Here is a 57,671-nt window from a genome sequence, read left to right as displayed (position 1 = left end):
GAAACGGAAGCCTTCCCAAGCCCGGATCATACAGGTGAAAAGGTCTAGCGGTTCATAGCGGTCAAAGCAATAACCTGTGCCTGCGGCATTTTCAGGGTCGTGATGGGTTACGGTGTCAACTAATCCACCTGTGCGGCGAACAATAGGCACAGAACCGTAGCGCAAAGACATCATTTGGCTAATACCGCAAGGTTCAAAACGACTAGGCATTAAGAAAGCGTCAGTACCAGCGTAAATGCGGCGAGACAGGGCATCGTTATACAGTAGGTAAGTTGCCATGCGTCCGGGAAAGCGGGATGCTAATTCCCACATCTGAGTTTCATAGTAGCGATCGCCTGTCCCCAGCAAAACAATCTGTGCATCTGTATAAGAAAGGAAGCGATCCAGGATTTGCAATATCAAATCAATACCTTTTTGTTCCACTAATCGGGTTACAATCCCAATAAAAAAGGCTTTGGAATTAACTTCTAATCCTACTTCTTGTTGCAAAGCAATTTTATTAGCTTTGCGTTTTTCTAAAGTATCAGCAGTAAAGTTTTGCTCAATATATTTGTCATTTTCGGGATTATAAACTTCAGTATCAATGCCGTTAATAATCCCAGATAATTTACCGCTAATAAAAGACAGCAAACCTTCTAAAGTTTCACCGTAAGTTGCTGTCTTGATCTGTTCGGCATAAGTAGGCGAAACAGTATTTACTTTATTGGCAAATTGCACCGCCGCAGCCATTACGTTGTGTCCTTGCATATACCAGGGACACCAAGTAATTTTTTCTAAATACCAACGCCACGGCCCTTGATAAGCCAAATTATGAATGGTAAAGACTGTGGTGATATCAGGATCTTGATGCATCCACACGGGAATCATCCCTGTATGCCAATCGTGACAGTGGATAATGTCGGGTTTCCAGTAATTCCAGGCAAACTCGGCTGCACCGTTAGCAAACAATGTGAAGCGCCAATCTTCATCATCTCCAGAATAAATGCGGCGCGGCGTAAAGGATGGATGTCCAAATAAGTACAAGGGAACATCAGTACCAGGTAGAACACTTTCGTAGACTGCAAAGTGCTGGAACATGGCATCTCCCCACCAGATGGGTTCTTGGGGAATTTCCATTTTGTCTGGCAGGAAGCCATAGTAAGGCAAGAATATCCGCACATCATGCCCCATTTCTCTCAAGAATTTGGGTAATGCCCCAACAACATCACCCATTCCTCCTACTTTTGCAATGGGTGCTGCTTCTGCTGCAACAAATAGAATCCGCATGGTAATTTTTGCTTCCCCGATTCTGTCTACAATTGTCAAATTCACTCTTCGATCGCACGCGACCAACGCAATTTTTCGCGTCTTTGGTACAACGGCGATCAATTCTTATCTAATCACATCGGCTTGCCCAATTGCTTAGGAACCACGCTGAATTACCGCAAAAATTTCTGATAAAATTTCTGTAGCTCCCTGTTGCCGTAATACTTCTGCTAGTTCTTTGCCTAGCGCTTCGGCATTGTTGGCCATGCCAGTGACGCTATCTTTTACTAACTTTTGACCATCTATACTGGCAACTATGCCTGTTAAGGTCAAATTCTCACCAGATATTTCTGTATTTACACCGATAGGTACTTGACATCCGCCTTCTAAAGAGCGCAGAAAAGATCGTTCAGCGAGACAGCGATCGCGTGTTGCAGGATGTTCGATAGCTTTAAGTAAAGATAGCAATTCACTATCATCAGCACGGCATTCTATCCCTAAAGCACCTTGTCCAACGGCGTGGAGAGAGATTTCTTTGGGGATAATTTGATGAATGCGTAGGTGCAACCCGGCGCAGCCATCGCTCATTCCCAATCTTTCTAATCCTGCGGCTGCCAAAATTAGGGCATCGTATTCGCCTGCATCCAGTTTTTCTAACCGGGTAATTAAGTTTCCTCGGACATCTTTAAAAGTAAAGTGGGGGAAGTTGTGGCGTAACTGTGCTAACCGCCGCAACGAAGATGTTCCAATTACCGCACCTTCTGGTAATGTATCGATTTGTTTGTCTTTGTGCTTTTCATGCACAACTAATGCATCGGCTGGATTTTCTCGTTCCGTAATTGCTGCCAGGGTTAACCCTTCTGGTAAGTTAGTCGGCAAATCCTTGAGGGAATGAACTGCAAAGTCAATCTCTTGATTGAGCATTCCCACTTCAAGTTCTTTAGTAAAAAGTCCTTTATCGCCAATCTTAGCTAATGCTACATCCAAGATTTTATCGCCTTGGGTAGACATGGTGTGGACTTCAAAAGTAATATCAGGAAAGCTTTTTTGGAGTTGCGCTTGTACCCAATAGGTTTGAACCAGAGCAAGTTGGCTTTTGCGCGAACCGATGCGAATAGTGCGTGGGGGACTAGAAACAACTGAAGTCATAAAACAATATATCAAACTAGGCGATAATTCACTCTCATCTAGACTACCGTAGTCAGGGACTCATAAGAATTTTGGGGTTTGGATTTTGGATTTTGGATTACAATTCTTTACCAAAAGCTGGTTTCAGCAATCTCGAACAATACTACCGAGTAGAGCATTCGATTAATTTATAGCGAATTAAATTTGGCAATACCCTGCAATGTTAATGCGTCGGATGGAAATCCTAGCTCGTAAAGACGCGATACGCCGTAAAGTATCTGTAGTATTTGTAGGTTGGGTTGAGGAACGAAACCCAACGCTTGATCCTTGCTCATGTTGGGTTTCACTGCCGTTCAACCCAACCTACATTGAGAAGTTTTATGATAAGCAATCACCTGAACTTGATATAACAACGTTTTTTGATGGAAATCCTAGCTCGTAAAGACGGCGATTCATCGCGTCTCTTGCCTTAAGTTATTGCGATCGCACTCGTTATAATAATGGCAGAGCGATCGCACAAGTTGTGCCAATTCCTACTTCACTGGTGATATTAATACAACCTTGGTGTAAATCCACACACTTTTTCACTACTACTAATCCTAAGCCTGTACCGGGAATGCTTCTGACATTCTTGCCCCGGTGAAACGGCTCAAATAGCTGCTTTTGATCTGCTAGCGGAATTCCAATACCTTGATCCTGAACCTGAAGAATCACTGTATCTGATTTAAACTCCAGTCTTAGATAAACATTACCCCCTTGAGGAGAATATTTAATCGCATTCAGCAGCAAATTAGACAGAATAGAATGCAACAATCTTTCATCTACCCAGCCTGGAACAGCTTTCCCTTGACAAACAAAGCTAAGTGTGTGCTTTTCATCTGTACTTAGGCGCATTTCTTCCACAAAATCACTGCAAAATTCTTCTAAATCTAAAAGTTTAGGATTAAATTCTAGTTTTCCAGTTTCGGCTCGATTGATTGTCAAAATATCGTCTAACATCTGAACCATGTTTTTGACAGAGAGTTGAATTCTCTGTAAATTCCTCAATCGTTTAGAAGAGTTATCCCATTCATCCTGGCAGTTTTCTAACAATTGGGCAGCGACTAAGGCAGTACTTAAAGGAGTGCGAAATTCATGAGATGCCATTGAGAAAAAGCGTGTTTTCAGAACACTGAGTTCCCTTTCTCGTTCTAGTGCCATGCGAATTTCATCTAACCGCTTGCGTTCTGTAATATCGCGGCAGTTAACCATAATTCTAGTGTCTGCTGTATTATCTAGAAACTTCTGGCTAATCGCTTCTAGCATTCGCCAAGAGCCATCTTTGTGCCGACAACGAAACTCGATTGGAGCGGTAACTTCTGAATTTTCAATGGCATGAATAAAACTATGGTGAATATTAACCAAATCATCTTGGTGAATGTAATCTAATAAGTTCTTACCAATTAGTTCTGCTGGTGGATAACCTAAAACTTTTTCTACGGATGGACTTTCGTAACGAATAGAACCATTTAAATCGAGAATTTTGACAATATCTAAGGCATTTTCAATTAATGAGCGGAAGCGTTCTTCACTTTGGCGCAACGCTTGTTCAGCTTGCTTGCGCTCGGTAATGTCGCGTTGTACTGATATCCAGTGAGTATACCAGCCAGCTTGATCGGCTACGGGTACGATGCTAAATTCATTCCAGAATTCAGAGCCATCTTTGCGGTAGTTAATTACTTCAACCGTGACTGTTTCCCAACAAGATAGGGCAGTCGAGATTTTATCTAGTTCGGCGCGACTTGTTTTCGCTCCTTGAAGAATACGGGGCGTTTTACCTAAAACTTCTTCCAGGCTGTAACCTGTGATTCGAGTGAATGCTTCATTAACATAGATAATATTTGGCCCAGGTTCGCCAATGGATTGCGCTTCAGTGATAACTACACCATCATTTGTATTTACAACCACAGATTGCAGCAAACGCACTTGTTCTTCCTGCTTTTTTTGGTGTGTGATATCAGCAATCACAGATACCATGCCGTTGATGCTATCATCACTGTCATGCAAGGGAGCAGCAGAGAAAACTATATCGATCGCAGTGCCATCTTTTTGAAAACGGCGCAATTCGACTCTGGTACAAGTCGTTCCTTGCAATATACTTTCTTGCAGAGTATTGTATTCTTCTAATTGATCGTCTAAAAAAATTGGGTTAGGACGATCGATTACCTCCGCTTCCGTCCAGCCAAACATCCGTTCAGCAGCCGGATTCCAGATTTTCACATTCCCTTCTAAATCAAGCGTGAAGATGGCGCGAGGAGAGGCAGTAATTAAAGCTTGCAGGGCGGCTTGGGTGCGTTGACGTTCAGCTATTTCGGCTCTGAGAGAGACATTGGCTTTAGCTAACTCTTGAGTTCGTTGTTGGACGCGGTGTTCTAATTCAGCATTGAGTGTTTGTAGCTGCTTGTAAAGTTCTGATTGTTGAATAGCGATCGCCACCTGGGTTGCAAGTTGCTTCATCAATTCAACTTCCCAAGATTCCCATACACGGGTGCGATCGCACTGATGGGCAATCAATAAGCCCCAAAGATAAGGTGTAGAAGTAGGAGAATTGCTGTCTCGTTGTTTATCAGCTTCCCGATTTTCTTGGAGAATTGGCACTACCAGCTTGGCTTTGACACCGAATTGTTTCACGAAGTCTGCTAGACATGGTTCGACATCTGCTTGTTCAACATTAGCGATCGCGCGGGTTTTCCCTAATGAATAAGCTTGGTGATATTCTCTCGGAAACACTTCTTCTGGAAAGGTTTCTCCTAAAATTTTTGTATATTCAGGTAAAACTGTTTCAGTAATTGCGCTACCTGTCCCATCTTCCCAAAGGCGATAAATTAACACCCGATCTGCTTGCAGAAACTCGCGCACTTCTGCAACGGTGGTAGTCAATACCTCTTCTAACTCCAAAGACTCACGGATGTGTTGAGCAATCTGGTTTACCAACCGCTCCCGCTCAGTTTGTTGTCGTAGAATTACTTCTGCTCGTTGCCTTCTAGTTACTTCCAGATTGAGAAAATAGTAAATTACCCCCAAGGCAATAATGCTAAAGCCAATAGAGATTGGAGCAAGGTTGATAATACTAAAATCTGCCATGAGCATAGAGAAGAGAGATTAGAAGCATCTGGCTAGTTTACTGTTTTCTGCTCATCTATTAGTTCCGAACGTTGATAAACTAAATATAAAACTTTCAACGTGGCAGAAGTCATGAGTGTTGCAAAATCTGCATTCCTAACCCTAGAAGAATTTCTCAAGTTACCAGAAACCAAGCCTGCAAGTATTTATATTGATGGTGAGATTATCCAGAAACCAATGCCGAAAACCCGCCACTCCCGACTTCAGGGTAAGTTGATTAATGGGATTAATGAAGTCACAGAAAAAAAGCAAATTGCTTATGCTTTTCCAGAGTTGCGTTGTACTTTTGGTGGTCGCTCAATTGTTCCAGATGTAGCGGTTATTCGTTGGCAACAAATTGAGTTTGACGATAACGGAGAACCTGTAGATGATGTACTAATTGCTCCGAACTGGACAATTGAAATTCTTTCTCCAGATCAGAGTTCCAATCGAGTTACAGGCAATATTTTGCACTGCCTAAAATACGGTTGTCAACTAGGATGGTTGATTGATCCTGATGACCGATCAGTTGTTGTATTTAAACCACATCAACAACCAGAATTTTGTCATAGAGAAGATAGCTTACCTGTTTTAGATGGTATTGATTTAGAGTTGACAGTAGAACAAGTATTTGGATGGTTAAAGATGAATGCATAGTGAGAAGCTATCTTAGAATTACCCATAAATAATGGTTTCTAGCTCTAAATACTCACGATGGAACTTACTGATATAGCCAAATCTGGAAATGCTTGTGTGTAAATTGTACCTCCAGCTAATGTAGTTTTTGAAGCATATTCTCCATCTTGAGGATCTCGAAATACTATAAGTTGTCGCTTTTTAAGATTAACTACCCAATATTCAGGAATTTCTACTTCTGCATAGACTTTAGTTTTGATTTGTAAGTCTTTATCTAAGCTGGAATCTGAATATTCGATCAACCAAAAGATATTTTTAGGATAGGGATGATGTTCTAAATATTCACGTCCTAATCTTTGTACAACAGCAATATCAGGCTCAGGTTCAGAGTTGTTAAAAAGGGTAATTGGTTTACTAGAGCGAACCGTGGCGCGATCGCCTAAAAGTTGAATCAGATACTCCCCAGCTTCACTGCTGAAGTAGGCATGAGGTTCTCCTTCTGGTGACATTTCTACTATTTCTCCCTTTAGTAGTTCCACGTGCCGATCGTTTAGGATACCTCCCGCAATCATCCTGTGATATTCATTTATTGTCCACTTCGCTGTCGTTACAATCATAGAAATGCTTTTTTATCGCCTCTTACCTCACATCGTAACGCAATCATAAAAGTTATTAAACATCAAAGTTTTTAACAATTTTTATCAAATCTAGTGTATAAACCACCATACTTAAACCAGTATTGCCGTAACTGATGACAAGGTGTAAATAAACTGGCTTTGACACGATAAAGAAGAACCTGTCGATGGTCGCCCATCCAAATTTTATCAATCGGTTCAACAGAAATTAATGTTCCTCCTAAAGCGTCTATAGACTCGGTAAATCGCTCAACGCAAGAATAGTCTATAGTTTCAAATATAAAAAAATGACCGGAACATATTAAATGACGGCTTCTTATCCAACATTGGAGCTTTTTATGCGCTTGTGGCGGCAACATTTCTCTGCCTCCTGCCTTCTTCAATCTCCTTGTCCTAACTCAGCACTAGTTAACGAGAGTGATACTTGCAATCACACCGCCTTGCTGGTAAATGCATTGATATTCTTGCAATATGCTCCAAAAGCCATTTTCTGAAAATCTCCTGGCTAAACATAGAGTTCCTTGGGAACGTCTAAAGGAGGTTATTAAAAACCTACATAGAATAGAAAACTACATACCAAAAGTAAGGAAATCGCTCAGGAAATGGTAAAGAAATCGGAAAGAAGTCACGAAAACTAGAAATTGTTACTTTTTGCAATATTTTCTCAAGGAGAGTTCGCAGATTGTTTTAAACATAACTAGTATGTAGGGTTAAAAAAACTTATGCGAATTCTCTTAATTGAAGATGATGTACGCCTGGCGGAAACTTTAGCAGAAGCCCTTACAGACCAGCGTTATATGGTTGATGTGGTGACAGATGGTGAGGCTGGATGGAATCAAGCCAAAATACTGGATTATGATTTGCTGCTGGTTGATGTGATGTTACCAGAGCTAGATGGAATTAGTTTATGTCATCGACTGCGATCGCACAACTATACTATGCCTGTTCTCATGCTGACTGCTCGTGATACCGTTAGCGATAAAATCACCGGACTCGATGCGGGAGCAGATGATTATGTTGTTAAACCAGTTGATTTGCAAGAACTATTTGCCCGAATTCGCGCTTTGCTTCGGCGGGGTAATGTTTCATCACCGCCGATTCTGGAATGGGGCAATCTGCACCTCAACCCTAGCACTTATGAAGTGAGTTATGGAGAAAATATGCTCCATTTAACCCCAAAAGAGTACGGAATATTAGAGTTATTGCTACGAAATGGTCGCCGTGTTCTGAGTCGCAGCGTGATGATTGAACATATTTGGTCGTTAGAGTCTCCTCCAGAAGAACATGCTGTGAAAGTTCATCTTAGAAGTCTCCGTCAAAAGCTCAAAGCAGCCGGAGCTTTTGATGATTTTATTGAGACAGTTCATGGTATGGGCTACCGTCTTAAACAACTGCTTTAATAACGTTTTATATGATAGTGGTTTCTAATCACACAAGCTACAGAAATTTGTACTGAACCAACAGATTTGTGTTCTAAACCAATCGTTATCCACATAATTTGTATCTGCTGATTCCGAATTGAATGTAGCCGCAGCAAGTGAAGGTCTACTTGTTGAAAACCCTAATAACTACCCTTAACGTTTAATTCCCTTAAACCGTTGTTGCGCCGCCTTAAATGCTTCTTGCATTACTAACTGAATTTTTTGGGGATCGGGTTTTTTACCTCCCATTAAATCTCCAAAGTAAACGCAGGCTGCTTCCCCTAACGCCCAGGTGTAGGCGGCTGCCCAAGACGCTGCGATCGCACTCCCAAAACCTGGTATAAATTTAATTAACTCCCGTGCAATTGCCTGTGCGACAAAACCACCTGCGATCGCACTCACAACACCCCCCGCCTGTGATGGTGTAATTGTCTGTCCATATAATTTACCTAACAGTCCCACCAGCGATACTTGCAAGGCGGTGAGTACAGGCATTGTGGCAAAGGGCAAAGGTACAGCCGCGAGGGTAGCAGACATAATTGCAAATGGCAAAATATAACGGCGGGCTGCATCGCGGTAAAGGTTGCCAAGTTGCTTCCCAGCTTCTTCTTGATCTAACAGCTGATAAATCGCCTCGGCTTCTGCTTGTGGGAGTACTTCTGCCAAGGAATCTCGCAATGCTTCTAAGCCATAAAATACCGGATTATAACCATCTTCTTCTAAGGTGAAGTCAATGAGTACCGAGCGGTCGGCTATTCCTGCAAAGGCTTGTTGCATTGCGGCGAATGCACGGTTAATTTCCTCATAATCTGGTGGATAGGCAGGATGATCGACGATATTGGCAGGATAAACCTCATGCAAACAGGTAACTACCAGCAGACAGGGAATATTGGGATACTTCTGGCGCAACTGTTGAGCAATTTGCCGTAGTGTATCAGTTGCAAAATCATTAATTTTAACCGTCAAAAGGAGGATTCTGGCAGAACGAGTTTCCTTTTGTAAATCGCCAACTAACTCCTGAATGATTAATTCAGTATCTTGATTAACATCGCCTAGCCCCACTGTATCAGTAAAAATCAGTAACGGCAGGTCATTGGAAGGATAGGCATAGCGCTGAGTGTGTTGTGTGTGAGGACGAAATCCTTGACCGATAATCTCAGCCGAAACTCCTGTCAATCCCCGGACAATTGAACTTTTTCCGGCTTGGGGTTTACCAATTAGCAGTGCTTCTGTAGTTGGCAGTTCGGCTCTGATTTTCTCTAAAATCTCTGCAACCTGAGTTTCGCTCACACTAAACCATTCAACAACCGTTTGTGCTACTTGTTCTACGGGTAGCAGTTGGGTTAAACGTGTTGTTGTTTTGTTCCAGACACCACCAATGCGGTTTGTCCAGGAATTATCGACCGACTTGGTAGTTGCTCTATCAGTCGGTTTACTCAATTCCTGAGAATCAGTTAACGGCGAGTCAGCATCACGTTGCTCAGTCATTTCCATCCAAACGTAGAAGACCCTTGCACTAATCTTATAGCGATTCTCAAAAGGATAACTAGTACCATTGGTAGTGTTATAAGCCTGGGCGATCGCGTTTTATATCATGTAAAGCTGTTTCCGCAGTGATAGCTGTAAAACAATTCGCAATAAAGCGGCCTGGGTAACTTCCACCGCGCTAACTTCGCCTGTACGCACAGCAACAGCGATTGAGACAGCATCAGCTGATTTAATATTCATCTCATAAATTGCGTTTAGTCAGGAAATATAGAAACAGAAAGCCCAAAATATAGATATTTAAGAATATATTCCTTGGGCAAAATCCTGTTTGAATTCCTCAAGCTTTTCGTTCATTTCCTGAGTAAGATTTTCTATACGTGTATCACTACTTAAAACAGGCTGTGCAGTCTTAGCGACGTGCATTAATTGTGATTTAGATTTTTGTTGTCTTACCCAATCACGAGTTAATCGGGCTGGAGAGAAGATATCTCGTTTTTGACTAGGATGATGTAAACGTTTTATATATGATGGTTGATAGTTTACATTTATAGACTGACACCAGTCTTGCCACTTAAATTGCAGAATAGTAGGGTTAGTAACTATTGGCACCCAGGGTACACGCAGTGCATCAGCAATAATAGCACCATGCATAGCCTCTGCAAATAAGACTTCTGTTTCGCTAATACATGATAAAACTTTTTCTATTGACCAGCGTGGATCAATATATCCAAATCCCAGACTTTCACAGACTAAACTCCAACTTTCTCCAGCTAGCTCATAGTGAGGCATATAAGAAAATTTGTACACCTTCTTTTGGCTATAATTATCAAATAAATTCCTAATCAGTACAGCTCCATCTGTTAATGCTAATTTATCTGAAACACCTAATGCCTGTGCTGATAGTGGGCCACGAAGACAATAAATTTTATAAGAATCATCTAGTTGTGGTATTCCTTGTCCGTAACCTACGCCTGTACCAAATATCACTCTCAAACGAGAATTTTTTGTTTTAACAGGTAATCCATCATTAATGAGAGTACCTATAGCAACAAAAGCAGTTGTGTGGTCATTATCAATTACACCTGGGATTAACTTGTCCCATAGCCAAGGATTAAGTTTATCACCAAAATTATTTTCTCGGTAGTAAAGAAGCTTCATATTTTTTTGCACTTACGATTTCAACCAGTTTTTCTGCCAACAATGCTCTCGCTGCACTGGGCAAAGCTAAGGCTTCTTTCATGACTTGTTCAACAGATGCCATAATTACTAAAAGCATAGTGACTATCCAGAGTCTAGCAGGAAAGCAGCAAAGGTGGACACCGAAGTTGCGGACAGCCTCTCGGACGCTTACCTATATCATTTTGATTCGATCAAATTGACGATCGCTTTCAGCAATACATCTGGATCTACTGGTTTAGAAATATGCATTTGAAATCCTGCTGCTAATGCTTGCTGCTGATTCATTTCGCCTGCATAAGCTGTAAGAGCGATCGCGGGTACATGCCCTCCTTCTTGGGGCGATCGCGATCGCACTTCCCGCATCAGCATATAGCCGTCTGTCTTTGGCATTCCAATATCACTAATTAAAACATCTGGAATCGATTCAGACAGTGCTTGTAATGCCTCCTGTGCTGAGGATACGGCGGTTACTTGTACACCATAATCTTGCAAAATGAAGCTTATTAAGTCGCGGATATCTGGTTCATCATCCACCACTAAAACTTGAGTCTTGGAAAGTAGTGAAGATTCCGGCTCAGAATTTAAAGACTCATTCTCCTCATGTCTAACCTGTTCACTTCTCACCAAAAGCGGGAACTCAACATTAAAGGTTGCACCCAATCCTTCACCAAGACTTTCGGCTTGAACTTTTCCGCCATGCATTTCTACAACCTTACGCACGATGGCTAATCCTAAACCTAGTCCACCAAATATTCGGGTAGTTGTGCCATCAGCTTGGCGAAAGTAATCAAACACGTAAGGTAAAAAGTCTGGGTTAATTCCCTTACCTGTATCGCTGACTTGAATTTGAATCTGATTGCCAACTTCCATAAGTCGAATTTCTACCCGTCCTCCTGGTGGTGTAAATTTTACCGCATTAGAAAGCAGGTTCCACACAACTTGCTGGAGCCGGTTTGGATCGCCCATAACTTGCCCTAAATTGGCATCAAATATAGTCTTAATTTCAATAGAATTAGCATCTGCTGCTAGTCGTACCGTTTCTAGTGCTGCTTCAACTACCATTGCCAAACTCACTGGACAGATATTTAAGTTTAATTTCCCTTGGAGGATACGAGACACATCCAATAAATCTTCAACTAGCTGGGTTTGCAATTTGGCGTTGCGTTCAATGGTTTCTAAGGCGCGATGAGTGGTTTGTTCATCAAACTTACGAGTCCGCAACATTTTCGACCATCCCAGGATAGGGTTGAGTGGGGTTCGTAGTTCATGGGAGAGAACCGCCAGAAATTCATCTTTAATTTTGTTGGCGATTTCTGCTTGTAGGCGTGCTGTCCTTTCGCATTCGAGGAGGCGATCGCATTCGTTTTCAGCCAATTTGCGATCGGTAATATCTAGTACAAAAGCAACACCGTTGTCTTCGGAATCATTCAGCAAGGCTACACCCAAAACAATTGGTACTCGCTTTCCGTTGCGGTGGATGTACTCTTTCTCGTAAATTTTGGAAACTCCAGTGGTTTGCACCTCTAAAATGGCGCGATCGTCTAGATACTCATACTCAATAGGAGTCAGTTCTCGCCAATTAATTTTACCTAAAGTCGCAAACTCATCACGAGTGTAGCCAGCTAGTTGGAGAAAAGCATCATTGGCATCAATAATGAAGCCATCTATACTCCAAAAAGCGACTCCGATCAGGTTAGACTCAAACAAACGCCGAAATCGTGCTTCACTTTCACGCAATGATTTCTCTGCTCGTTTGTGTTCGGTAATATCACGACAAACAGTAATTACGCCTTCAATGCTGTGGTTTAAATTTCGTAATGGGGTAAGAATGTATTCATAATAATGTAGTCCATCAGGAGTTAAATATTTACACTCATCCTTAATTGGTTGACCAGTTTTCATCACAGATTGTCGTTGATTATCTACTTGTTCTACAAGGTCTGTAGGTATATCCAGTTCTTGCAAACTTTTTCCGACAATATCCTGGGATTTAAAACCTAAAATAGTTGCTGCGTCTTGACTGACATATTGATAGCAACCTTTTCTATTAAAGATATAAATATGATCAACTGAGGCGGTGAGAATAGCATTTAAAATATTTGCCTGTTCTTGAACTTGGGTTGTTAGTTCACGAGTACTTTCTACTGCTTGCTTGCACACAGTAGTTTCCATGCAAATGCCGATCATCCGCACGGGTTGTCCCTGATCGTTATAGATAAATTTTCCTTTAGCAGAAATCCAATGTACACTTTGGTCTGAGCGAACTATCCGAAATTCATCATTGTAATCAGTTTTTTGTGCCAAAGCCTGGCCAATGCCTTGCATTACAGATTGCTTGTCTTCTGGATAAACGCACTTCTGAAACGTCTCGTAAGGGCCATTAAAACTACTTGGAACTAGACCAAAAAGCAGTTCATGATTTTCAGACCAAATGACTTTATTGGTAAGAATGTTCCAATCCCACAACCCCATTTGGGAAACATCTAAAGCTAACTTTAGCCGTTCTTCAGTTTCTTTAAAAATTACTTCTAATTGCTGCCGCTTTGCAATTTCTTCTTGGAGTTGCTGTGAAGTTACTGCTATATCTGTTGGCGCATTAAAAGCTGTAGATTTCCCTTGTTCAATATTATATTCCATGTTGTTCTCGACAACTGGAATATGGGGATATTGTGTTGCTATTGCTAGTCGCTTCTCAAGTGCTGCTTGCCTTTGCTGATACAATATTTCTGATTGCTCTAACTCAGCTACACGCTGCTGCAAAACTGCTAATTGGTCAGTAATATCAACACTTGGCATTTTAACACACTGCTTATAACTAAATAACACCGACTTTAAAAGTAGGTACTCCCTAGTCTTAGCAGTATGGATTTTTAAACTAGAAAATGCAATCTCTCAAAAGGCACATAGGAGTCTGAGCTAGAATACATCTTCTGATATTCGAGAGCGATTTCTAGCCCTGCCAAAATAATATTTTATGAGAGAATTATGGCAGGAGCGATCGCTATTTAAAAAGAAATAGTTAAGAATATACTCCTAACGTAGCAAAAGTGTGCCGTTGTTATCAATCAGCGTCATTCCACTAGTACCCATACCTGGGTTAGGCTGTGCCGACGCACTATAAGTTTCAATGTAGCGACGCACTTCTAATGGAAACTGGGGATAATCTAACACTGCATCTCCATCGGCAATAGTTGCCCAGAAGTCTCGCAAACTAGGAGCTAATTTTCTGGCCTGTGATAGTGGTAAGTTTAATGGAGAATGAGTTAATAACTTGATGAGGAATGGGAAAGAGCGATCGCCCATCCATTGCCGCGATGACTCTTGCAAGTCGGGAAAATCAGGTACTGACTCTACCCGATGGGACACAATTTGCAACGATTCTTTACCTTGGTTATCTCGATGAAACTCTAACACCCGATAAGGATGAGGATAGCTAACTAAAGAACCAGTGGTAATATCATATACCCCATCGGAGTAAGCAATATCCTGAACGTGCAAATGCCCAGTAAATACTAGTTTGACTCCGTAGCGTCTTAGCAATTGCAATAATTCTGCTGAATTTGCCAGCATATAGCGATTTGCCAGTGGGTGGCTTGATTGATTGGGCAAATGCTCCACCACATTATGATGCACCATCACCAAAACTAATTCACCAACAGATGCCGCCAATACTTCTTCTAACCACCGTAGCTGTTTGGCATCCAAACACCCTACTTGCTCACCTTGGTCATTAAAGGAGTTAGAATTCAATCCAATCAGCTTAACTCCAGGCAGCAACTGACGAACGTAGTACATCTGCTGCGGATCTTCATAGCCAAACTTGGTGTAATAGTAGGGAAAATCCGCAAAACTGATTGATTGGCGATCGGCCAACAGCACAGGAACGTCATGATTACCAGGAACAACATAGACGGGAAAAGGTAGCTGGGCTAAACACTGTTGTAACCAGGCGTGATTCTCCGGTTCGCCGTGCTGAGTTAAATCTCCTGGTAACAATAAAAAATCTAGATCGAGTTGTGTTAAATGTTCGAGTACACTTTGAAACGCCGAAATACTAACTTCTACCAGATGAAATCGGCTAGGATGATCCCAGATTGTGTGGGGAAGTGCCAGGTGTAAGTCACTGACTACCGCGAAACGAAAATTGAGAGCCATTGATTTATGAAAATGTTAAAAACAGGGATAAAATAAGCCTTTTCCCAAAAGTATAACTTTTACTTTCTATCCTTGCTTAGGAGTGAGTTTACTTAACATTTGTATACATTAAGCATTGATTAAACACTATGATGACGATTAACTTAAGGGCGAATTATAGCCATTAATCACCAAAAATTATCGGAGATTTGATTGCTAAAACCTGGAAGTCAAGCGCTCAGTGATTCAGATTCTCTACCCGATATTTCGAGAACGCGCTTCAACCAATTTTCTGTTTGTTGAGCAGCAGATAGCTTTTCTGTAGCATCCGACCAGATTGTATCCCACTTAAACAGCCAGCGCGTCAAAACCCGAACTAAGTCAACTAACTCTGCGGCTTGGTCAATGTCGTCTGCTTCTACCATATCTGGGACAATCCACTCAATAAAATACCTACTTTCTTTAACAAGTTGGATGATTGAGTCCTGATGTAACCCTTCAAGCCACAAGGTTTTAATTTGAGATAAATTTACTGCTAAGTAACCCAGACGTGTGGGGATATCGTCCTGCACAAAGCTTTGTTGCTTCAAGGTAAAGTCTGTCATAAGTTAATGAAAAACTCCTTAATGATTTGAGCCATTCTTTCTTTAATATTAGAGTCAAGTATCTCCATTGATCGGTTTTGACGAGGGCGAAGATTTACCATTGACTCATAAATAACTTTCCCCGTTGCAGGCATCAAACTGGCAGCCCAAATATTTTGTTGTCTACTACCCTCATTCAACAAAACTTCTTCACAGTCAGCGTGTAGCTCACCACCTCCAACTATTACCCGACGCTCGATATCAACCGCAAGTTTGATGTAGAATTTGTGTTCTTGGAGCATCTGCTCTATTTGTTCAGGAGTAGCACGATCGCAAATTAACAGAATCAATGGGCTTTTCTCAATTCTAAGTGTTGAGTAAAGAATAGTTTGACAAGACATCCAGAGTAAACACTTACTTAGAAATTTGCCCAAGTTAGAATCTGGCTTCTCTGCTACTCCCCTTTTCGGTAAAATAACTTAGCAGATCAGCAAGGAACAGGTTCAGAATCATGGCTCAAGCTAGTATTGGGATTATTGGTGGCAGTGGTCTGTATAAAATGGACGCACTCAAAGATGTAGAAGAGGTACATATCCAAACCCCTTTTGGTTCGCCATCTGATGCTTTGATTCTGGGGACATTAGATAGTACACGAGTAGCTTTTTTAGCGCGTCATGGCCGCAATCACACGCTGTTACCCTCTGAATTACCGTTTCGCGCTAATATCTATGCGATGAAGCAATTGGGAGTGCAGTATTTAATTTCAGCTAGTGCTGTGGGTTCCTTGAAAGAAGAGGCGAAACCATTGGATATGGTAGTGCCAGATCAATTTATTGACAGAACAAAAAATCGGATTTCCACATTTTTTGGTGAGGGAATTGTGGCTCACATTGCCTTTGCCGATCCGATTTGTAAGAACTTGGCTAGTGTGTTGGCAGATGCGATCGCATCTCTCAATTTACCAGAAGTTACCCTCCATCGCGGCGGTACTTATGTGTGCATGGAAGGGCCAGCTTTTTCTACGAAGGCGGAATCGAATCTTTACCGTAGTTGGGGTGCAACCATCATTGGGATGACGAATTTACCAGAGGCGAAGCTAGCTAGAGAAGCTGAAATTGCTTATGCAACCTTAGCGCTGGTGACAGATTATGATTGTTGGCATCCAGATCACGACAGTGTGACAGTGGAATTGGTAATTGGTAATTTGCTGCGGAATGCTACCAATGCTCAAAAAGTGATTCAAGAAACTGTGCGGCGATTGAGTGAAAATCCACCAAAGAGTGAGGCGCATTCAGCATTGCAATATGCGATTTTGACTCAGTTGGATAAAGCGCCAGCTGCGACGAAGGAAAAGCTAGGGTTATTGTTGCAGAAGTATTTGTAGTATTAGTGAGCGATCGCTTTATACTAGGTTGGGGCGATCGCAACAACGAATTTTTTCACCTCGGAACTGGCACTTGATTAATTACCGATGCAATTACCGCATCCATTTGTAAACCATCCAGCATTGCTTCTGGTTTTAAAATCAGGCGATGACGTAGCAAAGGCGATGCAACTGCTTTCACATCATCTGGCGTGACAAAATCCCTTCCAGTTAACCACGCCAAGGCTTGAGATGTCTGCAACCAAGCACCAGCAGCGCGAGGTGATGCACCCAAAGTTAAATCGGGATATTGACGCGATATTCTCACCAACGCCAACAAATAATCAACGATCGCTTCTGACACTTTAACTTCTTTCACTGCTTGTCGTGCTTGTAAAATATCGGCTACTGTTGCGATCGGTTTCAACCGGCTAATATCCGAACGTCGGGCTGTAAAACCCGCCTGACGATTGAGTAACATTTGCTTTTCAGCAGCTTGATCTGGATAATCTACCACCAGCTTAAATAAAAATCTGTCTAACTGTGCCTCTGGTAAAGGATAAGTCCCCTCAAATTCTAGAGGGTTTTGGGTTGCAATCACCCAAAATAAATCAGGTAAGGGTAAACTTTCACCATCTAGCGTTACCTGCATCTCTTCCATCGCTTCTAGTAGCGCTGCTTGTGTCTTGGGAGGAGTCCGGTTTATTTCGTCTGCTAGCAGCACTTCAGTAAATATTGGCCCTTTTTTCAAAGTGAAATTGCGGCTATTTAAGTCAAAAATATTTGTCCCAGTAATATCTGAAGGTAAGACATCTGGTGTCAATTGAATTCGGCGAAAATCCCCTTGAATTAACTGCGCCAGCACTTTAACTAGTAGAGTTTTACCAGTTCCCGGTACTCCTTCTAAAATTACGTGTCCACCCGCTAGCAGTGCTACTAAAAGTTGTTGGATGAGGCTAGATTGTCCGACAATTACTTTATTAAGACCTTGACCAAGACGAATTAAGATCGGATGAGTTTCGCTCATATTTTATTACTGATAAATAACCAACGCAGAAATATTATGTATAATTCCAAAAATTAATTACGAATTACGAATTAATCTAATGCTTCGCCATTTCCCCAACCAGCTTAACAGCTCTTGTTCACCGATCGGTTTTTTACGAGATTGTAGTTTTAAAACTGCATCAAGTTCTGCTGCGCTTTTGCCTGTTTTTTCCATCCAAAAAGCGACTAAGGCTTGAGGTTCTAAAAGTACTTGTCCTAACCCCAAAGCTTTTTGGAGTTGTAGTTGTTCTTCTTTACCCACCATTTCTACAACAAAGTCGGTGGTATCAGCTTTCTGCAAGACTCCCGCTAAGGCTTGGATGTATGCTTCGCTGTTATCTGCAACTGTTGTATCTAAAGCCATTGGTTTCCCAAAGCGGCGATTCTGCGCCCAAGTTAGCACCAATAGCAGAATACCTACCTGGATTAATATCGGAAATAAAGGAGTTTTCGCAAAAAAGCTAGATAAATTACCCTCACTTTCTTTCTTTCTGACATCAGCATCTTTATAACCGTGGATGTATTCATCGACAATTACTGTGTTACTTTTTGCTGTTACTAAACTAGCTAGATACTTGAAATTACTTAAATAATCTTGATAAGCATTAGCGGCTAAATAAGGAGTGGTAGAAAAAATTACCTTTCCCTGGTTGTAATTTTTTTCCCAGACAACAGCACCAAAGCGATCGCCTAAATTAACTTCATTGGAGTCAGCTTTCTGATATCGTCTACGTGTATCAATTTTGATATCACCTTGGGGAGATTTTTGCATGGTGCTAAATTCTGCTTCTGTAACCCGCGCTCCCGCACCCAAAATTATCAAAGTATTCCCTTTTTCTATCCATTCGCGCTCTTGACTATCCACTGTTGTGTCTCTGGGATAGCCACTGATCTGTAGAAAGGTAACTGGGCTTTTCTCTGGCTGAAGATCGCTAAAAGGCTTTTGCCAGCGCTTAATAGAAATTCCCTGCTGTTGCATAAAAGCATACCAAGCACCATAGCCATCAGAGGCGCGGTTATAACTAGAGCCAGCGTTAATTTTTGTATTATTGGGAGCCGCGAACAAAGTTAGTAAAACGATCGCAGCGAGTGCGATCGCTCCTATCCAAGCAAGCCGATTTGAACGTTTCATTTTTGATCGCTTCGTTTCAGGATCACAAGTGTTAATACTTACTTATTTTTCAGGGAAAGTCAAAATATAATCAAGTGGCTTCATTTTCTCAAAGCGATCGCCTGCTTGATGAATGCTTCTAAATTTTGGGTAGCGGTGGGATTGTCAAACAGAACCTTGCTTGAGAGTTTTAAAGCTTCCCGAACTGAGGATCGCCAATCAATATCTACTGCTAATCGCACTGCAATTTTGATATATTGCGAGGCATCATCGGCAATTGTCTCAGTTACACCGATAGTTTGCAAGAAACCATAAGAGTGTCGCCCTCGCATAAACTCACCAGGACAAGTAACAATCGGTAAATGACAAGCGATCGCATCCAGTGTTGTGTTGCCACCCGCCCAGTCAAAGGTATCTAAATAAATGTCTGCCAAAGAAAGCAAGTCAAAGTAATCTTCACGCGGTAAAACAGGCGAGAATACACAATAATCAAGACTATCTAAACCTACAGCCGCAAATACCCGTTGCAGACGTTCTTGAGAAATCCCAGAGCGAAGAAACATAAACTGAGCATTGGGAACTTGACGGGCAATTTCGGCGTAAATGTAATCGTGCTGCGGTAGATATTTATAGCCAGCTTGACTAGAGATGTAGACGATCGCATCATCTCGTAATCCAAAAAATAATCGGTTGCGGCGAATTGAGTCAACTTTGATGGTAGGATAGGAAATTCCCACACCAGGCAAACGGACAAGCTTTTCGGTGTAATGATCTTGCCCATTCACAGGTTCCATCAATTCGCTAGATAAGAAATAGTCAATGGTGGGCAATCCAGAAGTTACAGGTTGTCCCCAAGCCATACATTGAATCGGTGCTAAACGAAGTCCAGCAATACATAGTGTTGTGGCATCCATTCCTAATTCTGGAAAAATTAACACATCAAGGTTGTCATCAATAACTTGTTGACAAACCTGTTCTAAATTATTCGGCAAATGATAGAACTTTGTACTATAAGACTGAAATAATTGAGTGGCAGCATCAATTTGATGCCCTATGTGATATGAATAAATTTCAAAATTTTGATTATCTGCATATTTCAGCCAGTTTAAGAATAATACTGTTCCGCTCCAGCCACACAAAAAATAGGAAAGATAGCCAATTTTAATTCGCTGATTGCTCTTAATAGAATAAATCGGACGTTCCTGAATCCATTGGGGATAATTTATCGCCATAGTTTGGTAAACTAGCTGCCCATATTTTTGCTGTAGTAATACATCATTTTTTGCCTGATATGCAAGAAAAAAGTTTGTATGATTCATGATTCCTGTTAAAGCTTTTTTCTGTTCATCAAGGCTCTTTATTCTTATTTCTTGACTTAGTTTTTCTAGCCCATGCTGAAACCATGCTCGGTAAGTATCAATCTCATCAGGAGTATGATAAATTTCTGGCAGCATAAGATGGCTTAACATCTTAAATATATAGTTTTCAGGGAACTTATCTGTAACCTGTTGAGCGAAGTTACGAGCTTCCAAATATTTGTGGCTTTGCTTGAAACGAATAATCAGCCAAAAATAGAGTTCTTCTGCTTGAGGACAACGGCTAATACCGTTCTGCAATGTTTCGATAGCCTCTTGCATCTGACCAGTTTTATAGAAAATATTACTTAGCTTCAGATAATAGTCAATCTGCTGCGGACAACGAGATAAATACTTGCTGTAATATGGGATACCATTTTCTGGCGATTCACTGTCTGCGAAATAGTCACCCCATCTTTGCCAAGATTCTAGTCGAGCAGCTTCATAAGCAGTTTGCTGGCAAATTTCTGCCAAATCACATATCGGAATTTTTACAATTTCTGGCTGCTGGATAATATAGCCATCTTCATTGTTAATTGGAATGCGAAAGTTAATGAATGATTTAATCACAGACCATTCTTGTATAGTTAACTGACCTGTAAGCCCTACATTGAGGTCTTCACAGACAATCTCTTCTAAGCTAAGTTTCAGAACAGTCTCAAAAAGCAGTGAGTTAGCATTATCTTGTAGCTCATCCGATAAACTTTGAGTGTCAATTAATAGGGTTATATCTTGTCTAGCTGGATGTGTGAAAAGAGTTTTGAGAACATTTGTTAAATCTTCTGCGTTAGCGTTCGCGGAGCGTCTCGTAGAGAAGCTCGCCGTTGGCGTAGCCTCTCGTAGAGAAGGCATCGCAGTTTCTAAATTAGACCAGTCAGGGAATATAATAAAATTAATATCTCTTAATTCATTAATTAACATAGTGTTGCAATTACTAATGGCAAGTTGCCTTGCGTATAGGCACTACTATATATGTTTTTACAACAATGTCATCAGTAACAGCTACGGATAAAAAGATCCCCGACTTATTCAATAAGTCGGGGATCTAAGCCTCTCTGATCGCAATTACAACTGCACTTTAAGATCAAAGTATACGCGATCGCGCTACCATACTTGGTAAAAAAATCTGCTCAGGAAATGGTGTTACAACAACAGTGCAAATTATTTAAAAGACGATTTCCCGATAATATTTGCAAATTTTAAAAAACCCCACCTCTTAGATGGGTGGGGTTAGTATACTTACTAAGGCGGCTATTTAACCGCACATAAATGATATCACTCAAATTGCACAAGCGATCGCCCCGATACAACAATAAAGCCGACAGAATCAAGCCTAATCTGGGGTTGGCGAATTCCTTGGAGAATGGCTGCATTTAAAGCAGTTTCTATTTTCAATTCTTCAGCTAATGCATTATCCCAACTTTGTTGGTTTAAACGCAAACGTAATTGTTCGACTCGATTGGCTAATTTCTTCTCGGCAACCTTAGCACAACTTTGACATAAGTCAATAAAATCTGGACGATTTGCGAGTAATTCTGAAGAAGTGTTCCGCACTTGATAGCAGAAATTTTGCCATTTACTAGGGTCAACGAATTCGTCAATAATTCCTAAGCGCTCTTTTGCCAGATTGTAATCTCGTCCCTGATTATTGTTTTTATCTTTATATGGACGTTGCAGGATACTTAAGAGCGCTTTATCATCAACAACACGTATTGGCTCATTACGACCATCAACATAGATGGTTTCTATAATTGGCGGAAATAGAGCATCAACACGTCGCTGCAAGTGTTTGAATTGAGAACTATCGAGTTTGTTATCTAGTAACACTTGTTTGGCAATTCTTAAATTTGCCTCCACCACATAATTGCATTGGAAACCAAACCATTCTTTTCCTTCTTTAGAGTCCCAAGATGCATCAGTGCGCCACAGAGCAAAGGCTTCACCTCGGTCATCCCAGTTTATATAGTTCCAAAGTGCTTCAACAAATCCTTCCCCAACTCGAAAGAGTTTAATACCAGGATTCTGGTTTGCCACCCTGCGATTATAAGTCCCAAATTGGTCTAGGCTACTATCAGCAAAACGGTTTTTTAAATCATTTATGGGAACTAATGTGCGCGTTGATGGTTGATAACGTCGCATCTCTGAGGAGTCGGGGTTATTGATTCCTCGAAATCCCAGCGCTTCACAAATCCAGCCTTCAATTGCTCGTTTCATTTCTAGATGACAAGCATCGTAGTTATCGAGTTCTTGAAAATACTCGGTGGCAATTTCATCGTTAGCGTCGATTTCATCTAGAGCATTTTGTTCGTTAATTTTTGCAATTTCGGTTTCAATTTGCTCTTGGATAGGCGAAATCATCTCTAATAATCCAGCAGCACCAGATTTAAACAAAGCTGTTTCTAATTCTGCAAGTTTATCATCCACATAAAATTGTAAACTCGCAATTGATTGTTGGAAAATACCAAACCCATCTTTCAATACTTGATACCAAGCATTGTGAGGGCTATCTGACAAATAAGGGCCAATCAAAACACAAGATTGGACTCCAATTTTGCTACCAATGCGGTCAAGCCTGCCAAGTCTTTGCTCTAATTGATTCGGCGACCAAGGTAGGTCAAAATGAATTAACCAATCGGCAAATTGGAGGTTAAGCCCTTCTTCTCCAGAGCGATCGCATACTAGAATAAAACAGTTGGGGTTATTCCTGAACTTATTTAAGCCTTCCTCAACTTTGTCTGGTGGTTCCCCAAACTGATGTTTAGCTACTGTGTCTGCACCAAAGATATTAGACAAATACCGGACAATTTCACCACAAGTCTGCGCGAAACTGGTAAATACAATAAATTTGGGCAGAATATCACCAGAAATTGGTCTGCGAATCCTCTGCTGTATTCTCGTGAGGAATTCGTTTTGATTCTTCCGAATGTTTGCGGGAATTTTGTAGTATGTACCTAGCTGATTCAGCAGCACTGTTTTTAAATTTTCCGCCCGTTCTCCATCTTCTTGGGGTTGACGAATAATTTTGAGGAAGGATTGCAGAATCTCTTCTTCCCCTGAAAATTTAGGGGTTGTTGTTAAGATGCGAACATCATCTTCTTTAAACTCCTGGATGAGTTTAGCATGAGGCTTACCAGTTAACCGGGCGCTAATTACCTGTTCTAAAATCCCTAACCAAGTACCAGCAGCTAAGAAGAACAGCAGAAAAATTCGCTGATATGGCTTTTCATCAGGAGCAACACTCCGCCATTGATTGAGTAGTTCGTGGATATCAAGCGATCGCTCGTCTAAATCGTACTCTTCTTTGGGGATAAAATTGCGGTCAAATATGACATCTTCCACAGCCGCGCGACGGTTGCGAAGCATTCGGCGGTGTAGTCGATAGATATCGCTGACGTGGGTGCGAATCGCTTGAACGATTTGATCTTGCTCGGTAGAATTTGTTTGTAAACAATTTTCTAAATCATCCGCCAGCTTCAAAAAATACTCATCCTCAGCTAAGAGGGTTCGTAGTTGCTGCAAGTTGCTTTTAAGAACAGCAGGTTCCGCACCTTCTTTAAAAGAAAGTAGAAGTCTACCAATTTCTTGACGGCTTTCAACTTTGGCGCGAAAACCTGCTAAATCACCAATTTTATAGGTTGCTGGGTCGAGCAAGTGCAACATTGCCAAGAAATCTTGCTCATGATTGAGAACTGGAGTAGCTGATAATAAAAGTAAGCGATCGCTTTTATGAGCAAGTTCTTTGCAAGTCTGAAAACGCTGGCGCACTGTTGCATCCTTGGAGGTTGCCATTGCTGCGATATGATGAGCTTCATCTAAAATTAAGCAGCCTATCCTCGCTTTCAGGTTGATTTTGTGGATATCTTCAACCGCCAGCACCGCTACCCGTTTGCCAAAATGGGAGATGTAAAACTTGTTTTCTAACTCAGTCCGCCATTGTTTGAGCAAATATTGCGGAACTAATACCACCGCCCCTTTTTTCGGTTCATCTAAGAGGAATTGACGCAGAATTGCACCCGCTTCAATGGTTTTTCCGAGTCCCACCTCGTCTGCTAGCAAGTAGCGTTGAATTGGGTCTTCCAGTACCCGCCGCACTACTTCAACTTGGTGAGGATAAAGATTAATATTTGCCGAAATCAGTCCCGTCATCCCGCGACTGACAGCGCGTTGCTTAATCAAAGATTTGACGAAAGCCAATCTTTTATCGTGGAAGTAAGGCGTTTCGTGACCCTTCATCGCTAGAGTTTCGATGGGGTCTGTGTTTGGCAGATTACAACGAACGTAAATGTCTTCTTCAGTAGCGATCGCAGTTTTCTTATCTGGTAAATCAATTTGATACATTTCTGTATCTTCATCCCAGATGAAAACTCTGCCAACTATCCATTTATCCTGAGTCTGAGACTTAATATAGCATCGAGCCTGTGGTTCAAGCCTGACCTCAGAGAGAGAACTTAAAGGTAAAGTTTTTTGAAGACGTTGCCCTATAGAGCAGAAATACTCAACATTTGCATTGGCATCAGAGATTTCGGTAACTTTCCCGATACCCAAAGAGTTATTCTGGGACTGTACCAATAAACCGAGCTTAATCATAGATCCAGTCCCCTGAACACACTAAAAGAACCTTCCAGACTAGTTTGTTCACCTATATCTGGCAGTTTTGTCGATCAACATTATAGATAATAAACTGGCATTACTGTTTTTGTTATTGCGATGTCTACAACGGGCTATTACGCTCCAGCAGAGCCAACTAGTAAAACTAGCCCAAATGTAAGGATAAAAGGAGAGAATTCTTTCACCCTGCCCCCTGCTCCCTGCTCCCCGCTCCCTGCTTCTTTTGAAGCTTCGTCTTGATAACGCCACGATACAATGAAGGTGATGTAGTTTTATTAACGATGAAGAAAATCCGAGACAACACAATTAAGTTAAATCAATATTTAAAGTTGATGGGTATAGTGCCAACTGGAGGACAAGCCAAACTAATGATTCAAGGTGGCGATGTCCAAGTAAATGGAATGTTGGAAACACGACGAGGGCGGCGACTAGTACCGGGTGATAAAGTGACAATAGAAGGAAAAACTTTAGAGGTGAATTTGGATAACAATGAAGACCAACACCTAGTGATGGATTCTGCTGAACAAACCGAGTAAATGATTTTTATCCCAAATTGAAAAGTTTCTCTTTGTGAGTAATGCTGCAAATTTCCAATAAAGTTATCATCCCACAGAGTGAGATTGAAATTAGTGCGATTCGTTCGCAAGGAGCAGGAGGGCAGAACGTAAATAAGGTTTCCACGGCGATTCACTTGCGCTTCGATATTGTTGCTTCATCATTACCAGATTATTATAAAGAACAGCTTTTAAAGCTGAAGGATCGACGCATCACCCAGGATGGAGTTGTTGTAATTAAAGCGCAGGAACACCGAAGCCAAGAAAACAATAGAGAGTCAGCTTTGAAACGACTGCAAGAACTCATTCAAAGCGCAGTTGTAGTGACGATAAAACGCAAACCTACTAAACCAACTCGCAGTTCTCAAAGAAAGCGCCTTGACTATAAAACTAAGCACGGACAGGTTAAATCTAACAGAGGGGAAGTGACAGATTATTGATTTATAAATTAGACTTTGGCAGTCAATTTTGTTGCAAAATCTTACCAGAGAACTAAGACTAATTCCTTCTATTGACTGTGGTCAAGATCATGACTTAACTGGTTAGCTTGAGAGTAGCAACTATTAGAGGTGAAAAAGATGAATAAGACATTACTAACGATTTTGATGCTTGCACTATTACTCTTATTCATCATCTCTCCCTTTGCCGCCCTTGCTAGTTTAATGCTGATAGTGTTAGTTTCCGCGTTTTCCTCTTTACTAGGAAACTTGTTCCAAGTAATAATTAGTGGTGACACCGATCCTAAAGAGTCATAAAAGCAAAATTGACAATGAAGATAGGGATTTGACAACTATTGTGATGTTACACCAAAAAGCCGCTTGCAACCTGCGATCGCTTTGGCGGCTTTCTTATTTACACTCCCTACAATTGACGAGCTTTAAGCCTAAAAATCAATTTTCATCTTAAAATGGATGCTACCAACTTGGTTGATTGTCTCACTGTCAGCAAGCACTTCCCAACCAAATCGTTTATATAAAGTCACGGCTGGATTTGTCACTTCGGTACTAAGTGATATTGATGGATAAGATGTTTTAGCTGTTGCTAACAAATGTGTGAGTAACTGCGTTCCTATACCTTTATTTCTATATTGAGGAAGAATGGCAATAGCTAGTTCAGGAGTTTGTTCATTAACATAGCCATATCCTTTATTTTCACCTGTCAATAGACGCAGCCATGCCGCTCCTACTGGTTGATTACTACTTTCCAGAATAGCGACAAAGCCGCTATCATCTTTACGTCCCCAATCTTTAACATATTTTGCCAAATCAGGATTATTCATTGCATCCTGCACTGTCAAATTACCTTCTTTTACCAGATGGGCTGCTTCGTAAAGCATTCGCCAAAGGAAAGGCTCATCTTCTTGTGTGAGTAGACGAATATAATAATCCATAACTCATGCCCCAAAGTTCGTTTTTGTAAAATTTAAGATAATTTACTCACTGGTGTGGGTAAACCGTCAATGCTGACAAGATTTTTCTTCTGTTGATATTCTCGAATTCCTTCTTCGCCTTTTTTATTAGCCCAGTTTACTAAAGTCTGGCGCTGACCTTGATATTCATATAGCGGTACGCCAAAACCACAAGAAGTCTGTATTCTTTCGATGTCAGCGACGATAATCTGACGAGTTCCGGGAATCGGCATAAACAAAGAGTATAGAGAGTCCCAATCTGGAGAATTCGGTAAAATCGTCTTTCCTTGACCGTAAAGACGGAGGATACGTGGGGGTTCTTCAAAGGCGCAAAACATGAAGGTTATGCGCCCATTTTCTTGTAAATGGGCTGATGTTTCGTTACCACTGCCTGTAAGGTCTAGATAACCTACTCGGTTGGAAGAGAGGACGCGAAAGCATTCTAAACCTTTAGGAGATAGGTTAACATGACCCGTAGGACTCAAGGGTGCAGAGCCAATAAAGAAAAGATGTTGGGCTGCAATAAAGTCTTGCAGTTCGTCGGTAATACAGTCAAAAAGTTTAGACATAGACTGTCTGATTGATGGAGTAGGGAGAGACGCGTTTAATCGCGTCTGTATAAGAGTGGGGAAAAGTATTACTTTCTCATATAACGACTAGCCATTTGGATGGCATCAGCGATATCAACATCACCATCGCCGTCAGCATCTAAGAAGGAATTCAGTACGGAGTTGCCGCCAGTTCTGGGATTTTGAGAATTTGCACCCGATTGTAAAAAATTCAGCACTAAAGGTACTGCTAAAGGTAGCAATTGTTGAACTATACCAGCATCTAATCCCGTGCGCTGAGAAGCAACTTGAGCTACTTGCTGTTGTATCTGAGGAGAAAACAGCGAATTGACGGCTTGGGGGTTAGGTGAAGTCCCAGCATATTGATTCACTAAACTTTGTGCGGCTTCATTTCCATCTGTGGCTTGCTTGTTTTGTAAAGCAGAACGGACTTGACCACCCACAATTGACAAGACTGATTGAATGGTGGAAGGATCTGCACCAGTGCGATCGCTCAATTGTTGTACAGTGTTAATAATTCCTCCTAGTTGCCCTAAGCTACCCTGTTGATTGGGATTAGCAACTGCACCAAGAATTTGATCAAAAAGTCCCATAAATTTATTTCTCCCCTTGCTCTAAAAAAGCTTGCCAAAACTGGCTTGAAGTGTTTGCTGTAGGTATTTGGTTAGTCTACCAAAAGATTTAATTCTATAAAAAATTGGCTTTGGAAAGCTACTAGCTTAAGGCTGAGAAATTGGTAGAGTGATACCTGCGGTGGGCAGAGCCAACGCAAACTCTGTACCTTTATCTAACTCAGACTGGCAGGTTATCTTACCTTGATGTTTTTCTACCACAATCTGATATGCGATCGCTAGCCCTAAACCAGTGCCAATGCCTCGCGGTTTGGTTGTAAAAAATGTTTCAAATATCTTTTTCTGATTTTCTGGTGAAATACCAGGGCCGTTGTCAGTAATTCGTACTATCACTAAATCATCCTGGCAAAGTTCAGTAATGATAGTGATTTCAGGGATAAATTCGGGATTGTCAGCCAATTTTTGCTCCAAAGCATCAAGTGCATTGCTGAGAAGATTCATAAATACTTGATAAAGTAAACCTGTATAACCTGGAATCGCTGGAATCTCTCCATAACTGCGAACAAGATTAATCCCATTTTTAAAGCGATTGTTCAGAATCAATAATGTACTATCTAGACAAGCGTGTAGCTCTACTAACTGCGCTTCCCCATCGTCTAAACGAGAGAAATCTTTTAAACTTCGGACAATTTCTCGCGTGCGTTCAGCGCCAACTTTCATGGAATTAAAGAGTTTTGGCAAATCTACTTCTAGAAACTCCAAATCAATTTCTTCTGTAAGAGTTTGCACGGCAGTAGAAGGTTGAGGAACTTCGGCTTTATATACTTGCAGTAATGCTAATAAATCGTCAGTATAGGTTTTGGCGTGTACGAGGTTGCCAGAAATGAAATTTACAGGATTATTAATTTCGTGGGCAACACCAGCTAACATTCGTCCTAAACTAGACATTTTTTCACTTTGAATTAGTCGGACTTGAGACTCAGCCTGTTGTTCTTCTAAAAGATGCTTTACCTGTTGGATTAGCTGGTTAAGAGAAGTAGTTAATGCCCCCACTTCATCTTGGGTAATTACGGGTGCTTGCAAGTCGAAATTGGCTTCTTGGCTGACTCTTTGGGCGATATCTGTCACCGCTTTAATCGGATAGGCAATGATTGTACTGGTGTAAAAAGCCAGGATAGCAGCGATCGCAACTGACAGAACCATACTACCAATAATAATCTGAGCTTGGATTAGCGCAGCCTTTTCTTGCGCTAAATGAGCTTCCTCTTGGCGTTTTTGAAGTGTTTTGGCAAAGTCGGTTAACTCATGGGCAAATTGATAAAACTTCAAAGCATCCTGACTTTGACTGAATTTCGAGATTAATTGCTGTGCTTTTATAGCTCCCTCTGGCTGTAAAGTTAATGGCAAAATTTGCCGAATCAGCGACCTAAGTTGTTCAAAATATCCTGCTATCGTGCTGTTATGCTTTGTGAGCAGAGCTTGTAAATCCCTTTGAGTAATGCTTTGACTAAATTCTTGTGCCTGGAAAAGTAACGTTTCCGCATCCGCCAGATCGGTTTTGAAATCAGAAATTGCTCTTTGTAATGCTTGCGGCCTCTGCAAAAAAGACAGTATTCCGTGCTGATGAATCTGTATTTCTAACAGTTCGCCTTGTAAACTACTTAACAAGCTTCCTTCCTCGTCTGCCAATATAATCTGTTGTGTGGCTTGTTTAAAGTAGCGATCGCCTATTACCAACCCTGCTGTTGTTCCTAAAACTGCAATTCCCAAAGCCAAACCGTATCCGTAAAAAATCTTTTGCCGAATACTAAGGCGATGGAATCTTTGTTGAACCCAGTTAAAGTATTTTAATTTAGGTATCGCAGTCATGTATTCCTCGCTGTTGAATTTTTTACTAGACGGTTTTTCATCAAAAACAAGAAATCCAGCCGCAAGTGAGAACAAATTTTATCCAAAATGCGCTCTTAGTTTATCAAAAAGGGCTTTTTCTACCCTGGTCAAAAATACTGAAACTGTGAAGATTAGAAGTATCTCTCTCTACTGAGACATCGCAATCCAATTTGATCTCAAAAAATCCTGAAACTATTAAGATCAGAAGCATCTGCTTACTAAATACCCACTAACCTTTCCCAGCCATGCCTCTGTCGCGCATAGTAACGCTAATTGTTGGTCTGATCGTCATTTTGGGGCTAGCCCTATGGCTAATTGATTCCCTATCGCGCCTCTATTGGCAATTGTCCTATTCGCCGTTGCTTGGCAATTTGCTGCTGTTGCTGCTGATTGTCCTCATAGGAGCCTTGGTTGCGGCTTTTGTTTATTATGTATTGGTAATTCAATCTGGGGAAAAGCGATCGCGCCGCAACCCCAAGCGAGTCACTGCGGCCCAAATTCCTGCGGCTAAATCTGACGCTGCTTCTACAACTCTCCAAGCTGTGCGCCAACAGGTAGCGCAAATTCAAGATGAAGTTACACGCCAAGCTTTATTGAGTCGATCGCGCGAGATTGAAGCGAACTTAGCACGGGGTGAAATTCAAGTAGTGGTATTTGGTACGGGGAGTGCTGGCAAAACTTCCCTAGTAAATGCGATTATGGGACGCATGGTAGGTCAAGTGGATGCACCGATGGGTACAACCCAGGTTGGAGAAACTTATTGTCTGCGATTGAAGGGATTAGAACGCAAGATTTTAATTACTGATACGCCAGGGATTTTAGAAGCAGGTGTGGCGGGAACGGAACGGGAACAAATGGCGCGAGAACTGGCAACAGAAGCAGATTTACTGTTATTTGTGGTAGATAATGACTTACGCCGTTCAGAATATGAGCCGTTGCGGGGATTAGCAGAAATTGGCAAGCGATCGCTCCTAGTTCTCAACAAAACTGATTTATATACAGATGAAGATAGAGATGCCATCCTCGCAAGATTGCGTCAACGGGTACGGGGATTTATTGCTACTAATGATGTGGTAGCGATCGCGGCTAATCCTCAATCTGCACAATTAGAAACTGGCGAAACCTACCAGCCAGAACCCGATATTGTCCCTTTGCTGCGGCGCACGGCTGCTGTTTTACGCGCCGAAGGTGAAGATTTGGTGGCGGATAATATTCTTTTACAATCTCTGCGATTGGGAGACGAAGCGCGAAAACTCATCGATGGTCAGCGTCGCCGCCAAGCTGACAAAATCGTAGAACGGTTCCAATGGATTGGTGCTGGTGTAGTCTCAGTCACGCCTATACCAGTAGTAGATTTATTGGCGACAGCAGCTGTTAATGCTCAAATGGTTGTGGAAATTGGCAGAGTCTACGGCTGTGAGTTGAATATGGAACGGGGACGAGAGTTAGCCCTTTCTTTAGCGAAAACTATTGCCAGTTTAGGTATTGTCAAGGGAGCGATTCAATTATTATCTACAGCGTTGCAACTCAATGTTGCTACCTTTCTGGTTGGTAGAGCCATTCAAGGCGTGACAGCAGCTTATTTAACGCGAATTGCTGGTAAAAGTTTTATTGAATATTTTCGTCATGACCAAGACTGGGGTGATGGTGGAATGACGGAAGTTGTGCAGAAACAGTTTCAAATTAATCGCAGAGATGAATTTATTAAAGCTTTTATTCAAGAAGCGATCGCGCGGGTAGTGAAGCCGTTACAAGATAAATCTGAAGTAGCTGAACACGACGAAGAAATCAATAGCTAGACAACTGAAAACAAAAGAAACACTTGTAGAGACGGCGATTTATCGCGTCTCAAAAACCCACAATTTTGTACAGTTGACCCTTAAATAAACCGTATTGAGCGATCGCTAGACGAATATGCTGTTGGTTTAGACAATCAATTTTAGCTACTCTTGTTTGAGATTAACTCTGATAATTACTAAACGTATATTAACTCTTTACTAATACCAATTCTTTATATCCCTCTTCCTTGGCGTACTTGGCGTACTTGGCGGTTCGTTTTCAAGATTAAGTGCATCTTCAATGGAGAATTGCTATAAAAATACAAAATTTAATAAAACATCATATTTTTCTACGCAAAAATACTTAAAAAATTAAACATACATTTAATGTATCAAAACTCCATTCATTTATTTCTAAAGCATTCCGGAAACAGGAGGGAATGTCAGAAAAACTAAATAATAAGGACTTACTGAGTAACCAGGTCATGACTAACCACATAATCGGTAAATTACTACAAGGGCGTTACCAAATTGTCCAAAGCCTGGGTGCAGGGGTATTTGGACAAACATACATAGCTGTAGACGTAGATTATCCAGAGAATCCCAAATGCGTTGTTAAGCAGATTAAAGTCAACAGTTCCGAACCTGGCTACCTGGAAATGCTGAGGTTAATGTTTTTAACTGAAACTGAAACTCTCAAACTTCTAGGAAGCCATCAACAAATTCCTGAATTTATCGCTTGCTTTGAAGAAAACAACCAGTTTTATTTAGTACAAGAGCTAATTGAAGGACATGCGCTGACTGCGGAATTACCCATTGCTCAACAGTGGGGATGTCTGTGGAGTGAAAGGGAAGTTGTAGAATTCCTGATAGATGTCTTAAGTATTTTAGAATTTGTCCACTCTCAAGGCGTGATTCATTGTGACATCAAACCGGAAAACCTGATTAGACGTAATAGCGATGCCCTACGCAAGTTAGTTTTGATTGACTTTGGCTCAATCCAGTCTATCGATTTTGGCATCGGTGCAGAATTGCCGATTTATAGAATTCCCGTCACTTCATTGGGATATATACCGCCAGAGCAATTTATTGGTCAAACACAGCCCAACAGTGATATTTATGCTTTGGGGATGATTGCTATCCAGGCTTTAACGGGACTAGAACCACTACAATTAAAAGTTGATCATTATACTAATGAAATTTTTTGGCGTTCTCAAAATACGCCAGTTAACGATTATCTAGCTGCTGTTCTCAGCCAAATGATCCGCTACGATTCTCAAAATCGCTTCCAGTCTGCGGCTGAGGTGCTGCGAGTACTCAAACAAATGACATGGGAGCAGCCACTAGAAACATTAGAAGCAGATAATCAATTTTTTTTAGAAGCGGCGATTGAAGATAATAATCCTACACCTGGCAACTTATCCCCATTATTCACAGGAATGAAAGTCGGACTGGCGGCTAATTCTTTATTGATGGGATTTGGTGTATATTCTTTAATTAATACTGCCCCTGCATACTCAGAAACAGAAACTTTATCTAAAGCTACACAAGAATATCAAGCTGGGGATTTACAAGAAGCGATCGCACTTGTTAAATCAATTCCTTCCCACAGTAATGTTTATCCAGAAGCGCAGGCCACAATTGAAGAATGGCAAGGGCAATGGCAAGTTGCTGCACAACAATACCAAATCGCTCAAATAGCTTTTCATGAGAGCCGATGGTCAGATGTTCTTGATGCTGTTTCGCAAATTCCTAATATTTCATATTGGCAATCTAAAACAGATAAACTAGTTCAGAAAGCATACATCAATATTGAAGCACAGACCCAAGATTTATTAGCAAAAGCTTACGAAAGTGCCGAGATCAGAGATTTTTCTACTGCATTACAATATCTGCGGCAAATTCCTAAAGAAAGTCGTGCAGGTGCTTTAGTTCAAGATAAGTTGGCTGAGTACAACCGAAAGCGTCAAATCAGAGCAGCATACTTTTTACAAAACGCTTATAAAAAAGCATCTATTGGTGATTTTGAGCGGGCTGTAAAATTTCTCCGAAATATTCCCAACGATACTCTAGTTTATGCTCAAGCTCAAGTCAAACTGAATGAGTATACTCAAAAACAACGTGTGCAGGCTGACAATCAAAAGGTAGCTTCTACAAAAAGAACAAATTCATTTATTCCTAAAAACTCAGGGAATAGGATTGAATATCTCCAGGGAGTAAATTACCTACAAGAAGTTAATATTCGGTAGTTATATAGGAATCCGATTTGATTTATTGTGAATTGCGTTCGCGTAGCGTGCCGGAGGCTCTATTGCGAATTGCGAATTGGTTTCATCGGATGGGTAGTTCAATAATAAACTCTATGCCTTCCCCTGGCTGGGAATGGTATGTTAGCTTACCATGATGATTATTAACCACAATTTGGTAAGCAATAGATAGACCAAGCCCTGTTCCTTTCCCGATGGGTTTGGTTGTGTAAAAGGCATCGAATATTTTTGTTTGATCTGCTTTATTTATACCTGAGCCATTGTCAGCAACTCTTAAAATAACTTGCTCTCCAATTGCCTCAGTTTTAATTTTAATCACACCAGGATGTTGATAAATTGCATCAATTTCTCTATTCTTATTTGTTTCTTCAATGGCATCAATTGCATTACAAATTAAATTCATAAAAACCTGATTGATTTCACCAGGGAAACACTCAACCAGTGGTAAATCTCCATATTCCTTGACTAATTGAATAGCTGGGTAGTGAGTATTTCCTTTAAAGCGATGTCCAAGAATGAGTAGTGTACTTTCTAAGCCTTCATGCAAATTTGCTAGTTTTTTTCCAGCTTCTCTGTGTCGTGAGAAGTTATTCAAATATGACACAATTTCTGTAACGCGATCTGTACCAACTTGCATAGATTTAATAATTTTAGATAAATCATCTAACAAAAATTCGAGATCGCTTTTTTGAATCGCGGCTTTAATTTCGTCTGGTGGATAAGGCAGGTGCTTTTGATAGAGATGCAATAAACTAACTACCTCTTGTACATACTTTTCAACAAAATTTAAATTGCCAGCTATAAAATTGATGGGATTATTAACTTCATGAGCAATTCCGGCTGTGATTTTACCTAAAGCCGCTACCTTTTCTGCTTGAATCAGTTGAGTTTGAGTCTGTTCTAATTCGGTGTTTTTAGCGATTAAGGTTTTCGTCAAATTTCTCAGCTTTAGATGATTTTCAATCCGCACTAAGACTTCTTCCTGCTGAAAAGGTTTGGTAATGTAGTCTACGGCTCCTAATTGCAAACCTTTAACTTTATCAGCCGTTTCAGAGAGGGCTGTCATAAAAATAACCGGAATATCTTGAACACGAGGATTGCTTTTTAGCTGTTTACAGGTTTCAAAACCATCTATACCCGGCATCATCACATCTAGTAAGATTAAATCAGGTAAATCACCATTTTCTAATCGCTGAAGTGCTTTTTCACCACTGCGGGCTGCCCAAACTTCAAAGTTAGACTGATCCAAAAAGCTGGATAAAACTTGTAAATTGGCAGGGTTATCGTCAACGACTAAAACAATTCCCCTCGAAGGAGCATAATTGATAGAATTCTTTTGGTTTTCAATAATAGTTTTCATACTGTTTCCACCGCATATTTAGTCAAAAAAGTTAGAATCAAATCTTCATCAAATTGCCTTGCTAGTTGCCGTAGTTCATTAGCAAAGGGTGCAAAAATTGTGTCTGTTTCTTCCAGTTGATCGGCCCACTTGAGAATGGCATTGAAGTTACCTTTAGTAGCTAAGGTGACTAGTTCCTGCAATACCTGGGCGGAAGGAGGGGTTAATTGAGCAGTTGCTGTGGTTGCTTCTTTAGCTTTTTCTCCTTCAGGCTGAGATTGCTTGTAAATCCATACCAAATTTAAGTAATGTTCTATTATATGCAATAATTCATCTACGTGTATAGGTTTGGTTAAAAAGGCGTTACCCCCAGCTTGTAGACTGCGATGTTGGTCGGCTTCAAAGACACTAGCGGAAGAGACGATAATCAATACATCCTGAATTTCTGGAGTGTGACGTAGTTGTTTAATTAATTCAAACCCATCCATTTCTGGCATCAGCAAATCTGTGATGATTAAGTCTGGCTTAAGGGCGATCGCTATTTCTAAACCTTCTTTACCGTTGCTGGCTTCAACTACATTAAAACCCAGTGGTTGCAGTAAGTCTGTAATCACTGTGCGATTCTCCCAGCGATCGTCAACCATCAAGATGGTGTAGGGGCTACCCTCAAAACCAATGATTTGTTTCTCTGATGAAGCGTAGGCGTAGCCCGTCGTAGACATCGCAGGTTGAAAATAGTCAGTTGCTTCGGGTATCTCTAACTCAAACCAAAAGCTACTCCCCTGACCGATCTGACTCTTAACATGGATATCGCTACCCATCATCTGTACTAACTGCCGAGTAATAGCTAAACCCAGCCCAGTGCCTTCAGCTTGGCGCTTTTTGTCACCTACTTGTTCAAAGGGCAAGAAAATTTTGCTCAATTCTGCGGGAGTTATACCAATGCCAGTGTCTTCTACAGTACAGCGAAGGCGATGTTTCCCTGTTTGCCCATCACTAGCAGGTTGCTCGATGACTTCAATATTAAATGTAACCTGACCTTGATCTGTAAATTTGATCGCATTTCCTAGTAAATTCAATAACACTTGACGTAATCTTTTGACATCAACATTAACCCCTGTAGGCAAGTTGCTCGCGGGTTTATAGACAAATAAAATGCCCTTTTGTTTTGCCCGAATCTGGCATATTTCGACAATTCCTTGGATAAAGGAGGGGAAATGCACATCATCTGAATGCAGTTCTAGCTTTTTCGCTTCAATTTTGGAGAGATCTAAAATGTCATTAATTAAAGTCAGCAGATGAGAACCGCATTGTTCAATAATATTGACGTGATATTGCTCTTGTTTGGGTAAAGCTGAGGAACGCAGCAAAATTTGGGCACAACCGAGAATGCCATTTAAGGGCGTTCGCAGTTCATGGCTCATATTAGCTAAAAATTCACTTTTAGCATGGTTGGCTGTATCAGCAGCAGCTTTAGATTTTTTCAGTTCACGTTGTTCAAATGCTTGCACTTGCCACAAGACAGTAATCATGGTGGCTGTCAATCCACCAACAATTAAGGCAATTAAATCGAGGAATTGCAATCGAGATTCGATATTTTGGCGGGGAATCACCAAAGCTACAGACCAATTAGCAGCTTGCAACGGCAGATAAGCTACATATTGTTTAGTGCCGTCAATTTCCATTAACTCAATTCCCTGTTGTTTGTTTACCATCCTCTGAGCGATCGCATTTAAATTGCGATCGCTAATTTTCAGCAGGCTGGGTGCAGGTTTTTCTACGGTTGACATTAACGCCGAGTTAGGATAAATGATCGCTTCTCCTTGGGAATTGAGAGCAAAAGCATAGCTGTTCGTGCCGTATTGCAGGGAATTAACAACCTCTGCAATGTGATCTACTCTCACATTGCCGTGGAAGACTCCAATCGGTGAACTGCTGCTAGCAGAATTTGAAGAGATTGGGGTGGCGATCGCTATTAAAGGAATTCCTGTAGAACGGCTGATGAAAGGGTCAGAAATGTTGCTCTTACCTGCAATTGCTTTTTGAAAGTAGTTTCGATCCTGAATATTTTTGTCGGATCGACCAACTTTTGTATTAGAAAATGAACCATCTGGGTTAACTATTTGGAAAAAGAAAAATTCATTGATCCGCTTGACTTCTGACTTTAAATAGGGTTCTGCCACAGACCAGTTTAAAGAGCGGACAGTTGAAGTATTCGCCAGGGTTTCTACCTCAACTTGGCGAACGTGTAACCACTCTTCAATTTCACTATTTCCTCTCTGCACCTCTAAAAAAGCGCTATGTCTCAAATCTTTGAGCATCAGATTTCTCGCGGCTTGATAGCTCAAATAGGCAGAAATACTGACTATAAGGGTAGTGCCGCCAAGAATAAATCGAATTAGTAAATTTCGTGAAAGATGATTTTTTTTGTCGAATGCCAATAGGCTGGAGTTTTGTTGTATCAAGGGTTAGCTCCTCAATTCCATAGTTCGGTAATAAGAAATTCTAGGTTATGTTTAGATTTCCCCAGAAATTACCGATGCTCACAGCTTTTGGTAAAATAAGCAAAAAATTTATAGTAATGCCATGAATTATAAGTTTTTATCTCAAAAAATTCTTGAGAATCAACTAAAGTTCCAATTAATTGTTGTTAACAATTCGTAATTACGAATTACGTTATAGCGTTTCCTAGTCTGCTGAGGTACAAATCTCTGCATACCTCTGCGCTTTACTTTGTCTTGAAAAGTTGTTCATGGGGGAAACCCCCAAGACCACACTTTTCGCTGCGTTCCTTTGCGTTTCAAAATATTATCTGTACCCACTTAACTGGGAATCGCTATACCTGTTTGAATTTTTAATTCCGCCTTGCAGTACTAGGGAGTTGTCGGCGGTGTAATAATAGGACTAGGAACTGGGATAACTGGCACAATTATCGGTTTAGGTTTCTCGGATTGCAATTGAATCTGGGCTTGATTGCGACCGTCTATTGCTTGTTGGTAATTAGGCTTGTATTTTATCGCTTGATCGTAAGACGCGATCGCATCTTGAAATTTTTTCAACTTTAGTAGAGCATTGCCTCTGCTATACCAGCTTTCGGAATGGTCTGGTTTATAACGAACTGCCTTATTATAAGATGCGATCGCATCTTCATATTTTTGCAAAATGTATTGGGAATTCCCCATGTTATACCAAAGTTGATAGTCTCTTGGCTTAATTGTTGCGGCTTTATTATAAGCTTTTATTGCTTCTTCATAGCGCTGATTTTGATGCAGCGACCAGCCCAAGTTATACCATGCTTGATAGTTACTAGGATTATACTTAATTACTTGATTGAAAGATTCAACTGCTTCTGGATAACGTCGTAAATTGAGTAGGGTATTACCTCTCGAAAACCAAGCTTGATAATAATTTGACTTGTATTGTACAGCTTTGTCATAAGCGTTGAATGCATCTTGATAACGTTGTGAATTGATTAGTGCATTTCCCAAATTATACCAAGCTTGCTCGTAGTCAGGTTTTAAATCTACAACTTTTTGGTAGGCTGCGATCGCTTCTTCATATCGTTTAGAATACTGTAAGGCTAATCCTTTTTTGTACCAAGCTTCGTAATTATCCGATTTCAACTCAATTGCTTTTTCATAAGCTTTAATTGCTTCGTCATATTGCTTTAAGTTACTAAAAGCTTCACCCTTAGCATTCCAAACTTCCGAGCTTTCATTCTTTAATTTTAGGGCTTTATCAAAAGATGCGATCGCTTCTTGATATCGCTGTAGACTTGACAATACAAAACCCCTTCCACTCCAAGCCTCAAAATCATCTGGCTTAAGTTGAATTGCTCTATCGTAGGCAGCTAAAGCTTCTTTAGATTTTTTTAATTTATACAGTGTTTTGCCTTGACCATTCCAGCCTCTGGCATAATCTGGTCTAATATTAACGGACTTTTGATATACTTCTAACGCATCTTGATAACGTTGCAAATCATAAAGTGTATTTCCTTGCTTGGATAATTCTATAGCGTTATTCGAATTAATGTGATTCAAAACAAATATTGATGCTACTCCACTTACTCCCACTAAAAATATTGTTAGTAAAACTTTACCTAAAATACCTTTTTTCGGTTGAGCTTTCGTTATATTTTTGGGTGGAGAAATAGGAGTTAAGGCTATTGTCTCAGTAGGTGGTAGTGTTAACTCTTTCAGGGCTTGTAATGCGATCGTTGCCGAAGGATAGCGCTCTCGAAAGTCATAGCACACCATTTTATCTAAAAATTCCGCAAACTCTGGCGTTACCGTGGCGCGATCGCGCCAGATAATTTCATTAGTCTCAGCATCTTTGACTATTTCTTCTGGTAATAATCCAGTGACAGCTTGAATAGCAATTATTCCCGTAGCATAAATATCACTGCTTAATTTTGGCGTACCATGAGCTTGTTCCCCGGGGATATACCCAGGCGTACCTATAGCAACAGTACCTTTAATTGAGCCTTCGGGAAGAATCACTTGGGTAGTAATTTGTTTAACCGCACCAAAATCAATTAAGATTAATTTGCCATCTGGGTGTCGTCTGAGGATATTTCGCGGATTGACATCACGGTGAATTACATTCTGCTGATGGACAAATTCTAGAATTGTCAAAAGTTCTTCTAAAAGCGAAATTACTTGTTCTTGGCTGAGAGTTTTACCTGGTATTAATTCTTGACTTAGGTCATGACCTTCGATTAATTCCTGTACGAGGTAAAATTCGGCGTTATCCTCAAAATAAGCTAAAAGTTGAGGAATGCGATCGTGAGTTCCCAATTTATACAGAACTTGTGCTTCTGTATCAAATAAACGCCTAGCTGTCTCCAAAGTTACCGGATCGCTTGCCTGGGGTTTGAGTTTCTTGACCACACATTGAGGTGAACCGGGTAATTGAGTATCATAAGCCACAAAGGTTTCACCAAAACCCCCTCCTCCCAAGTTACTAATAATTTGGTATCTTCCAACAAGTGTGTTTCCCAGCATCTCGTTTGCCTACTTAAGTGCGATGCGATCTGATTTCAATCTTGCCACACGTTAAGGAAAATTGAGGGAGTGGAGAGCAGATAGCAATATTTACTGTTCCTTTCTTAATTACGAATTACGAACTACGAATTACGAATTAGTATGATTCCTATTAGTGATAATATTCGTTGTTGGAATAAGCCAATAATTAATTATTGGCTTATTGGCATTAACGTTGCCGTATTTTTATGGGAACTTCAACTAGAATTTAGTGATACTTTAGGCTCTTTTATAAATAGCTGGGGTGTGATTCCAGCCCAGATCAGTGGGGCAATTACAAATGCACTATTCTTCAACAATGCTGCTTGGATAATTGTAATTTGGCGGTCATGTTCACTACTTTTTAGTATATTTCTGCACGGCAGTTTTAGTCAAATATTGGGAAATCTGCTATTTTTGTGGGTTTTTGGTAAGACTGTAGAAAATATTCTAGGACATAGACGCTATCTCGGATTTTATCTGGCGGCTGGTATTATAACTGGGGTTGTACAAATTCTGGCTGAACCGAGTTTGACAGTACCATTAATTGGGGCAAATGGCGCGATCGCAGCTATTTTAGGAGCATACGTTATGAAGTTTCCTAAAGCTAAAATTGACACCATTTTGCCACTAATTATTGTATACATTCCTATCGAACTTCCAGCTTTTTTCTACATATTTTGGTGGTTTGTGCAACAGTTATTTTATGGAATAGGTAGTTTAAATATTCCCCCTGTTGGCGTAAATCAATCGGCTGTTGTCTTCTGGGGGCAGGTTGCAGGATTATCGATTGGTGCAGCCTTTATGCGATGGAAAAAATGATTTATTAGTCTTGTCTTTAGTTAGATATTACTTTACCCTTATCGTAAAATTGGACTGCCATGATGATGAACTAAATACCACTTTCCACCAAGAAAGTGAAATATATTTGTAGCTGTTGATTGTGCTTCAAGCCTTCTCCCAGCGACTACCTGGAATACATTTTCTTTCAGCACAACATAAGCAATATTATCAATTAATTCTGTCGTAATTATATCCGTATTTATTTCTATATAAGCAGTGTTTTTAAATATCTGTTCCCAAGAGGTGCGAATCTCCTTCCAACCTCGCAGTATATTACTTCCGGGATGAATACAAAAACTACCAGTTCCTTGTGACCATATTGTACTCATTATCTCAATATCTTTTCGTTCAAAAGCTCGATAAAATGCTGCATTCGCTGCTAAGACTTCATCTTTTGTCATAGTTAATCAAATATGAAAATTCAAGAGTTATGAGTTAAGTAAGCCGTCTCAGTAATAAGAGATAGGACTCATAGTTTATTTTTGAAATACAGCATCTAGCTTTTGCCACGCCACTACTGACAAAATCAGGTTTGTTTATATACTGTTGAGCTTTTTTGCTAACTTACTTATAAGTCAATCAATTATAACTCTCAAATTACGCCCAATATTTAATGTCATGGAATTCTGACATTTTCGCTGTTATCTGGACATCAAGCCAACCAGTAATGTCAGGAAATCATGACATTACGATCCCAAAAAGGCTTATAAATTCGTGAAACAGCCAAAAAGCCTACTTCTTACCCCTTGATCCCTAGATATGCTTAGTGGTTAATATTGACTTAACAAAACGAACTTCTCCGATCCCAAAGAAATGCTAATTTTGGTATAACCAGGAATTGGTTAGAAGTTACCTCAATTTAAAAACAGATTAAAAAACTTAAAACTGGGCAAAACCAGGAGTCAGGAATAAGAAATTCATCTGGATGTGGATGAGATTTTATATAGCATTCTTTAACCAGGGGAAATCATTTACCGCTTACACTACTGGAGGCCAAATTAATGGCAAAAGAACGCCCGCCACTAGAGGAGATGACCTTACGCCAACTACGAAAAGTTGCTAGCGAATATAGCATCTCTCGCTATAGCCGAATGCGTAAATCACAATTGCTGGCATCAATTTTAGAAGTACAGCGCAGCAAAACTTTGCTCAGTCCATCTCGTTCATTGGAGGCTCAAGAAACCGTGGAAGCTGCTAAGTTTGAATTAGGTCAGGAAGATCGTACAGGTGGATCTCTAGCTGATGTTGATGAAGGACTCGCAGATTTGCCTTCTGGCTATGGTGAAAGCCGGATTGTCCTATTACCGCGTGATCCTCAGTGGGCTTACACTTACTGGGATATCCCCAATGAACATAAACAGGAACTGCGCCGCCAAGGGGGACAACAACTAGCACTACGGATTTATGATGTCAGCGACATCAATATCGAATACCAAAGCCCCCACAGCATTCAAGAATATCCTGCTGATGAACTAGCTAGAGAATGGTATTTACCAGTTCCAGTTAGCGATCGCGATTATGTGATAGATATCGGCTATCGTGCTGCTGATGGTCGCTGGTTAGTACTCGCTCGTTCTGCTAGAGTACATATTCCTCCCGTCTATCCTTCTGACTGGATTGAAGATGTCTTCATCACTGTCAACTTTGAAGAAGATTTACGTGGTAAGACTCAGTACGAACTAGTTCCACCTGCCAAGAAAGTTGCAGCTACCGCTAATGGTAATGCTGTTGTCAATGGCAACGGCAATCCTATCTACGACCAAATCTTTGGTTTAGCGGAATCTGCCGAAGCACAACGGGTTGCTGGTTCTATCTTCGGTTCCCAGCATCAAGTATCAGGTGCAGTGCAATCCCTTAGTTCCTACATTTTCCCATCTGGTGTGGGTATGTGGGCAGTTCCTACCGTCTCTGGTTTAACCGCTTCCGGTGCAGGAATGTCAGGTGTTGGCTTCTCTGCTTCCGCCGTCCCAGTGCGTCCGCGCCAGTTCTGGTTAATTGCCGATGCTGAGTTAATAGTTTACGGTGCAACCGAACCCGATGCTACCGTAACTATTGGCGGCCGTCCAATTCAGCTAAATCCAGATGGCACATTCCGCTTCCAGATGTCCTTCCAAGATGGTTTAATTGACTATCCGATTTTGGCTGTAGCTGCTGATGGTGAACAAACCCGGTCAATTCAGATGAAATTTAACCGTGAGACACCATCTCGTAATACCAACACTAAAGAAGAAGCTGTTGTTGAATGGTTCTCTTAAGTTTTGGTTATCAGATTCATTATTCCAGACTTAAATTTTAAATTATTCCCCGCTATAGTAATTCTGTAGCGGTTTTTTTTGCATTACTATGTCTACAAAAAAATTATTTTTGTTATTTATCTTGATAATTGGTGCAAGCTTATTATCAGGTTGTCAAGAGATTGAAGCAAATTCAGCCCCTAAAGCATCTAAAACTTGTCCTGGCAAAGATGCTAAATTCAGTATTGATTTTTTTAAAACCAATAATCAAGGTAAAAAAAGTCCCAAAGGGATTAACAATGTAATTATTTTTAATCCCAAATCAGCAGAATTAGATTTCAAAGTCAATGTCGGTCTATCTCATAAACTCTACGCCAAAGATGCAAGAGGGAAACTCCGTAAAGAATATGTACCAAAGCAGTTCCGTGAACTTATCGGTGATGAAAATGCGAAACTAAACGGACAGTTACCCATTGCCGCAATTAATGCCGACTACATAGATACTGATGATAAACCACAAGGCTTAAATATCTCTCGTGGTGTAGAGTATTCAGGAGCATTTAAAAATAAGCGTTCTTCCTTTGGGATATCAGGAGGTGCGCCCAATCAGCGACAGGCTACTATTCAAGCTGGCAGAAGAAAAAGTGATATTCTCAATTATAATTTGGTGGGCGGTAATGGCAGATTCTACCGTCAGGGTAAGTTTAAAGATATTTGTCAAGATTTGGGAGAATTTGCTTGTAAAAATGCAACCAATCGCTCTCTGGCAGCTATCACCGATCGAGGCTATGTAATATTATTAGTTAATGACTTGAAAGCTAATTCAGAAATTGAATTATCCCAACTTAATCAAGAGTTATTGCCAGATATGTTTGATAATGTCCTACAAGGCATTGCTAGCAATAACTGTTTAGGTAAAATTCAAGAAGGGATTTTATTTGATGGAGGCATGTCTCCGGGATTGTATTATAACCAGAAAACTTATGTAGAAAATTTTGGGCCGATTGGTTCAGTTTTTTTGATTTACAAAAAATAAAATGTTTGCAAATCATTAATGGTAATTTAATTTACACTATCTGTAGTAAATTTACTTTTATATAGATAACTAAATTTTAGAATACTGACTCTTTAATTTTTTGCAAATTTTCAAGCTTGTTTGGATTTACCCAACGATTTACAAATTCATGGTTATGTTTGTATACCTTAATTTGTACTTGCTTAGAACTTAACTGAACTACTTCGGCAGGAATTCTTTGGACATCGCTAGAATCCGCACGAGCCTTGTAAAGCCAAATAACTTTTTGCCCTACTTGAAAGTAATCAGGATTGCTAGTTAAAGAAGGTGCTTTTTCTGCCCACGAGCGGAAAGCAACTGCTAAGTTGATTAAAAGGACTAAGACGACTAGAGTGATTTGGAAAAGTTTCATAATCATTGCACTTGTCTTCGGTCTGCTGAGGCAATCAATCTGCTGATCTAGCATTTAGCTATTCTCCTTCTTTATTTTATCAAAGTTGAAAGGTAAGTTTATATCATGTCCGGTTAAATAATTGTCATTGCGTACCGCCCTTGGCGTTCCCGCAGGGTACGAAGAGAAGCAATCCCAAAAGCCTTGCGATTGCTATCTCTACGAGACGCTACGCGAACATTCCACTTCGTTGCATTCGCAATGACATATTACAAGTAATTTGCCGGACATGATATTACTCATAAAACTTATGCAAAACTATAGGAATCCGGTTTGATTCCTCTTCGCGCAGCGTGGCGTAGCCATATTTACTTGCGTGGGTTGGGAATTGGGAATTGGAAAGAAAATAAGGGATACATCCGTACCGAGTCTTGTTTAAAAATCAAATAGGAACCCTATATAAGTCCAAATCTTTACTAATTTCAGGATAAAGCGACTTATGGAATAAAATCAAATATTCTTGTTTCTTAAAATGATAATTTAAAGTTATGATAGAGATTGTAATGCTCTGATTTGAGTTCAGAATCTCTATCTGAAGAGTAGTAGACGCAAAAGGGCATTTTGCCGTAAAAATTGGTAATATATAATGCTTTATGAACTTTAATATATATGGCTCGCAGGGTAAGCTTACTTGTGGCTAATATTGATAAACTAATTCGTGCCCTGTGGCAAGAGTTAATGTATCAAGAAAACTTTGCGGCCGAGTTTGGTGTTAATTTTCTTACAATTAACGGTTGGGAAAATGGAGATGTAAGACTTTATCCTTTAAGAATACAGTGAATTAGTAATCAACTCAAGGAGTTAAGTGAACGAACTTAAATTCTTAGGAAAACAGACTTCCCAAAAGAGGAGTAGGCTTTGTGAGTTCTAAATGCCAACTGGTCTTGGTAGCTTGAAATATTGGTCATATAAAGCTGACAATAGAAGATAGCTAAAACAGCAACTTACCCCTAAAAGACGATTTCAATGCTTTGAAAAGTCACGGTATTGACATTTTACGATATATGTGCATGTGAATTTAAATATCCTCTAAAATGAGTGTTTAGGAGCAAACGTCTAATTTTAGAGGATATTTGACAAAAGACGACCACAGATGTAGCCTGTAACCGACCCATGACCAATCGAGAGAAATTAATGAAGAACGAGTCAACGTCAGCAAGTAACGCCGACGTAAATTTCCTTCTCGGTGGGGGCGAAATGGGCGCTAGGATGCGAGAATGGGACTGGTCAAAAACCTCCCTTGGCGCAACACAGCAGTGGCCACAGAGTTTAAAAACTGCCGTGCGGATTATGCTAACTTGCCGCCAACCGATGTTTGTCTGGTGGGGCGAGGAACTCATCAACCTTTACAATGACCCTTACAAGGCTATTATTGGCGGCAAACATCCAGAAGGACTGGGGCAGCCAGCTTCTTATGTGTGGCGGGAAATATGGGATCAGGTTGGGCCTCGCGTCGAATCAGCGATGGTGAAGAATGAGGGTACTTACGACGAAGCGCTGCTGCTAATTATGGAGCGCAACGGCTACCCTGAAGAAACTTATTATACTTTTTCATATAGCCCGGTTCCTAATGACCAAGGCGAAACAGGCGGGATAATCTGTGCCAATACAGAGGACACTCAACGCATCATTGGGGAGCGTCAGTTGGCACTTTTGCGCGAACTAGCGGCTAGAACAGTAGACGCGCGGACATTCGACCAAGCCTGTACACTGAGTGCCAGTTGTCTAGAGAGCAACCCTTACGATTTGCCTTTTGCAATGATTTATCTGGTCGATCCAGATGAACAGCAAGTTTTTCTGGCTGGAACATGCCGGATTGAAAAAAATCATGTAGCAGTTCCTGAAAGAGTCGATCTTGATGCTGATTCAGTTTGGCCCTTTGCGGAAGTCATTAGAACGCATCAGGCAACACTGATTTCTGATTTGGAAGTGTCTTTTAGTAGCTTACCTTCTGGTGTTTGGCAGCGATCGCCCCATCAAGCGATCGCAGTGCCAATTGCCCCATCAGGTCAGACAGGAAAAGCTGGTATATTAATTGTTGGGTTGAATCCTTTCAGGCTATTCGACGATAATTATAAAAGATTCATCGATTTGGTTGCGGCTCAAATTGCAGCCAGCATTGCCAACGCCCAAGCTTACGAGGAAGAACGCAAACGCGCCCAAGCTTTGGCAGAAATTGATCGTGCTAAAACTGTCTTTTTCAGCAACGTTAGCCACGAGTTTCGTACTCCCCTGACTTTGATGTTGGGCCCATTAGAGGAAACCTTAATTAATTGTGCCAACCTACTGCCAGCCAGAGAACGAGAGCAGTTAGAAATGGTGCAACGGAATGGACTCCGCCTGCTCAAACTAGTCAACAGCCTCCTAGATTTCTCGCGCATCGAAGCCGGACGGGTTCAAGCTTCTTATGAACCCACCGATTTAGGTAGTTTCACCGCAGAACTAGCTAGTGTATTTCGTTCAGCAGTAGAACGCGCAGAGATGCAATTATTGGTCAATTGTCCTTCCCTTCCCGCACCAGTGTATGTAGATCGGGAAATGTGGGAAAAGATTGTTCTTAACCTGCTATCGAATGCATTCAAGTTTACGATGGCTGGAAAAATCTCAGTCAGTTTGCAGTGGACAAGCGATCGCGTTGAGTTTGCAGTCCAAGATACAGGAATCGGCATTCCAGCAGAAGAAATTCCCCACCTTTTTAAACGATTCCACCGCGTCAAAGGGGCGCAAGGACGCACTTTTGAAGGGTCAGGAATTGGATTGTCACTGGTGCAAGAATTGGTGCAAATGCATGGCGGGACAGTCAAAGTAACCAGTGTTATAGGAGCAGGCAGTTGCTTTACTGTATCAATTCCGACGGGATATGCTCATTTACCGCCAGACCGAATTAGTGCCCCTCGAACCTTAACTTCAACTGCATTAGGTGCAACACCTTATCTAGAAGAAGCCTTGCGTTGGCTACCGGAAGAAGGGGCTGGGGACTGGGAACTGGGGACTGGGAAAAGAGAACTGAGAAAATGGGAAACTGGGCAAGAGTTTTCCCAACCCCCAATCCCTAATCCCCGATCCCCAATTTCCCGAATTCTCCTGGCTGACGACAACGCAGACATGCGCGATTATGTCAAGCGGCTGTTAAGTCAGCAGTATGAGGTGGAATCAGTGGCGGACGGTTTAGCTGCTTTGGATTCGGCTCGTGGGCGTGTCCCAGATTTGGTACTGACGGACGTAATGATGCCTGGATTAGATGGTTTTGGACTGCTGCAAGAATTACGGGCTAATCCGCAGACAAACAAAGTTCCAATCATTCTGCTATCGGCGCGGGCGGGGGAAGAGGCGCGGGTGGAAGGATTAGAAGCGGGAGCTGATGATTACTTAATTAAACCGTTCTCTGCCCGTGAATTGTTGGCGCGGGTAGAGGCAGCCCTAAAAATGGCTCGTCTCCGCGAGGAAGCAATGCAAACAGAGCAAGGGCTACGGATTGAAGCTGAGGTTGCAAAAGCACACTTAGAGACAGTCCTAGCTGGCATTCAAGACCAGTTTTTTGTCTTAGATCGAGACTGGCGTTATACCTTTGTCAACGATCGCGTAGCAGAAGTTGTCGGTATCCAAAAAGAAGAGTTGCTAGGTAGGATCATTTGGGAAGTGTTTCCAGATGTCGCCAAAAGCGAGTTTTATACCCAAGTTCATCGGGCAATCGCACAACAGACATCTGTTCAGTTTGAATACTTTTATCCTGCTTGGCAACGCTGGTTCGAGAATCGCGTCTACCCCTTTGGCGAAGGAGTAAGCATTTTTGTTACAGAGATCAGCGATCGCAAACAGGCAGAGAAAGCCCTTCGTGAAAGCGAAGAACAGTTCCGCAACATGGCTGACAACGCCCCCTTCATGGTTTGGGTAACAGATAGCAACAATTACTGCACCTATCTCAGTAAAAGCTGGTACGACTTTACCGATCAAAACGAAGAAACAGGTCTGGGATTTGGCTGGTTAAACGCCGTACATCCAGAAGATTACGATGAGGCTAGGAATGTTTTTTTGGAAGCTGCCAGGCACTGCTCGGCTTTCCGTATAGAGTACCGCTTACGGCGCAAAGACGGTGTGTATCGCTGGATAATCGATGCTGCGAATCCTTGGTTTGGGGTGGATGGTGAATTTAAAGGTTACATCGGCTCAGTAATTGACATTACAGAACGCAAGAATGCAGAAGCCGAACGCGATCGCCTCTTGAAACTTGAGCAAGCTGCCAGAACTGAAGCCGAAACAGCTAACCGGATTAAAGATGAGTTTTTGGCGGTACTTTCCCATGAATTGCGATCGCCTCTTAATCCCATTCTTGGTTGGGCAAGACTCTTACAAACCCGCGAATTTCAGGCAGCAGAGATCAAGAAAGCGATCGCAACCATTGAGCGCAATGCTAAATTACAAGCTCAACTAATTGAAGATTTGCTTGATGTCTCTCGGATCTTACAAGGTAAGCTCAACCTAAAGATGTTTCCCGTCAATTTAGTACTGGTGATTGAGGCGGGATTGGAGACAATACGTTTGGCAGCAGAGGCTAAAGATATTCACATTCAGACAATGCTGGATGCTTCTTTGGGGCAAGTTTTGGGTGATTCCGGTCGTTTACAACAAGTAATTTGGAATCTATTATCGAATGCCGTCAAATTCACTCCTGAAGGAGGACAAATAAATATTCAACTGGAACGCATTGATACTCAAGCTCAAATTACCGTCAGCGACACAGGTAAGGGGATCAACCCTGACTTTATCCCTTATGTATTTGAATATTTTCGTCAAGCTGATGGCACGACAACCCGAAAATTTGGTGGTTTGGGGCTAGGGTTAGCAATTGTCCGTCATTTGGTCGAATTACATGGTGGCACGATTTGGGCAGAAAGTTTAGGGGAAGGGCAAGGAGCTATTTTTACAATTAGGCTTCCCTTGATCAAAAAAGATTTAACCTCAAAACAACAGATAAGTATTGATCCTTTAAATCCCTCTTCTCCAGATGAAATCCTTACAGGCATCCAAATCTTAGTAGTGGACGATGACGATGATACCCGTGAGTTCCACACATTTGTCCTAGAACAGGCTGGTGCAAGGGTAATTGCTGCGGCATCAGCACAAGAAGCACTGCAAGTACTTGCAGAGTCAGAACCAGATGTTTTGCTCAGTGATATTGGAATGCCAGAGACAGACGGCTATATGCTGATGCGCCAAGTTAGAGTATTGCAGGGAAAGCAAGCTAAACAAATTCCTGCGATCGCTTTAACTGCTTATGCTGGAGAAATCAACCAGCAACAAGCACTAGAATCAGGATTTCAAAAGCATTTATCTAAACCCGTCGAACCAGATGAGTTAGTCAAGGCAATTGCAACTCTGATTGGCAGGAATGCAAGTATCTGAGTCGCCAAAAACAATTAAAAAAATACTTGTAGAGACGGCGATTTATCGCGTCTCAAAACCAAAAATTTTTGCCAGTAGCCCTTAACCCAAGCGTATTGACCCCTACGCATTCATTTACCTGAAAATAAGCATTTTGGCTATATATTTGCGTACTAAAAAAAGTATTTCAGATTTTTATCTAGCGAAATTGATAAATTAATTTTGCTAAAACTTTTACTATTTTAACTTGATTTTCTAACTTATATCATGTCCGGTTAAATACTTATAACATCTGTAGGTTGGGTTGAGGAACAAAACCCAACGCTTGATCCTTGCTCATGTTGGGTTTCACTACCGTTCAACCAACCTACATTCAAAGATTTTATTATAAGTAATCACCCGGACTTGATATTAAACCATTAATTTGCAATATTTTTTAGTTGTTCCATTGCTAAAAAACATTGCAAATTAATTGAAACTTTATACAAAGAGATAAATGTGTTAATTAGTTACTTGATAAGCTAAATTTTTCAACTTACAGAACTCATCAAATCTTCATGTATTTGAAGCTTAGTTTATCTTTTACATTAAAAATAATGGGAATAATAGAATAAATTGGATTGAACAAAGTAGTTAGCTATGAGCCAAATATGTCCTATCTCCACAACCTGTGCTTGTCGCAATGTTGCACGCTGCCAGACTAAGGAGGCAGGCAGGCTCTTTCTCTGGTTCCCCGTTCCACATACCCTAAAAAAAGTCACCTCCTATTTACAGCAGGTAGCCCTAAAGTATGAACTGATGTATAAGCGTCCAGGTTTGAGTTTGAACTGTAGACCTGGACAGTCTCAAGAAATTGCCCGTAATCTGGCGCAACTTCTTGCACCAAGAGAATTAAAAGAGACGCAAGTTCTTTTTATTCGAGGCGATGTCCAACCTCAACTCCATGATTTTAGTGATATAACTTCATTACAACGCTTCATTAAATTCAACCAGTCCGATTGGTTGATTGAAATGCTGGTAAAGGAACGATTCACTAGTTATTTTCAAGCAATTGTTTCAATTAAAGATACATCGCAGATTTATGGATATGAATCGCTCTTGCGAGGGTTAGATGAACAAGGAAATTTAATCCTACCAGGGTCAATTCTGGAGTTAGCAACCGAAGCCGGACTAATACCCCAAGTCGACCAAATTGCTCGCCTCAGCGCAATCACTCAAATCAGCCGCCATCAAGTGAGCGGCCATATTTTCATCAATTTTGCACCAACGTCACTTTATGATCCAGCTTTTTGTCTACGTAGTACGGTAGAGGCAATTGATAGAGCAGGTATCTCTCATGAGCGGATTGTTTTTGAAGTTGTGGAGTCAGACAATCCTCAAGATTTAGCCCACCTGAAAGCTGTGCTTCAATACTACCGAGACAGTGGGTTTTTAATTGCTCTTGACGATCTTGGTTCTGGCTATTCCAGCTTAAACTTGCTGCATCAGTTACGTCCAGACTTTATCAAGTTGGATATGGAGTTAATTCGAGATGTGCATCAAGACCTATACAAAGCCTCAATTACCGAGAAACTTCTAGAAATTACGCAAAAGTTAAACATTCAGACTGTTGCTGAAGGGATTGAGTCTATTGAGGAATTGAACTGGCTGCGAGAAAGAGGTGCAACTCTTGCTCAAGGCTATTTGATTGCTCAACCCAGTGCAGTGCCTGTTACAACAACACCTCACTTTGAGGCGATCGCGTTAAATGTAGCATCGGCAGATCGTAAGCTGGTCAAGCAGCATGTTCAACACCAAAATGAGTCCGAGCGAATTGTCGCGGCTGTGACACAGCGAATTCGACAATCATTAGAGTTAGACGAGATTTTACAAACCACGGTAGATGAGATACGGCAACTCTTTGAGGTAGACCGAGTAGTAATTTATCGGTTTGAGCCAGACTGGAGTGGTTTAGTAGCTGTAGAATCCTTAGCAGAAGAGTGCATGTCCATTTTAGGATTTCACGTTATGGACAAGTGCTTTCAACCTACCCGTGCAGTTTACTTTCAACAAGGTAACACTAGAGCCATAGAAGACGTTGAAAATGCGGGACTATCGCAGTGTCATGTTGACCTCCTGCGGAGTTTACAAATCCGGGCAAACCTTGTCGTACCTATATTGCAGAAAGAGCGTTTATGGGGACTATTGATTGCTCACCAATGCCGTGATACCAGACAATGGCAGCAATCGGAGATTAACTTATTTAACCAGTTAGCGGGACAAGCTGCGATCGCTATTCAGCAATCAGAACTTTACCACCAATTACAACAAGCAAACCAGGAATTACAGCGTCTTGCCTGTTCGGATGGTCTGACTCAAGTGGCAAATCGGCGCTGCTTTGATGACACATTCAATGCACAGTGGCAAAGATTGGCACGAGAGCAAAGTTCGCTATCTTTAATTTTGTGTGATGTCGATTACTTTAAGCTTTACAACGACACGCATGGACATCTAGCAGGAGATGATGCACTCAGACAGGTTGCTAAGACAATCTCTGAAACTGTTAAACGCCCTACTGATTTAGTTGCTCGTTATGGTGGAGAAGAGTTTGCAGTTATTTTGCCGAATACTGATTTGGAAGGGGCTATTGCAGTTGCAAGAAGTATTCAGACTAATATTAGTGCATTAAAAATGCTTCATCCCCATTCCCAAGCCAATGAATTCATCACTCTAAGTCTTGGTGTGGCAACCATTACTCCTCATGACCAATTATCTCCCGCAACCTTAATTGCTGCTGCTGACCAGGGACTCTACCAGGCAAAAGCACAAGGAAGAAATTGTGTGGTGCAGATGGGTTGTGAGGATGTTGACCCGAAATCTCTCTTTTAGCAACAGTTTTCATTAGCACTTAATAATTGATCCTTCTCCTTTGGCGCACTTGGCGGTTCGTTTAATCAATATAAACTAAAGTTTTGATGCAATCGGCTTTGGTCTTTCTCCTAAAAGGCTATCCATTACCCGGATCTCTCTTAGAGGTTATTTATAAAGTAAATATTAAGTAGGGTGTGTTACGGCTGTTTAGGAATTTGAGGGTTTGAGAAAGTCTAATTTAGCCGTAACACACCATATTTTTAGGTGCGTTACGCGCTGCTTTAACGCACCCTACAATTTTAGGTTTACTTTATAAATGGTCTCTTAATAAAAATAAAATTTACTTAAAATAAGTCTACAAGGGAAAGGGCTGGGGGTTAGGTCTGTATTGAACTTAACCCAGAAGCACTATTATAAATGAAACGAATACAGCGATCGCCTGTGAACGAAAACACATTTACTAAACCATTTCAAACTCTAATTGATGACTCTTAAAAAAATCATGAGTGAAATGATCTACTACATTCGTATCAGCTAATTCCAGATTATAAAAATCCACAGCTTCATGGTCAAAATAGGGCCCAGCGTGCCAAGTACCCTCATGTAGCTTAATAAAACAATTCCCCGGAATGCGAAAAGCAGCAATTTCTTCTAATGCTGGTTCATTCACATCATTATGGGGAGGACAAACAGCAATTAACCAATCCTTTCCTTCTAAAGAACCTAAACATTGAGTGCATTGCTGATGGCGAGTAATTTTGTGAAACTTTCGCCCTCTCTTCTCTAACCGCATAATATAAAATCGTGGAATCCCATTTTGCAGGTTTAACTGAGCATCTTCCACATCGTAACTTTTGCCATCAAGACTTGCAAAAATCACCTGTCCATAAGACCGAAAGTTTTCAGAATTCACCCATTGCGTTTGCAATTGTTGCACTGTTTTTGATGTACCCATATAAAATCTTTGATAGAGATTACTTTGGTTTATTTTCCCTCAAAATAACCGGATTTTATACATACAATTATGGTGAATTCCAGAATTTCAAGGCGCTAAATTATGAAAAAATAATCTTAGCTAGCTAGATAACTACGTACTTGTTCTTTTTGTCGTCGGAGGAGACTAAGAGCTTTTTGCTCAATCTGACGTACCCGTTCTCGACTAATACCCATGCGATCGCCAATCTGTGCTAAAGAAAGTTCATAGCCATCAGTCAGACCAAAACGCAGAGTTAGTATTTCTCGCTGTTGCGGAGACAATTTTGCCAACAAGTCTTGTAAATCTTGGTGGAGAGATTCTTCAACAGCATAGTCTTCAGGAGAAGGCCCATCATCTTCGAGGATGTCTTGTAATTCTGTATCTTGTTGTTCGCCAACTCGCGCTTCTAACGAGAAAGGTTGACGAGCCAAATACAAACACTCTCTAACTTGGCTAGGTGTTAGAGATAACGCATTCGCAATTTCAGCAGTAGTCGGAACGCGACCTAGCTGTTGAGATAATTCTCGCTGTACCCGTTTAATTTTGTTCAGTTTTTCAAAGACGTGGATCGGTAAGCGAATTGTCCGTCCTTGTTGAGCGATCGCTCGCGTAATTCCTTGACGAATCCACCAGTAAGCGTAGGTAGAGAACTTATAACCAAGAGCAGGATCAAATTTATCCACCCCTCGCTCTAAACCCAAAGTACCTTCTTGAATTAGATCCATAAATTCTAAATTCCGGTGCTGGTATTTCTTTGCCACTGCTACCACTAACCGGAGATTAGCCTGAATCATTTTTTGCTTGGCTTGATGTCCTTGATTTAGCTGTTGCTCTAGTAGCTCAACATCCAACTCCAATTGATCTGCCCACTCTTGCAGCGTGGGTTCATGGTTTAATTTCACAGCCAATTCTTCTTTAGCAGCTAATAAATTCATCATTAACTGCACTTGTTGGGCAAAAATAACCTCTTGTTCACGAGTCAACAAATCTACACGCCCGATCTCTTGCAGATAACTACGCACAATATCATCTGTAGATCGAGGTTTTTTATCTGCGGCTAAACTTTTTTTCTTCGTTTTTTGAACTTCGGTAGGTGGAGATGTTAAGTTGCTCATGGTTATTTACTCCTCTGTAACCTCATCAATTTATTGGTATCAAGTTTAGATATTCAGACCCATAGCCATTTAACACTGCTAATCAATCAATTGGCAATACTTATGAATTCTGGCCTATGATACATTACAAGTCAATTCTTGGAGATAATAAACCCAAAATCAACCCACTCCTTAATACTAACATTATCATCAGGCACAAATCAATTACCCAAAGTATTATTACCAAATCCTTTAAAGCAATTACTCTCCGCTTTTATTAAAAACTGCATGTTTAGCTAAATATTGCAATGTAGTTAACCAGAATAATGAAAGCTTTGCCAAGCAAGTATTTTATTCCTAATAATTTACTTTACTAACCGCAAATACCAACATATTTCAGAACTAGTAAATAATATAGATGATAAGCTTTTAAGAGTCTGCTTCTACTTCTATGTAATTTTAAATAAGTGGAATTCATTAAATAAAAGACAAAATATTTATTTACCTCTATTTTTTATTAGATAATCAAATCATATCAAGCTGGGTACATGGTGAGCAATGGTTCAACGAATAGAATTCAGGAGTCAGTAGCCAGAATTCAGAATTGAATTCTGCGCGAGTGGCGGATGAATAAACGGGTTTAAGTCCCTCACTAAATCTCCGAGTTAGTGGTGCAATAATCGAGTGGTGGGTCTGAATCCCCCACTCATTAATTCTGACTCCTGAGTTCTGACTTCTGAATTCTTCTTCAATACTTGTATTAGGCATTTAGGATAACGAAGAAGCAAATATCTGTGACAATCGTACTTGTGTCATACTCCACGCAGACATCTGCATTGAATACGGTATTATCAATCTAAGTTTCTCCTTGTAAACATTTTTAGAATGAAAGTAGTAACAGTGGTAACACTAGCACCAAGGATAGTACTTGGCAAGACAGCAGCACCCGCGTAGCTTGCCGCCGTAGTGATCGCTACTAATTTCCTATTGAAACAAAAAATCTACGTTTAGATTTTGGTATTTATTTTTACATAAAATGCTTAAATATAGCGGTTTCTGCTTTAGTTGCTTAGAAAATACTAAAACTTGATTTTCCACTTCTCGAATAAGCCGAAAATCATCCTGTCTAATCCTCGCCCATTATTGCGGGGGCCTGGATCAACCATAGATACATATATTGCAATATGACGATCTTCTGCGATCGCTAAAACACATGCAGGCGTGCGTCCATGAAAAGAACACGGTTCTTCTCGCAAAGCCTTTCTGCTTTGAGCTAAAGCAGCCAGCATAAATATTCCATCCATGTTTTAACGTAAATTATTAAGATAAATTACACTATTAAAAATTAATAATCTCTGGCTCAAAAAATGCCTATATCAAAATTTAGTAACTGTTACCCGAATACCAGAATCGAGTTTAGGAACCTTAAGATACTCAATTGGCTCAGTACTTTGAGAACTTGGAGTATTTGTTGGCAGCTGGCATTCCTTAAAGAAAGCACCGGGATTATTGATGAATTCGAGCGGGTTAATCTTTTGACATCCTTGCTCCTGTACTAACAAAATTGATTCAGTAGTTTGTTGGGGATTACTACTCTGTCCTGTAAAATTACTCCATGTAGTGGTAATTGTCGCTGGTTCCGTCAATAAAACTCCAGCCTGATTGCGATCGTGAAACTGCTCCCTCAAAGGCTCGCCTGTTGTTATCGGAACATTTTCCAGGTTAGCGTGGACACTCTGAGTAAAAATGAGTGAGCTAATCATAAAGGCTAAGGTGATAGAAGAGTATTTCATAATTCAATCTTTTAAGGTTTAATAATTAGAATTAGCTAGATAAAGCAACCAAAAAATAGCAGTATGTTTTGGGTACTTCAAATTAACACAGATAGCAAGAAATATAGCTAAACTTAATTAAAAATCTAGCAAAGTCAAGCAAGTCAGATGTAGACTTTTGTCTAAGAGAAGGCAGTTAAGCAATCCATGCTCTAACCACGTCAGAACTTAGTACTCGCTTATTATCTACTTATCTCCCTGTACAAATAAAATTATACTAAACTTTTATTATTAATAAGTGATATTTTTGTAAAATTTATCACCAAGAAAACTAGGATGCAGACAGAAGTTCGAATATTCAGTTCCAGCAGAGGAATTCCAAAAAGGCTGAGGAGAAGGGGGTTATAGCTCAGTTTACCTTTCTTCATATAGTTTAGTTTTATTGTCCCGACTTACTTACTAGCCGTTTCTCTCTCATACGTGTTACTATACGCTTACACAGGTAACACAATGTGCTGTTATAAAAAATTTGGAAGAAGTGTATGAAGTATTTTATGTATATTGCAGAATACAAACAAGGC

43 protein-coding genes and 1 pseudogene (1 of these 44 running past the window's edge) are annotated in these 57,671 nt (G+C 40.8%); 14 read left to right on the top strand and 30 right to left on the bottom strand.

Features of this window, described 5'->3' with window-relative positions; genetic code table 11:
* From glgA to VB732_RS01290, 3 genes are all read right to left on the bottom strand, one after another.
* Window positions 1–1,266, bottom strand: the 5' portion of a protein-coding gene (gene glgA / locus VB732_RS01300; protein WP_323229159.1) for a glycogen synthase GlgA. The gene continues 174 nt to the left of window position 1, outside the view; 1,266 of the gene's 1,440 nt are visible here — the first part of the coding sequence; it begins with the start codon at window positions 1,264–1,266; its stop codon lies off the left edge, out of view.
* A gap of 135 nt (window positions 1,267–1,401) precedes the next feature.
* Window positions 1,402–2,394, bottom strand: a complete 993-nt coding sequence (hemC, locus tag VB732_RS01295; protein ID WP_323229009.1) for a hydroxymethylbilane synthase — start codon at window positions 2,392–2,394, stop codon at window positions 1,402–1,404.
* 471 nt (window positions 2,395–2,865) lie between these two features.
* Entirely contained in the window at window positions 2,866–5,496 is a 2,631-nt protein-coding gene (locus tag VB732_RS01290; RefSeq protein ID WP_323229008.1) for a PAS domain S-box protein, read from the bottom strand.
* A gap of 111 nt (window positions 5,497–5,607) precedes the next feature.
* On the opposite strand from VB732_RS01290, the gene VB732_RS01285 reads away from it, so the two are divergent.
* Window positions 5,608–6,171 carry a Uma2 family endonuclease gene (locus VB732_RS01285; protein WP_323229007.1) on the top strand — a complete coding sequence of 188 codons (564 nt, stop codon included), beginning with the start codon at window positions 5,608–5,610 and terminating at the stop codon, window positions 6,169–6,171.
* A gap of 44 nt (window positions 6,172–6,215) precedes the next feature.
* Here the strand turns inward: VB732_RS01285 and VB732_RS01280 are convergent, their stop codons facing one another.
* Both VB732_RS01280 and VB732_RS01275 read right to left on the bottom strand, forming a co-directional pair.
* Entirely contained in the window at window positions 6,216–6,767 is a 552-nt protein-coding gene (locus VB732_RS01280) for a Uma2 family endonuclease (protein ID WP_323229006.1), read from the bottom strand.
* Window positions 6,768–6,838: 71 nt separating this feature from the next.
* Window positions 6,839–7,168, bottom strand: coding sequence for a CpeR family transcriptional regulator (locus VB732_RS01275; RefSeq protein WP_323229005.1), 330 nt, complete (start codon window positions 7,166–7,168; stop codon window positions 6,839–6,841).
* A 339-nt stretch (window positions 7,169–7,507) separates the two neighbouring features.
* Between VB732_RS01275 and VB732_RS01270 the strand changes: the two genes are divergently transcribed.
* Window positions 7,508–8,185, top strand: a complete 678-nt coding sequence (locus VB732_RS01270; RefSeq protein WP_323229004.1) for a response regulator transcription factor — start codon at window positions 7,508–7,510, stop codon at window positions 8,183–8,185.
* Between the two features lie 174 nt (window positions 8,186–8,359).
* On the opposite strand, the gene VB732_RS01265 is transcribed toward VB732_RS01270, so the two are convergent.
* From VB732_RS01265 to VB732_RS01230, 8 genes and pseudogenes are all read right to left on the bottom strand, one after another.
* Window positions 8,360–9,694 (bottom strand): 50S ribosome-binding GTPase, encoded by a 1,335-nt coding sequence (locus VB732_RS01265; protein WP_323229003.1) that lies wholly within the window; start codon window positions 9,692–9,694, stop codon window positions 8,360–8,362.
* 94 nt (window positions 9,695–9,788) lie between these two features.
* Window positions 9,789–9,934 (bottom strand): annotated as a pseudogene (locus VB732_RS01260) (AtzE family amidohydrolase); the annotation flags it as partial.
* A 57-nt stretch (window positions 9,935–9,991) separates the two neighbouring features.
* Entirely contained in the window at window positions 9,992–10,852 is an 861-nt protein-coding gene (locus tag VB732_RS01255) for a polysaccharide pyruvyl transferase family protein (RefSeq protein ID WP_323229002.1), read from the bottom strand.
* Window positions 10,824–10,970, bottom strand: a complete 147-nt coding sequence (locus VB732_RS01250) for a hypothetical protein (protein WP_323229001.1) — start codon at window positions 10,968–10,970, stop codon at window positions 10,824–10,826. Before VB732_RS01250 ends, VB732_RS01255 begins: the two co-directional genes overlap by 29 nt.
* 80 nt (window positions 10,971–11,050) lie before the next feature.
* Entirely contained in the window at window positions 11,051–13,669 is a 2,619-nt protein-coding gene (locus VB732_RS01245) for a PAS domain S-box protein (RefSeq protein WP_323229000.1), read from the bottom strand.
* A 237-nt stretch (window positions 13,670–13,906) separates the two neighbouring features.
* The gene (locus VB732_RS01240) at window positions 13,907–15,028 is read right to left on the bottom strand and encodes a metallophosphoesterase family protein (protein WP_323228999.1); all 1,122 of its coding nucleotides are present in this window, start codon (window positions 15,026–15,028) and stop codon (window positions 13,907–13,909) included.
* Window positions 15,029–15,237: 209 nt separating this feature from the next.
* Window positions 15,238–15,612 carry a hypothetical protein gene (locus VB732_RS01235; RefSeq protein WP_323228998.1) on the bottom strand — a complete coding sequence of 125 codons (375 nt, stop codon included), beginning with the start codon at window positions 15,610–15,612 and terminating at the stop codon, window positions 15,238–15,240.
* Entirely contained in the window at window positions 15,609–15,941 is a 333-nt protein-coding gene (locus VB732_RS01230) for a DUF5674 family protein (RefSeq protein WP_323228997.1), read from the bottom strand. The genes VB732_RS01235 and VB732_RS01230 overlap by 4 nt, the downstream gene beginning before the upstream one ends.
* A gap of 161 nt (window positions 15,942–16,102) precedes the next feature.
* Here VB732_RS01230 and VB732_RS01225 point away from each other — a divergent pair, with 161 nt between their 5' ends.
* Complete coding sequence (locus VB732_RS01225) at window positions 16,103–16,975, top strand: S-methyl-5'-thioadenosine phosphorylase (RefSeq protein WP_323228996.1); 873 nt, start codon at window positions 16,103–16,105, stop codon at window positions 16,973–16,975.
* 55 nt (window positions 16,976–17,030) lie between these two features.
* On the opposite strand, the gene VB732_RS01220 is transcribed toward VB732_RS01225, so the two are convergent.
* From VB732_RS01220 to dpdE, 4 genes are all read right to left on the bottom strand, one after another.
* Window positions 17,031–17,981, bottom strand: a complete 951-nt coding sequence (locus VB732_RS01220; protein WP_323228995.1) for a MoxR family ATPase — start codon at window positions 17,979–17,981, stop codon at window positions 17,031–17,033.
* Window positions 17,982–18,038: 57 nt separating this feature from the next.
* On the bottom strand, window positions 18,039–19,133 hold the full coding sequence (locus VB732_RS01215) for a DUF4350 domain-containing protein (RefSeq protein ID WP_323228994.1): 1,095 nt from the start codon (window positions 19,131–19,133) through the stop codon (window positions 18,039–18,041).
* Between the two features lie 80 nt (window positions 19,134–19,213).
* On the bottom strand, window positions 19,214–21,388 hold the full coding sequence (locus VB732_RS01210) for a hypothetical protein (RefSeq protein ID WP_323228993.1): 2,175 nt from the start codon (window positions 21,386–21,388) through the stop codon (window positions 19,214–19,216).
* Window positions 21,389–21,742: 354 nt separating this feature from the next.
* On the bottom strand, window positions 21,743–25,054 hold the full coding sequence (gene dpdE / locus VB732_RS01205; RefSeq protein WP_323228992.1) for a protein DpdE: 3,312 nt from the start codon (window positions 25,052–25,054) through the stop codon (window positions 21,743–21,745).
* Window positions 25,055–25,356: 302 nt separating this feature from the next.
* On the opposite strand from dpdE, the gene VB732_RS01200 reads away from it, so the two are divergent.
* The 3 genes from VB732_RS01200 to VB732_RS01190 all read left to right on the top strand — a co-directional run bounded on the left by VB732_RS01200 (window position 25,357) and on the right by VB732_RS01190 (window position 26,384).
* Entirely contained in the window at window positions 25,357–25,611 is a 255-nt protein-coding gene (locus VB732_RS01200; protein ID WP_323229158.1) for an RNA-binding S4 domain-containing protein, read from the top strand.
* Between the two features lie 41 nt (window positions 25,612–25,652).
* Window positions 25,653–26,069: an alternative ribosome rescue aminoacyl-tRNA hydrolase ArfB gene (gene arfB / locus VB732_RS01195; protein WP_323228991.1), complete on the top strand. Its 417-nt coding sequence runs from the start codon at window positions 25,653–25,655 to the stop codon at window positions 26,067–26,069.
* A 138-nt stretch (window positions 26,070–26,207) separates the two neighbouring features.
* A complete protein-coding gene (locus VB732_RS01190; protein ID WP_323228990.1) occupies window positions 26,208–26,384 on the top strand; it encodes a hypothetical protein in 177 nt (58 codons plus the stop codon).
* A 128-nt stretch (window positions 26,385–26,512) separates the two neighbouring features.
* Here the strand turns inward: VB732_RS01190 and VB732_RS01185 are convergent, their stop codons facing one another.
* From VB732_RS01185 to VB732_RS01170, 4 genes are all read right to left on the bottom strand, one after another.
* Window positions 26,513–27,019, bottom strand: a complete 507-nt coding sequence (locus VB732_RS01185; RefSeq protein WP_323228989.1) for a GNAT family N-acetyltransferase — start codon at window positions 27,017–27,019, stop codon at window positions 26,513–26,515.
* 32 nt (window positions 27,020–27,051) lie between these two features.
* Window positions 27,052–27,606: a pyridoxamine 5'-phosphate oxidase family protein gene (locus tag VB732_RS01180; protein WP_323228988.1), complete on the bottom strand. Its 555-nt coding sequence runs from the start codon at window positions 27,604–27,606 to the stop codon at window positions 27,052–27,054.
* A 68-nt stretch (window positions 27,607–27,674) separates the two neighbouring features.
* A complete protein-coding gene (locus VB732_RS01175) occupies window positions 27,675–28,199 on the bottom strand; it encodes a DUF937 domain-containing protein (protein ID WP_323228987.1) in 525 nt (174 codons plus the stop codon).
* A gap of 126 nt (window positions 28,200–28,325) precedes the next feature.
* Window positions 28,326–30,047 carry an ATP-binding protein gene (locus VB732_RS01170; protein WP_323228986.1) on the bottom strand — a complete coding sequence of 574 codons (1,722 nt, stop codon included), beginning with the start codon at window positions 30,045–30,047 and terminating at the stop codon, window positions 28,326–28,328.
* 266 nt (window positions 30,048–30,313) lie between these two features.
* Here VB732_RS01170 and VB732_RS01165 point away from each other — a divergent pair, with 266 nt between their 5' ends.
* The gene (locus tag VB732_RS01165; RefSeq protein WP_323228985.1) at window positions 30,314–31,867 is read left to right on the top strand and encodes a GTP-binding protein; all 1,554 of its coding nucleotides are present in this window, start codon (window positions 30,314–30,316) and stop codon (window positions 31,865–31,867) included.
* A gap of 464 nt (window positions 31,868–32,331) precedes the next feature.
* Entirely contained in the window at window positions 32,332–34,095 is a 1,764-nt protein-coding gene (locus VB732_RS01160) for a serine/threonine-protein kinase (RefSeq protein ID WP_323228984.1), read from the top strand.
* 82 nt (window positions 34,096–34,177) lie between these two features.
* On the opposite strand, the gene VB732_RS01155 is transcribed toward VB732_RS01160, so the two are convergent.
* From VB732_RS01155 to VB732_RS01145, 3 genes are all read right to left on the bottom strand, one after another.
* Window positions 34,178–35,473 (bottom strand): sensor histidine kinase, encoded by a 1,296-nt coding sequence (locus VB732_RS01155; RefSeq protein WP_323228983.1) that lies wholly within the window; start codon window positions 35,471–35,473, stop codon window positions 34,178–34,180.
* Complete coding sequence (locus tag VB732_RS01150) at window positions 35,470–37,917, bottom strand: hybrid sensor histidine kinase/response regulator (RefSeq protein ID WP_323228982.1); 2,448 nt, start codon at window positions 37,915–37,917, stop codon at window positions 35,470–35,472. Before VB732_RS01150 ends, VB732_RS01155 begins: the two co-directional genes overlap by 4 nt.
* Before the next feature lie 408 nt (window positions 37,918–38,325).
* The gene (locus VB732_RS01145) at window positions 38,326–40,455 is read right to left on the bottom strand and encodes a tetratricopeptide repeat protein (protein WP_323228981.1); all 2,130 of its coding nucleotides are present in this window, start codon (window positions 40,453–40,455) and stop codon (window positions 38,326–38,328) included.
* Between the two features lie 141 nt (window positions 40,456–40,596).
* Between VB732_RS01145 and VB732_RS01140 the strand changes: the two genes are divergently transcribed.
* Entirely contained in the window at window positions 40,597–41,295 is a 699-nt protein-coding gene (locus VB732_RS01140; RefSeq protein WP_323228980.1) for a rhomboid family intramembrane serine protease, read from the top strand.
* Window positions 41,296–41,333: 38 nt separating this feature from the next.
* Here the strand turns inward: VB732_RS01140 and VB732_RS01135 are convergent, their stop codons facing one another.
* Complete coding sequence (locus VB732_RS01135; RefSeq protein WP_322642306.1) at window positions 41,334–41,717, bottom strand: nuclear transport factor 2 family protein; 384 nt, start codon at window positions 41,715–41,717, stop codon at window positions 41,334–41,336.
* A 600-nt stretch (window positions 41,718–42,317) separates the two neighbouring features.
* Here VB732_RS01135 and VB732_RS01130 point away from each other — a divergent pair.
* Both VB732_RS01130 and VB732_RS01125 read left to right on the top strand, forming a co-directional pair.
* Window positions 42,318–43,571 carry a DUF4912 domain-containing protein gene (locus VB732_RS01130; RefSeq protein ID WP_323228979.1) on the top strand — a complete coding sequence of 418 codons (1,254 nt, stop codon included), beginning with the start codon at window positions 42,318–42,320 and terminating at the stop codon, window positions 43,569–43,571.
* An 88-nt stretch (window positions 43,572–43,659) separates the two neighbouring features.
* Window positions 43,660–44,586: a phosphodiester glycosidase family protein gene (locus VB732_RS01125; RefSeq protein ID WP_323228978.1), complete on the top strand. Its 927-nt coding sequence runs from the start codon at window positions 43,660–43,662 to the stop codon at window positions 44,584–44,586.
* Window positions 44,587–44,662: 76 nt separating this feature from the next.
* Here VB732_RS01125 and VB732_RS01120 read toward each other — a convergent pair whose 3' ends face one another.
* The gene (locus tag VB732_RS01120; RefSeq protein ID WP_323228977.1) at window positions 44,663–45,031 is read right to left on the bottom strand and encodes a hypothetical protein; all 369 of its coding nucleotides are present in this window, start codon (window positions 45,029–45,031) and stop codon (window positions 44,663–44,665) included.
* 618 nt (window positions 45,032–45,649) lie between these two features.
* Here VB732_RS01120 and VB732_RS01115 point away from each other — a divergent pair.
* The 3 genes from VB732_RS01115 (at window position 45,650) to VB732_RS01105 (ending at window position 53,266) form a co-directional block, all read left to right on the top strand.
* Window positions 45,650–45,796, top strand: a complete 147-nt coding sequence (locus tag VB732_RS01115) for a hypothetical protein (RefSeq protein ID WP_323228976.1) — start codon at window positions 45,650–45,652, stop codon at window positions 45,794–45,796.
* Between the two features lie 354 nt (window positions 45,797–46,150).
* Window positions 46,151–50,419, top strand: coding sequence for an ATP-binding protein (locus VB732_RS01110; RefSeq protein ID WP_323228975.1), 4,269 nt, complete (start codon window positions 46,151–46,153; stop codon window positions 50,417–50,419).
* A gap of 618 nt (window positions 50,420–51,037) precedes the next feature.
* Window positions 51,038–53,266, top strand: a complete 2,229-nt coding sequence (locus VB732_RS01105) for an EAL domain-containing protein (RefSeq protein WP_323228974.1) — start codon at window positions 51,038–51,040, stop codon at window positions 53,264–53,266.
* A gap of 442 nt (window positions 53,267–53,708) precedes the next feature.
* Here the strand turns inward: VB732_RS01105 and VB732_RS01100 are convergent, their stop codons facing one another.
* The 4 genes from VB732_RS01100 to VB732_RS01085 all read right to left on the bottom strand — a co-directional run bounded on the left by VB732_RS01100 (window position 53,709) and on the right by VB732_RS01085 (window position 57,111).
* Window positions 53,709–54,203, bottom strand: coding sequence for an ureidoglycolate lyase (locus VB732_RS01100; RefSeq protein ID WP_323228973.1), 495 nt, complete (start codon window positions 54,201–54,203; stop codon window positions 53,709–53,711).
* 116 nt (window positions 54,204–54,319) lie between these two features.
* Window positions 54,320–55,339 carry an RNA polymerase sigma factor, RpoD/SigA family gene (locus tag VB732_RS01095; RefSeq protein ID WP_323228972.1) on the bottom strand — a complete coding sequence of 340 codons (1,020 nt, stop codon included), beginning with the start codon at window positions 55,337–55,339 and terminating at the stop codon, window positions 54,320–54,322.
* A gap of 1,058 nt (window positions 55,340–56,397) precedes the next feature.
* Window positions 56,398–56,622 carry a hypothetical protein gene (locus VB732_RS01090; protein ID WP_323228971.1) on the bottom strand — a complete coding sequence of 75 codons (225 nt, stop codon included), beginning with the start codon at window positions 56,620–56,622 and terminating at the stop codon, window positions 56,398–56,400.
* Window positions 56,623–56,694: 72 nt separating this feature from the next.
* Window positions 56,695–57,111, bottom strand: coding sequence for a hypothetical protein (locus tag VB732_RS01085; protein ID WP_323228970.1), 417 nt, complete (start codon window positions 57,109–57,111; stop codon window positions 56,695–56,697).
* Window positions 57,112–57,671: the final 560 nt, after the last annotated feature.

This window comes from Nostoc sp. UHCC 0252 (genome assembly GCF_034931145.1).
Taxonomy (GTDB): domain Bacteria; phylum Cyanobacteriota; class Cyanobacteriia; order Cyanobacteriales; family Nostocaceae; genus Nostoc.
This window is presented reverse-complemented; position numbering and strand designations above follow the sequence as displayed.

What these genes read in the sequence shown, in the direction of transcription:
- VB732_RS01265 (WP_323229003.1), bottom strand. Translation starts at nt 9,694, where the DNA reads ATGACTGAGCAACGTGATGCTGACTCGCCGTTAACTGATTCTCAGGAA.
- VB732_RS01120 (WP_323228977.1), bottom strand. Translation starts at nt 45,031, where the DNA reads ATGCTAGATCAGCAGATTGATTGCCTCAGCAGACCGAAGACAAGTGCA.
- dpdE (WP_323228992.1), bottom strand. Translation starts at nt 25,054, where the DNA reads ATGATTAAGCTCGGTTTATTGGTACAGTCCCAGAATAACTCTTTGGGT.
- VB732_RS01145 (WP_323228981.1), bottom strand. Translation starts at nt 40,455, where the DNA reads ATGCTGGGAAACACACTTGTTGGAAGATACCAAATTATTAGTAACTTG.
- VB732_RS01125 (WP_323228978.1), top strand. Translation starts at nt 43,660, where the DNA reads ATGTCTACAAAAAAATTATTTTTGTTATTTATCTTGATAATTGGTGCA.
- VB732_RS01240 (WP_323228999.1), bottom strand. Translation starts at nt 15,028, where the DNA reads ATGGCTCTCAATTTTCGTTTCGCGGTAGTCAGTGACTTACACCTGGCA.
- VB732_RS01130 (WP_323228979.1), top strand. Translation starts at nt 42,318, where the DNA reads ATGGCAAAAGAACGCCCGCCACTAGAGGAGATGACCTTACGCCAACTA.
- VB732_RS01190 (WP_323228990.1), top strand. Translation starts at nt 26,208, where the DNA reads ATGAATAAGACATTACTAACGATTTTGATGCTTGCACTATTACTCTTA.
- VB732_RS01175 (WP_323228987.1), bottom strand. Translation starts at nt 28,199, where the DNA reads ATGGGACTTTTTGATCAAATTCTTGGTGCAGTTGCTAATCCCAATCAA.
- VB732_RS01245 (WP_323229000.1), bottom strand. Translation starts at nt 13,669, where the DNA reads ATGCCAAGTGTTGATATTACTGACCAATTAGCAGTTTTGCAGCAGCGT.
- VB732_RS01280 (WP_323229006.1), bottom strand. Translation starts at nt 6,767, where the DNA reads ATGATTGTAACGACAGCGAAGTGGACAATAAATGAATATCACAGGATG.
- VB732_RS01095 (WP_323228972.1), bottom strand. Translation starts at nt 55,339, where the DNA reads ATGAGCAACTTAACATCTCCACCTACCGAAGTTCAAAAAACGAAGAAA.
- VB732_RS01105 (WP_323228974.1), top strand. Translation starts at nt 51,038, where the DNA reads ATGAGCCAAATATGTCCTATCTCCACAACCTGTGCTTGTCGCAATGTT.
- arfB (WP_323228991.1), top strand. Translation starts at nt 25,653, where the DNA reads ATGCTGCAAATTTCCAATAAAGTTATCATCCCACAGAGTGAGATTGAA.
- VB732_RS01135 (WP_322642306.1), bottom strand. Translation starts at nt 41,717, where the DNA reads ATGACAAAAGATGAAGTCTTAGCAGCGAATGCAGCATTTTATCGAGCT.
- VB732_RS01185 (WP_323228989.1), bottom strand. Translation starts at nt 27,019, where the DNA reads ATGGATTATTATATTCGTCTACTCACACAAGAAGATGAGCCTTTCCTT.
- VB732_RS01155 (WP_323228983.1), bottom strand. Translation starts at nt 35,473, where the DNA reads ATGAAAACTATTATTGAAAACCAAAAGAATTCTATCAATTATGCTCCT.
- VB732_RS01225 (WP_323228996.1), top strand. Translation starts at nt 16,103, where the DNA reads ATGGCTCAAGCTAGTATTGGGATTATTGGTGGCAGTGGTCTGTATAAA.
- VB732_RS01180 (WP_323228988.1), bottom strand. Translation starts at nt 27,606, where the DNA reads ATGTCTAAACTTTTTGACTGTATTACCGACGAACTGCAAGACTTTATT.
- VB732_RS01140 (WP_323228980.1), top strand. Translation starts at nt 40,597, where the DNA reads ATGATTCCTATTAGTGATAATATTCGTTGTTGGAATAAGCCAATAATT.
- VB732_RS01210 (WP_323228993.1), bottom strand. Translation starts at nt 21,388, where the DNA reads ATGTTAATTAATGAATTAAGAGATATTAATTTTATTATATTCCCTGAC.
- VB732_RS01290 (WP_323229008.1), bottom strand. Translation starts at nt 5,496, where the DNA reads ATGGCAGATTTTAGTATTATCAACCTTGCTCCAATCTCTATTGGCTTT.
- VB732_RS01200 (WP_323229158.1), top strand. Translation starts at nt 25,357, where the DNA reads ATGAAGAAAATCCGAGACAACACAATTAAGTTAAATCAATATTTAAAG.
- hemC (WP_323229009.1), bottom strand. Translation starts at nt 2,394, where the DNA reads ATGACTTCAGTTGTTTCTAGTCCCCCACGCACTATTCGCATCGGTTCG.
- VB732_RS01170 (WP_323228986.1), bottom strand. Translation starts at nt 30,047, where the DNA reads ATGACTGCGATACCTAAATTAAAATACTTTAACTGGGTTCAACAAAGA.
- VB732_RS01110 (WP_323228975.1), top strand. Translation starts at nt 46,151, where the DNA reads ATGAAGAACGAGTCAACGTCAGCAAGTAACGCCGACGTAAATTTCCTT.
- VB732_RS01285 (WP_323229007.1), top strand. Translation starts at nt 5,608, where the DNA reads ATGAGTGTTGCAAAATCTGCATTCCTAACCCTAGAAGAATTTCTCAAG.
- VB732_RS01255 (WP_323229002.1), bottom strand. Translation starts at nt 10,852, where the DNA reads ATGAAGCTTCTTTACTACCGAGAAAATAATTTTGGTGATAAACTTAAT.
- VB732_RS01250 (WP_323229001.1), bottom strand. Translation starts at nt 10,970, where the DNA reads ATGCTTTTAGTAATTATGGCATCTGTTGAACAAGTCATGAAAGAAGCC.
- VB732_RS01100 (WP_323228973.1), bottom strand. Translation starts at nt 54,203, where the DNA reads ATGGGTACATCAAAAACAGTGCAACAATTGCAAACGCAATGGGTGAAT.
- VB732_RS01270 (WP_323229004.1), top strand. Translation starts at nt 7,508, where the DNA reads ATGCGAATTCTCTTAATTGAAGATGATGTACGCCTGGCGGAAACTTTA.
- VB732_RS01090 (WP_323228971.1), bottom strand. Translation starts at nt 56,622, where the DNA reads ATGGATGGAATATTTATGCTGGCTGCTTTAGCTCAAAGCAGAAAGGCT.
- VB732_RS01235 (WP_323228998.1), bottom strand. Translation starts at nt 15,612, where the DNA reads ATGACAGACTTTACCTTGAAGCAACAAAGCTTTGTGCAGGACGATATC.
- VB732_RS01215 (WP_323228994.1), bottom strand. Translation starts at nt 19,133, where the DNA reads ATGAAACGTTCAAATCGGCTTGCTTGGATAGGAGCGATCGCACTCGCT.
- VB732_RS01085 (WP_323228970.1), bottom strand. Translation starts at nt 57,111, where the DNA reads ATGAAATACTCTTCTATCACCTTAGCCTTTATGATTAGCTCACTCATT.
- VB732_RS01220 (WP_323228995.1), bottom strand. Translation starts at nt 17,981, where the DNA reads ATGAGCGAAACTCATCCGATCTTAATTCGTCTTGGTCAAGGTCTTAAT.
- VB732_RS01165 (WP_323228985.1), top strand. Translation starts at nt 30,314, where the DNA reads ATGCCTCTGTCGCGCATAGTAACGCTAATTGTTGGTCTGATCGTCATT.
- VB732_RS01160 (WP_323228984.1), top strand. Translation starts at nt 32,332, where the DNA reads ATGACTAACCACATAATCGGTAAATTACTACAAGGGCGTTACCAAATT.